Source organism: Savagea faecisuis, assembly GCF_042675605.1.
Classification (GTDB): Bacteria; Bacillota; Bacilli; order Bacillales_A; family Planococcaceae; genus Savagea; species Savagea faecisuis.
Genome location: NZ_JBHTJF010000013.1, coordinates 1 through 50983 on the forward strand (window position 1 = coordinate 1; position 50983 = coordinate 50983).

Here is a 50983-nt window from a genome sequence, read left to right on the forward strand (position 1 = left end):
TACATTTTACATGGAATCTCTCTTTTTTGTTAGTTTTTGGTGGTAAAAATTAGTTAATCAACAGACGTGTACGAATAAATGAAAAATCACGCATGAAACGCTATACATTTCATGCGTGATTTTTATATCGTTTGTTTTCTTTGATAGAAGCGGAGAATCGCATAATAAAGTACTGGAATACAAGAGGCACTCATAACGATTCCGAACCATCCAGCATATTCCCAAACAGGACTAAGTAAAGTACTCCCTCCTGCTACTCCAATATAATACGAAATTAAATATAAACTCGAGGCACTTCCTTTATGATGTGTTGCCTCTTGACTAACAGTCGTTGCCGTAAGAGAATGCGCAGTGAAAAAGCCTCCACAGACGACACACATCCCGATGACAACGATCGGAAGTGAATGACTCAATGTTAAAAGAACGCCACTCACTAAAACGAATAAAGCGATTGCCCGTACACGCTTTACCGTATAACGCGCAGCTAAATAACCCGCAATAGGCGCTCCGATAATCCCAAAACTGTATGCCGCATAAATGAGCGATATTTTATCGAGAGACAATGAAAACGGTGCTTCCGCTAAATAAAAGGGTAAATACGTCCACGTTCCTGTAAAGGATAACTGCAAAATAAATCCTAAACCGAACACCATTAACAATTTCGGATTGCGCAAATGATAAAAGAATCCGTCAATATCTTTTTTAAGCGAGACGACGCTTGGCGTGAAATAATTCGACTTCGGTAAAGTCATCATTAACAAAACTAAAATAACGATACCTGCACTTCCAATGATGAAAAAAGCGAGTTCCCAACTGTAACGCTCCGCAAGTATCCCTGTAAAAATCCGCCCGATCATTCCTCCGAGTCCATTGCACGATATGTATAGCGCTGTCGCGAGCCCTTGATACTTCGGGTGAATTTCCTCATTTAAATAAGCTAACCCGACGGCCGGCACTCCCGCCATCGTAAATCCTTGAATGAAACGCAACAATAAAATAAGTGAAAATGATGGCAAAAATGGAATGATAAAGAACGGAATAGCTGACAATAATAAAGACCATTTCACAAATTGTGAGCGCCCGTTCCGATCAGACAAAACCCCTACAACGACAAGCCCGCAAATAAGTCCGATTGTCATAATAGACATCGTCATACTGCTGAGCGATACGGAAACTTGAAACTGTTCTGTAAACTTCGGCATTAACGGCTGCGTCGCGTACATTGCCGAGAATGTGAACATACTCGCTAATCCTAACCCAAATACTAAAAACCAAAAAGCTCGATCTTGTAACGTATACCCTTCTTGCATGCGCTCTCCCCCTCATGATGTTTCATATGAAACATTTTCGTTTTGTATTGTTTCACGTATACTAAAGTAAAAAAGGTGACTTTTTATGAAAAAAACAATCGGTATTTTAGCACACGTCGATGCTGGTAAAACGACGTTCTCTGAACAATTGCTCGTTGCGACTGAATCGATTAAAACGAAAGGTCGTGTCGATGAAAAAACGGCGTTTCTCGACTATCATTCCGTCGAAAAAGAACGCGGCATTACAGTGTTTTCAGATGAGACGACATTTACCTATAAAGATGCTCACTATTACTTAATCGATACACCCGGACATCTCGATTTTTCACCTGAAATGGAACGTTCTATTCAAATGCTCGATTATGCGATTTTAATTATTAGCGCTCCTGATGGTGTTCAAGGCCATACCGAAAGCATTTGGGAACTATTACAACGATACCATATTCCGACATTTATTTTCTTTAATAAAATGGATCAACTGCATGAAGACTTCGAAACGGTATGTGACGAAGCGAGCAGCAGATTACAACGACCACTCCTCTCGTATGAACGAGCTTTTAACGAAGACATTATCGAACAGTTAGCAGAAGCAGATGAATCGTTAATCGAAGCATTTTTAAACGATACACTCTCTTTACATGATGCGGTTTTGCACTCAATTCAACATCAAAGTACATTGTTTTACGGTTCGGGATCTGCCCTTCACGATGAAGGCATTCTTCCCTTTTTCGACTTTTTCCACACGCATTCCCCTACTTCTTACGATGAAAAAGGCGAAGCGACAGGATTCGTCTACAAAATACGTGATGACGCACAAGGGCAAAAAAATACGTTTATTAAATTACAATCAGGAGCTTTAGAAGTACGTGATGACGTCATAATCGGGGACGAACAAGTGAAAATTACACAACTGCGTTCGTATCGTGGAGCTGGATTTCAAACAGTTCAACGTGCAGAAGCTGGTGAACTCGTAGCACTGCTCGGGGCGCGTGATGTGTCTGTTTATGACTGCTTACAAGGAGGACGCAAACGAGTCGAAGCGACATTTATTCCGACATTGCGTGCTCGCGTCATCGGTTCTGAAACCATTTCTCAACACGAACTCGTGAAAGTTTTTCAACGACTGGACGAGGAGGATGATTCTTTACAAGTACTGTGGGAACGAGAGAGTGCCGAACTGTACATTCACATTCTCGGACCGATTCAACTCGAAACGTTACAACAAACCGTGCTTGAACGATTTCAACTCTCTATTTCTTTCGGCGAGCCAATCGTCTTATATCGCGAAACGATTGAAGGAAGTACAGTCGGATACGGTCATTTCGAGCCCCTTCGTCACTATGCGGAAGTACATGTGCGCATCGAACAAGCACCGCTCAATAGTGGTATTCACGTTCAAGACGAGACGCATCCGAACGATATGACGAGCGGCAATCGAACAGAAATTCGAAATGCACTTTTAAAAAAGCCGATCCGCAGTATTTTAACAGGCGCACCATTAACGGATGTCACAATCACATGTATCGCTGGGCGTGGGCATAAAGAACATTCTTCACCAGGAGATTTTCGACAAGCGACGTGGAGAGCGGTTCGTCAAGGACTGGAAAAGGCGAAAGTACGCTTGCTGGAACCGATGTATACCGTCCAATTCACAATCCCCGAACAACATATCGGTAAGTTAATGACAGACATTCAACAATTGCACGGAACGTGTGAAGCACCTGTACAAAGAGGGACTTCTCTCGTTGTTAAAGCTGTCGTTCCCGTCGCACGTTTTTTACATTATCCCGAGCAATTTTATTCGTTTACGAAAGGTCTCGGTTCTTTACGATTTACGGTGACACATTTCGACTATTGTCACAATGAACAAGAAGTGATCGAAGCGAGTGTGTACGATTCAAATGCCGATCCACACTTTACATCGAGCTCTATTTTTTGCGCAAAAGGAGCGGGCTATTCTGTAAGTGGAGTGGAAGCAGAATCGATGATGCATATTGAAAAAGCCGAATGACTCAACAATCATTCGGCTTTTCTTTATAAAATCTCTTCCATGTATACCGTTTGTTCTCCAAACTTGCGATACGCAGCGTGATCAGTCGGTCCAGGACCATTTAAATAAGGAACTGCATGAACGATACCTGCTGTAATGAAGCGTTTCGCTATCAATACCGCTTCTGTTATCGGCTTCCCTTTCGCAAGTTCTGCTGTAATTGCCGCAGAATACGTGCATCCTGCACCATTCGTATGAATCGTATCAATACGAGGTGCGACGTAGCGATACAATGACTGTCCGTCATATAAAATATCAACGGCGGGACCGTCTAAACGGCCACCTTTTACTAAAACATATTGCGAACCGTACGTATGGAGACGACGAGCCGCATCGATTAAATCTACTTCTTCCTGTAAAGCATCGAGTGGCTCATTTAATAAATAAGCCGCTTCATACATATTCGGTGTCATGATTGTCGCTTGTGGTAATAAGTTTGCCTTCAACGCTTGAATTGCATCGTCCTTCAACAATTTTGACCCCATTTTGCCAATCATGACCGGGTCAATAACGATTGACGAAACTCCACTTTGATCAATTTGCCATGCGACCGCTTCAATAATTTCTTCTGTAAATAACATTCCCGTCTTTAACGCATCGCATCCGATATCCGTCAACATCGTATGAATTTGTGCTTCAATCGCTTCCACAGACTGCGGAAAAATCCCTTGATTCGTTTCAGGATGCTTCGCGACGAATGCTGTGATTGCGGCCACTCCGTACACGTCTAGCTCTTGAAATGTTTTAATATCTGCTTGAATGCCTGCTCCACCACGTGCGGCAGAACCAGCAATCGTCAATGCTCGTTTTTTCATATGTATTATGCAGCATCACATATTGTCATGCTGCTCCCTTCCTTTCACTCAAACAATGATGTCCCTAAAAAGAGTAAAGAACCTAAAGCAAAAACCATCACTAACATACGCAATCGTCGTTTACATTTCTCACACATCGCTTTTACCCCTTCATCGGTTTAATGACTGTTTCATAAAATTCAACATATGGATATAATGCATCTGGGTTGCGCATCGCTTCACGGTTCGCTACTTCTTCTAACGCTTCTCCTGACAAAATACGACGTACCGGTACTTCCATCTTTTTGTCAGTCAATGTGTACGGGATATCATTCACGACATATACCATATCTGGCACGTGACGAGCAGTATATTGTTCTTGAATACGCTCTTTTAAAATGTCTGTCGCTGCATCTGTCCATTGTGCTCCACCTTTTAACTTAATGAACAGTGGCATATACGATTTGACATCGCCAATATCGACATGCACGACGAGACTGTCATCGATGAGTGGATTCGCTTCAACGGCGTGATAAATCTCACTCGTTCCGATACGGACACCGCCACGATTTAACGTAGAGTCTGAACGACCATGCATAATGATGGATCCTGTATCTTTTATAATCTCAATAAAGTCTCCATGTCTCCACACTTTCGGATAAACGGAGAAATAACTCGCTTCATAACGAGCCCCTGTCGGATCGTCCCATAAATAAAGTGGCATCGACGGCATCGGATTGACAACGACGAGCTCCCCTATTTCATCGTATACACGTCTTCCCATTTCATCGAAAGCAAATACTGCTGCGCCGAGTGCTCGCACTTGAATTTCTCCAGCACGAACTGGCTCTGTCGGGATTGCTCCTACGAATCCTGAACAAATGTCAGTTCCACCACTTTGCGACGTCACCCACATGTCACGCTTCACATTGTCATAAAGCCAATGGTACACTTCTGGACTAGCCGGTGAACCGCTCAACACAATCGTCTTTAATTTGCTGAAATCATACGTCTCATTCGGCTTTTGATTTTGTTTACGCATCAGTTGAACGTAAGCGGGACTAGAACCAAACACCGTCGTCTTCGTCTGTTGGACCATATCCCAAATTTTCATCTCATCTGGATAAGCCGCATGACCGTCATATAAAACGATCGCCCCTTTCATTAACAAACTGCTCGTCAATAAATTGAACATCATCCAACCTGTCGTCGTATAGAAAAACATCGTATCACGATACGTTAAATCAAGATGGAAAGCATTCGCTTTGTACATTTCTAATAAAATGCCCCCGTGCGTATGCACCATCCCTTTCGGCTTTCCTGTCGTACCTGAAGAATACAAAATCCAAAGTTGATCATTAAATTTCATCTGTTCAAATTGGAAATCTTCGAGCGCAATCGGAGACGTATTCATAATTTCTGGCCATAAATGAATGTAATCATTTTTCGGCGCTGCAAAGACATAAGGGACGAAAATAATTCCTTCAACTGATGGGAGTTGCGCTTTCATTTGACGCACTTCTTCACGGCGATCGTACTGGATACCTTTATACGTGTAACCACCTACAGCGATAATTAACTTCGGTTTCACTTGTCCGAAACGCGCCATCGCACTTTCTAATCCAAAGTCTGGAGATACGCTCGTCCAAATGGCACCGACACTCGCTGTTGCTAAAAGTGAAACGACCGCTTCATAAATATTCGGCAAATACCCCGCGACACGATCTCCTTTACGAATGCCATGCTCACGTAAATACGTCGCTAATTTTAAAACATCATTCGTCAACTCTTTCCACGTTTTGACGACATCTGTTCGCGTTTCTGACTTCGAATAAACCGCGATTCGTGACAGGTCAGCATCTTTTAAAATATGCTCGGCATAGTTCGCATGCGCTCCTTCAAACCATTTCGTTTTCGGCATTTGTTTCGTCGACATGACAGCTTCATACGGTTCTTCATGATCAAATGGGAAGTATTCATAAATAGACTGCCAAAAATCTTCCATCTCTTCGACAGACCAGTGCCACAATTGCTCGTAATTTTTAAAGTCGAGCTGTTTTTCTTCTCGTAACCAGTTCATATATTTCGTAATGTTGGCGTTTTGTTTCGTCTTATCATTTGCACTCCATAAATACGTTCCTTCTCGAATTTCTTCAATCGGTGGTAACTTCGGTAGCCTTTTTCTAGACATTTGTATCTTCCTCCAACAATCTTGTTTTATTCTTATCCTTTCAACCAATACGTATTGCCTGAAGGATCTTTCACTTCATATCCATTTTGTTCGTTAGAAACGGAATAATTCGCTCCTTGTAAACGCTGGACAGCTTCTTCTAAAGCTTCTTTATTTTCAAATTGCATGATAGCACTACGTAAGCCTACTGTCTCCGGTTCAGGCGTCGGAATATTCGTACCGTTCCACACATTCACTGCGATGTGATGATGATACCCTTCCGTCGACATAAATAATGCGGTCGGCAATTCTGACACGACTTGAAAACCGAGCGTTTCATAAAATTGACGCGCTTCTTCTAATTGCGAAACGTGGAGATGGAGATGCCCCATTTTCGTACCTTCTGGTAAACCGTTCCACGCTTCTCCTTCACTTAACTGCAATAGTTGATTATGATCTAATTTCAATGTCGACATCGTCACATGTCCATTTTCCCACGTCCACATATCCGAATCGATATCTGCATATATTTCAATTCCATTGCCTTCTGGATCTGATAAGTAAAGGGCTTCACTGACGATATGATCAGCTGCTCCTAGCGGAATTTGAAGGTCAATTAAATGACGTAATACGACTCCTAAATCACGATTCGTCGGAACGAGTATTGCGAAATGGTACAAACCTGTCTCTTTACGTTGTTTCGGCTTCACTCCGACTGGCACATGCAATGTCAAAAATGCCTCGTCTCCTACTCCTAAAGTCGCTGTATCGACTGACTGTTCTAAAACGTGTAAGCCAATCACATTTTCATAAAATTGCACCATCGTCGTTAAATCGCTTACATTCAAATGTACGTGTGAAATAAATGTTGCTTCCCCCGTATGAAAATTTTTCATTTTGATCACATTCCTTTCTCTATAGTATACTCCTTTCCCTCCTCTTTTGAACTTCTAACCTACTGGATGTATTACAATATTGTAAAATCGTTCCGCTGCTGGCGAGAGCGCGACCGTATTTAAATAACAAATCCCAATTTGCCTTTGTGGGATCGGTTCTTCTAATTGCACTTCTCTTAAACTTCCTTCTCGGAAATATTCCGTCGCAAATTCTCTCGTCACTGCTGCCACTCCAAAATTCGTCTTCGCAAATTGCAAAAGCAAATCGTGAGAACCTAATTCAAACTCCGGCTCAATATCGACGCCCTTCAATTTCAAATACGATTCGACATATTGACGAGAATTCGATTTTCCTTCCAACATAATTAAAGGCAGTTTCGCGAGTTGTTCATACGAAACGATACCTTCTAATAGCTTTTGATACTTCTCTCCGTATACGAAAACATCTTGTACATCAAATGTAGGGATAATCGCTAACTGTTCATCCTCAATCGGCAAATTACATAATGCAATATCTAAATCTCCTTGCTTTAATAATTGTCTCAATTCATTCGTCGTTCCATTTTCTAAGCGAAATTTAATATTCGGATACAGACGATGAAACTGAGCTAAATATGGCATTAAATAATGACGCGATATCGCATCCCCTACACCTATCGCTAATTCTCCATAAGCGACACCCTTTAATTCATCCAATTTACGTTCTCCTGCTTCCAATAAATGAATGGCTGATTGCGCATATTCATAAAGTAATTCGCCTTCTTTCGTTAAATGCACTCCTTTCGTCGTACGATTAAATAAACGAACGTCCAATTGCTCTTCCAATTGACGAATCGATTGACTGACAGCTGGTTGCGTTAAATAAAGAGCTTCGGCCGCTTTCGAAAAACTCGCGTATTTTCCCACTTCATAAAAAATGCGGTATAAATCTAATTTAATCAATATAACCTCTCCTTATACCACTTATAGAATATATTAATTTTACTTATAGCATGAAAGTACGGTATAGTACAAGTGTACAAAATTGTCATTTTATCAATTTGAAGGAGCGATTTATAATGGAACGAGTAGTAGGAACAGTCTCAAGAGGTCTCCGTTGCCCAATTATTCTTGAAGGTGACGACATTGAACAAATCGTCGTCGACAGTGTTTTAAAAGCCGCAGAAGTGGAAGGGTTTGAAATTCGCGATCGCGACATCGTTTCAATTACGGAATCCATCGTCGCTCGTGCTCAAGGTAACTACGCAACAATTGATCAAATCGCACAAGATGTGCACGCAAAATTTAAAGATGAAACAATTGGGGTCATCTTCCCAATTTTAAGCCGTAACCGCTTTTCGAACATTTTACGAGGCGTAGCAAAAGGCTCTAAAAAAGTTGTCATTATGCTTAGCTATCCTGCGGATGAAGTCGGAAACCATTTAATTAGTTTAGACCAATTAGATGCGAAAGGTGTCAACCCGTGGACAGATGTTTTAACAGAAGCAGAATTCCGTGAATTGTTCGGATATCAAAAACATACATTCACTGGTGTCGACTATATCGAGTATTATCGTTCACTCGTTGAAGAATACGGCACAGAATGTGAAATTATTTTCTCTCAAAAACCAAAAACAATTTTAAAATATACGAAACATGTTCTCGCATGTGACATTCATACACGTTTCCGTACGAAGCGCATTTTAGAAGAAAATGGCGCAGAACTCGTACACACATTGGATGATATTTTAGCGCAGTCTGTTGACGGCAGTGGCTATAACGAACAGTTCGGCTTACTCGGATCAAACAAATCGACAGACGATGGTTTAAAATTATTCCCACGCGATTGCCAACCAGTCGTCGACAACATTCAAAAGAAGTTGAAAGAAGTGACTGGCAAACAAGTTGAAGTAATGGTATATGGAGACGGAGCATTCAAAGACCCTGCGGGGAAAATTTGGGAACTCGCTGATCCAGTCGTCTCTCCTGCTTTCACAGCTGGACTCGAAGGAAAACCGAATGAAGTGAAGCTTAAATATTTAGCAGATAACAACTTCGCTCATTTAGAAGGCGACGCTTTAAATGCAGCTTTACACGAATTTATTCAAAATAAAGACGAAGATTTAACAGATGCGGTCGAATCTCAAGGGACGACACCTCGTCGTTTAACAGATTTAATCGGTTCACTCTCTGACCTCACTTCAGGTAGTGGAGATAAAGGAACGCCGATCGTCTACATTCAAGGATACTTCGATAACTTCACACATTAATATTCGTTCGCAAACGATTTCGTCGTTTGCGAATTTTTTTGTTATACTTTCTGTATTGGTACAGATTTTATTTTTACTTTTCAAATATACTATTCGAGGTGAGCTTATGATTGAATGGAAAAAGAGAGACGCTATTATAGCAGGATGGACGATGAAAGATGACACAAAGCCGAGTCACTTTTCAATGGCACTTCATACCGGTCATCCACATGTGGATATTATAAAAAACCGGCAAACGTTAGCTGAAGCGATTCACTATCCGCTCGAACAATTCGTTTGTGCCCAACAAACGCATAGTGCGAACGTTCATAAAGTGACATACGAAGATGCAGGTCGTGGCGCTTTTTGTTATGAAGAAGGGATTCCAAATACAGATGCACTTTATACGAATGAATTCGATATCGTTCTTTCCACATTTGTCGCCGATTGTATTCCCCTCCTCTTTTACAACGAACGAGATCATATCATTGGTGCCATTCACTCAGGTTGGCAAGGTACACTTCAAAACATCGTCGGCACAACATTTGCAACGATTCAAAATAATGAGCGATGCAGCATGAAAGACTTTCACGTATTCGTCGGTCCTTCCATCCAACAACACAATTTCGAAGTGGACCGCGATGTATATGAGAAATTCGCGAAACTCGATGGTACTTTACCGTTCATTCATTTTAAAGAAGAAACGAATAAGTGGCATATCGATACGCGCGCAATCGTGCAACAACAGCTCATCCAATCCGGCATTCCAGCGCACCATCTCCATTTCGACGAGCGCTGCACATTCGATACGTCAAACGCTTTTTCTTATCGACGTAATCGTCAATGTGGACGTCATCTCGGCTTTATCGTCCAAAAGAAAAACGACTAGAAAACTAGTCGTTTTTTACGTCCCACAAAAAGTTTGATGTATTCTCGATTTTTCTTCTTCTGGTAATCGGTATGCCAATTGCTCTTCTGTATATGCGAAAGGCTCGCGACTTAACTGAAGCAAGCGTTCTAACAAAGTACGGTCATTCGTCAATTCCATCCGTTCAATCGCTTGGTCGACGAGATAATTGCGCGGAATGAAAGCAGGATTCACTTCTTGCATTTTTTGAAGCTCCTGTTCTCTTCCTTTTGTCGCTTGTTGCCATTTCACGTACCAATCTTTCATCTCTTCGGAACGTTCCAATTGTAAGCCTTCTTCGTTTTTCACTGTTAAATCTCGGAATGTTTCCGTCCAATCGCGCTGTTCACGGCGCATACAGACGAATAATTCATCGAGTAATGCTTCTTCTCCTTCACGCAAAGCGAGTTTCTTTCGCATTTCTTCTAGCCAATAATGTTCAAATAAAGGGCCATACGCATTTAATTCACGTTGTGCGATTTCAAGTCCTTCTTCTCCTTCTCCAAACAACGGCAATAACGTCTCGACGAATCTCGCTAAATTCCATCCGCCGATTTGGGGTTGGCGACCGTATGCGTATCTTCCTTGCGCATCGATCGAACTAAATACTGTATCCGGATCGTATTGATTCATAAAAGCACACGGCCCGTAATCGATCGTCTCTCCGCTAATCGTCATATTGTCCGTATTCATTACACCATGAATAAATCCGACCGCTTGCCATTTCGCAATGAGTGCCGCTTGTCGTTTCATCACTTCACGAAATAGTGAAATGTAACGATTGTTAGCGTTATCCACATGTGGATAATGTTTTTGAATCGCATAATCCGCTAAAATTTTCACATCATCGATCGTTCCGTAATGATAGGCGTACTGAAACGTTCCAACTCGCAAATGGCTACTCGCTACTCTGACGACGAGTGCTCCACGATGAGCACGTTCGCGCCACACCGTCTCTCCCGTTTCAATGACCGCTAAACTGCGTGTTGTTGGAATATTTAAATGGAAAAGGGCTTCGCTCATCACATATTCACGCAACATCGGACCGAGTCCTGCTCGTCCATCGCCTCGTCTTGAAAAAGGAGTTTGACCGCTTCCTTTTAACTGAAGATCCACAACACTGCGCTCTGTTTCAAGCTCTCCTAACAAGATTGCACGACCATCCCCAAGCATCGTTAAATGACCGAACTGATGGCCCATATACGCTTGTGCGAGAGGTTCCCAATGATCATCTAACTGTGCACCACTCAACTTTAAAAGACCTATTTCATCGTGCCAATCGGTTAATTGCAATTGTTCAGCGAGCGACTCATTCCATAACACGAAAGAAGGATCCTTCGCTACACTCGGCAAAACATCTTGATAAAACATCCGGGGTAACGTACGGTAACTCGATGTCCACTTCATCTATTTAACCTCCTAGGGAAAAAAAGGCCGTCTCTTTTAGGAGACAGCCTTTCGTTTTATTTCGTTAATTTTAATGATTTTGATGTTGCTTCATGCACTTCTTTAAATAACTCTGGGTTTTCAGAAAGTGCGACACCATATGATGGAATCATTTCTTTAATTTTTGGCTCCCACTCTTGCATTTCTTCTGGGAAGCAACGGTTCATCACATCAAGCATGACATGAACTGCTGTTGAAGCACCTGGTGAAGCACCGAGTAATGCCGCAACTGTTCCTGCTTCATCCGTCACAACTTCCGTACCGAATTGGAGCTTACCTTTTTCTTCAGGTGTATCTTTAATAACTTGGACACGTTGACCCGCAACGATTAACTCCCAGTCTTCTTCTTTCGCATCTGGAATGAATGAACGTAATTCTTCCATACGTTGTTCTTTCGATTGCACTAATTGTTCTACTAAATATTTCGTTAAGCTCATATTTTTAGCACCACATGCAAGCATCGTCACTAAGTTGTTCGGTTTAACAGAGCCGAATAAGTCCATATTCGATCCTGTTTTTAAGAACTTCGGTGAGAAACCTGCGAACGGTCCAAACAATAATGATTTTTCGTTATCGATGTAACGTGTATCTAAGTGTGGAACAGACATCGGTGGTGCACCGACTGCTGCTTTTCCGTACACTTTCGCATTATGTTTTTCAACGATTTCAGGATTGTTACAAACCATGAAGATTCCGCTAATTGGGAAACCACCGATCTGTTTACTTTCCGGAATACCTGTCTTCTGAAGTAATGGCAAGCTTCCGCCACCGCCACCGATGAAGACAAATTTCGCTGATTGGAATTTACGAATATTGTTTTTCGTATCTAAAATCTTTAAGTCCCAACGACCGTCTGGACGGCGTGTAATATCTTCAACGACATGGTTGTATTCGACATCTACACCTTGTTGTTCGAGGTTTTCGAACATCATGCGTGTAAGTGCTCCAAAGTTCACATCTGTTCCGATATCAATTTTCGTCGCAGCGAGTGGTTCTCCGCCTGCTGTACGGTTTTCCATCATCAATGGAAGCCATTCTTTTAATTTTTCAAGGTCATCCGAAAATTCCATCCCTTTAAAGAGTGGATTTTGAATCATCGTTTCATAACGATTTTTCAAGAAACGGACATTGTCTTCCCCTTGAACATAGCTAACGTGAGGAAGTGGCATAATAAAATCTTCTGGATTTTTGATAAGACCTTGTTCAACTAAGTAAGACCAAAATTGACGAGATACTTGGAATTGTTCGTTCACTGAAATAGCTTTGCTCATATCGATTGAACCATCTTCTAATTCTTTCGTATAGTTCAACTCACATAATGCAGCGTGCCCTGTTCCAGCGTTATTTAATTCATGTGAACTTTCTTCTCCTGCAGCGTCAAGCTTCTCAAATACTGTGATGTTCCATTCTGGTGCGAGTTGCTTTAAAAGAGTTCCTAATGTAGCACTCATGACACCAGCGCCGATTAAAATAACGTCTGTATTCATCTGTTGATTAGTCATCTTTACCTTCCTTACTTTTTTATCGATACTCAAAAGAATCCGAAAAAATGCACATTCCTATTCGCTCACGGGTTCTTCTGGAATTGTATAACCTATCCAATAGTTTAACATATTTTATACAAAGAAGTTACGAGAATGATCAACTTTTCACAATCAATTATGGCAATATGTTTTAGAATAGTATGGTAAAAATAATCTCAACCGTTTTTTACATCCTTTTATCGCAAGATATGCTCATTAAAACGTTTTCACTCTATATTTTCAAAAGTGCAAAATAATAATTGAACCATTTACAAATCTTTAATAAATGTTCATTTTTAATCGATTTTTTTGTAAAGAGAAACCTTTGTCACATCGTCGTCTTTATAATAATTGACTGAAATCAATTGCCCTTCTATATTGATGAAATCATGTTCTAAATGATTTTCAGGACCGTCACTCCAAACCTGTTCTTCATCATTCACTTCGTATGTCGTCACATCAAATAAAGCATAATCCTCTTCTTCTTTCACTAAATCATATTCGTCATATTGATCGCGTTCTGACTTCGCAAACTCTCCGTTGTCGTTGTAATACAATTTTTTGAACGCTTTATAATTCGTTTCGTCAATGTCTCGTTCGCGTAAAATTTGATTGTCTTTAAATTGATATTGATATTTTCGCGTCACTTCACGATACAACTCTCCCGTATCGCTATAGTAATGACGGTTATAAGACTCATATGTACATTGCTTTTTAATGTGATCGTCTTGGAGCCGGTATAATCTTCTAACGGAACCGCTTCGTAATCTTCAAAATAGTTCCCTTCTAACTCCCCTTCTGACACTTTCTCGTACGTTCCATAATATTCAGCATACCGCTCAGCCTTCCCACTACTTCCTACTTTCATGCCGTTCGAGGACGAACAAGCGCCGAGTATTAAACTCATGACGACGGCTAAAATAATAAACTGGGTTTTCTTCACTCAAAATACTCCTTTCTTTTGCCATCATAATCGTACCATACGATATATGATTCTTTGTCATTTATGATACGGTTCTCCGTTCATGATGCGGAAGGCGCGGTAAATTTGTTCGACTAAAATGAGGCGCATTAGTTGGTGAGGGAAAGTCATTTTGGAGAAGCTGAGCTTTGCGTCTGCTCGCTTTAACACGTCTTCATGTATGCCGAGTGATCCTCCGATAATAAACGTAATTTTACTGTTGCCGTACGTCATGAGTGATTCGATTTCAGAAGAGAGTTGTTCGCTCGTCCACATCTTTCCTTGTAGGTCGAGCGCGATGACGTATTCTTGTGCGCCGATTTTCGCTAAAATGCGCTCTCCTTCTTTTTTCTTCACTAATTCCATTTCACTTTCACTCAATTGTTCTGGCGCTTTTTCGTCAGGGACTTCAATCATTTTCATCTTCGTATACGCCTGCAATCGTTTTTCAAATTCAGCGATGCCTAACTTCAAATACTTCTCTTTTAACTTTCCGACTGAGATGATTGTCATTTGCATAATATTTTTTCCTCCACTTATCCACAAGTTATCTACATATTGTGGATGAATGTATGTTCGCCACTATATGTATGGTTTTTGTAAATGTCTTTAATATTGTGGATAACTTTTTCATTTTTTGAAAATTACTTTCTTTATTCCTTTTTCATTTTAACGATTCAAGCTAGACATATCAAGCTGTACAACGATTTCAAATCATCTGATAATTAGTGTTTTAATATATCCACAATTTAATCAAGTTATCCACACTTGCTTTCTTTTCAATAAAAAAACATCGTTTTGTAAATTTTCATTACAAAACGATGTACTGTGGATAACTGTTTATACATTCATTAATTTTGTCGGAATATCTGGATCCGTATCAAACAATTGCACTTGATGATCGACCGGTACATCAAATGACTGCAATATTTGAGATACCGTCATACGAGCTAATTCTTTCATATTGTTATCTTTACTTAAGTGAGCTAAAAATATTTTAGTCTCTTTATCTCCAATGACATCACTCATCGCCACTGCCGCATCTTCGTTGGAAACGTGGCCGACGTCGCTTAAAATTCGATGTTTCACCGACCATGGATAACGACACATTTGCAACATGCCGACGTCGTGGTTCGATTCAAAGACGAATGCGTCCGCCGCTTGAATGATGCCTTTCATACGATCGCTCACATAGCCCGTATCTGTAATGATCGCGAGTTTTCGATCATTTGCATGCATCGTATAAAACATCGGGTCTGCAGCGTCGTGAGAGACTCCAAATGATTCGATTTGAAGTCCTCCGAATGATTCGACGCTTTCCATTTTAAAATTGTATTGTAAGTCGGACGGAACATGGCCAATCGATTTGCTCATCGCCGCCCATGTTTTTTCATTCGCGTAAATCGGTAGTTTGTACTTGCGTGCAAGTACGCCTACCCCTTTAATATGGTCACTATGCTCATGCGTCACAAAGACCGCTTCTACATCATCGATAGAGCGACCGATTGCGGTGAGCTGTTCTGTCATTCGTTTGGCGCTCAGTCCAGCATCGATTAAATAACCTTTGCCTTCATGTTCGACGTAGAGCGAATTTCCAGTACTCCCACTCGCTAACACACTAAACTGCATTTCGTCACTCCTCTATTGATTTTTCTTGCTTTAAGTCGACAACTTTTCCTTCAATGGCATTGACGAAATAATTTTCAATCGTACCATCTTCAAGCTCTACCTCAACTTGCCAAGTCGGCGCAAACACTTGGTTTTCTGTAAATTGGACGAGTGTTGAATACCCTAACTTCACTTGTTTAATCGTTGAATTTGGACGTAGTTTGCCGCGCGTCGATAAAGAGCTGATCGCTTCAAAAGGTGTTACTAAATCTTTTTTGCGATTGAAGCTGACGAACGCATCCAACATGCGTTGTTCATAACGATACACTTCACCGTCACGATTAAAATATAATTTTAACTGTGCGCTCGGACTATAATAAATCGGTTCGTCAAACACTTGTTGGAATAAAGTCACGGTATGATTTTCTTTATCCACTTCCCAAACCATATACTGCTCGCCCCAGTATACATATTTCTCTAAAAACTCCTCTACTTGATGTAGGTTCCCCGCCGTATTAAAAATAGCATATGGCTTTTCAAGTGATGAACGCAATGTCGTTTCGTTTTCAATCGTTGGAGTTTGTCCTTTTAAGCTTGACGTAATTTCTTCTGTAAATTTTACGATATTCGCTGAAATATAGGATGAATCAAATTCACCTTGTGGTAAAGCATCGTACGTAATATTATCGAGCTTCAATGTTTCGGCAACTGACACAGATCCTAATACTTCAACATTTTTCACTTGATCTTGTTGATTGACGTATAAAGAGTATAAAAAGATATTGACGATAGAAAAGACGATAATAAAAATGGTTTTCGTTTTACCCCAATCCATATCGTGCCACTCCCGTCTCATTTAAATCATAATGATGCCAAACACCGTTCACACTGTAAAACCAAGCAGGAATTAATTTGAAGAGACGATTGTCAAAGTCTGGTTGCATCATGTATCCGACGATGACATCTTCTATCGCTTCTAAATCGACAGTAGGATTCCGTTTCATATGTTCAATCACTTCAACTCCTGAAGGTAAAGTAACTAAGTTGCGTTCAATTAACAACGTCGCATCAAACGTATAGTAAGGGCGTGTATAACGAAATACCCGACCTTCTCCATATTGTTGCACAATTTCCGTCGACACTTTCGTTTCACTATGAACCGGTAAACCTTCAACGAACAATTTAAAACGAGTGTAACGTGTAATTGGGTTCATGTATACGTAACGGTAATCGTCTGTCCAACCTCCGTGTTCATTAATGAAATCGATTGATTGATACAACAATTCGGAAGGTATCGCAATTTCATTACTTTCCGCTGATGGATAGACGTAGTTTAACTGTTTCGTCAGCATATCAACAGTCATTAAAGCATGATTGTCCGCATATTCTTCTTGTACCGAACCGATTTGGCTTCGTCTCACAGCGTTCGGATCAGCGAATAAAGCATCGCGAAAACGAGTAGGTGTTACTTCTTCTTGGTAATATGTGTTTTGATTCACTAACAATTCATTTTGTGGAATCGCTAAGTACGTAATCGTATTGCCTAACACTTTTTCATAAACGTCTAATTCATTCGACCACGTTAAAAAGAAATTTTCTGTACGTTTTAACTGTGGAACCGTTACGGAAGCTGTGTAATAATATTCGTGTTTTCGGTTAATGAAATGCATTTCCATCTCATCTCCCGTACGCGTTACGACGAGGCGATCGAATGTTCCTTCAGGTACATTTCCATCTTGTACAGTAATGATGTTTTCAAAAATTCGGAACGGTACTTCTCCGAAATAATATAATAATAAAGATTGTTCAGCACTCATCAATTCATCGACACGTTCTTTCGTAAACTGTTCACGTTCTAATGTCAAATCGCGAATTGACCAGTCTTTCATCTCTTCTAACAGCTCACTTAACCGTATTTCTTCATGACTCCCTCGCAATACATTATTGCGATAAATAACTTTGTACGGTGTGATGAGCTGTTCAACTTTTTTCTTTTCAGCGATGGAAATATCGATCGTTTTTGCTGAATCTAATGTTTCATGATTTGGTGTGTACGTCCAAATGGTAAAAGTGAGAGCGACACTAATCATTACTAATACGAATAGTACGACCGATTTGATTGTTTCGATATACTTCAATCCCATTCACCATCCTCGTGTTGCTCTAAAGGCAATGTGAAAAAGATCGTCGTTCCTTTTCCTTCTTCACTTTCTGCCCAAATGGTTCCACCATGTGCTTGAATCATCTCTTTCGCAATCGCTAATCCTAGACCAGTGCCCCCCATCGCTCGCGAGCGTGCACGATCTGCTCGGTAGAAGCGATCAAAAATACGCTTGACCATATCTTGAGGGATACCCATTCCTTCATCGGCAATCGAGACGATAATATCATCTTCTGCTTTTTCAATGCCGAAACAAACTGTCCCACCATCAGGTGAATATTTTAAAGCGTTCGAAATAATATTGTCGATCACTTGTGTCATTTTATCCGGGTCAATTTCAACAAATAGCGACTCATCTGTAAATTGACGTTGGAATTGAACATTTTGAGACTTAGAAAATTCAAACCGTTCAATAATTGCACTGAAAAATTTATTAAAATCGACAAATTCTTGATTTAATTCGTATTCTTCACTGTCCATCCGCGACAATTTTAAAAGGTCATTGACGAGACGAATCATCCGCTCCGTTTCAGTTTGTGTGACGTGCAAGAATTTCGGCGCAATTTCTTCGTTTTGCCACGCACCTTCCGCAAGAGCATCTAAGTAACTTCGCATCGTCGTTAACGGAGTGCGAAGTTCATGAGAAACGTTCGAAACGAATTCTCGACGTTCCATATCAATTTTTTCTTGCTCGGTATTGTCATGTATGACCGCAATTAATCCGGTGACGTATCCGGTTTCTCTCTGTGTAACAGAAAATGCCACACGTAAAATATACGGTTCTTCTTCCGTACTAAAGTCGAGTGATAACGACTCTTTCAAATCGATTAAATCTTCAAATGTGTACTCTTTCTCTAAACTGAGCACACTCGTAATCGGACGGTTCAATACGAGCTCTCGCGTCGTGCGCAACATATCTAAAGCAGAATCGTTAATTAAACTCACTCGGCCTTTACGATCCGTCGCAATAACACCATCTGTCATATTGGATAAGACAGACGCTAATTTACGCCGTTCACTTTCCGTCGTCGATTGAGACTCTTGTAATTGATTCGTTAAATGGTTGAAGGCAATTGCTAATTGTCCCATCTCATCATTTCCGTACACTTTAACTTTTCGAGAGAAGTTCCCTTTCGCCATCGCTTGCGCTTGCTTCCGCATATCCGAAATCGGACGGGTAATGGTGCGCGCGATAAATATTCCAATAATGAGTGTAATCGATAATGAGACAGCTGCTCCAACTGCTAAAATGCGGTTAATTTCATCGATTTGTTTATACACTTTTTCAATATTCGACTCGACATATAAAGAGCCGATTACTTCTTCTCCGACGACAATCGGTCTCGTCTGGACGAGAACACGTTTGCCTAGCTTCGGGTCAAGAACAATTTTTGAAGGGGTTTCTGACGTTATTGAACGTTTTAACGTATCGTCTGTTGATCGTTGGCCGACAATCGATTGGTTATCTAACGCCGATGTTGCGACGATGCGATACTTGGAATCGATGACGCGAATTTCATTCATATCTTCCGACGTGAAACTCGAAAGAACGACCCTTAAACTTTGCTCTAATGTTGGGTCGTTTTCTGTTCGTTCTCGGAGCATTTCCTCCCGAACGCTAAATTCAATTAAATTAACTCGATCTTCAATCGAAGTCGTGAAATTACGTTTTAGTGTCTGTTCTAATTCTTTCGCAAAGTATAAACCGATAATTTGCAAAGCGATTAAAATGAGCAAAATGTAAATTAAAACGAACTTCACATGAATCGAGCGAAAAAATGTCACTTTGCGCATTTGTTACTCCTGTTCTGGATCGCGTAAGTAATAACCTACTCCTCGACGCGTCACAATCCATGTCGGATGACTTGGTGTGTCTTCAATTTTCTCTCTCAAACGACGAATGGTGACGTCTACCGTTCGGACATCTCCGAAGTAATCATATCCCCACACCGTCTGCAATAAGTGTTCACGCGTCAACACTTGACCGATTTGTTTCGCTAAATAGTAAAGCAATTCAAATTCACGATGTGTCAATTCAATCGTTTCTCCGCGCTTTGATACTGTATACGCATCTGGTTGAATCGTTAAAGCACCGACTGTAATTTCATTCGTTTCCTCTTCTACTTCTTCCGTCTCTACCTTCATTTGACGACGTAAATTAGCTTTCACTCGTGCGATTAATTCACGTGTTCCAAACGGCTTCGTCACGTAATCATCTGCACCGAGTTCTAAACCTAACACTTTATCAATTTCAGAGTCTTTCGCTGTCAGCATAATGATTGGGAAATCATGCGTTTTGCGAACTTCACGACAAACTTCCATGCCATCACGCTTCGGTAACATAATATCCAACAGCATAATGTCTGGCTGAATTTCTTCTACCTTCTCAAGCGCCTCTTCTCCATCATATGCACAAAATACTTGGAATCCTTCTTTTTTTAAGTTGAATTCTAATATATCTGCGATTGGCTTCTCATCATCGACAACCAATATTTTTTTATCTTGCATCATATAATTTCCTTTCTCAAATAACTATTCTATCTTCTCACTTTATCACTTTTTGACATATTTCGCACGAGAACGCCTTTTATTTCCTTGGAAATAAAAAGAGAATAAGGTGAGTATATCACCTTATTCTCCCGATATTTTTAGCGCAATACAGACAATGGATTCACAAGTGCTCCATTTTTACGAACTTCAAAATGTAAATGAATTCCTGTAGAGCGTCCCGTCGACCCCATCACACCAATTTTCGTTCCTTTTGATACGACTTGACCTGGACGGACTTGAATCGATGATAAGTGGCCATACAATGTTTCATAACCGTTATTGTGGCTAATAACGATATAGTTTCCGTATGTCGGATGTCCTGTTGCAGTTTTGACTGTTCCGTTGTCCGCAGCTAATATCGAACGATTCGATGGACGTGCGATGTCGATCCCTTCATGCATACGTCCCCAACGGTAACCCATACCGCTAGATACGTATCCTCCGACAGCTGGCCAAGCGAACGTACCTGTACCGCGTGAAGGGATTTCTTTCGTACCTACTTTCGTAATTTCTGGAACTGGTTCTGTAATCACTTGTTCATCAGCGATACTTTTCCCTACACGTTCGTCGTTCGATTTTCGAACACGGTTAATGTTCATTTGAACACCATTTTTACCTTGCTGAGTAACCTTTTCTTCGCCTTTTAAAATCGTCGAATCATTTTCTTTCACTTTTTCAAAAGGAATGTCTACTTTTTCTTTTATTTCATACACTTGTTCCACAGTCACTTTCGGTGAATGTCGCTGGATGACAAGTTCTGTCCCTTCTTTTACTTCTTTCGATGGATTCATCGATTGTAAATGGGCAGCCGTTAAATTATGTTTTTCAGCGACTGCTTCCCATGTCGTTTCATCTTGAACGACATATGTTTTTTGTTCGACACCATTTTTTAATTGCTCATACAATTCTTCGTCTGAAATGACCCGCGTCGGAATCGTCGTCGCTGGTTCTGCTACAATTTTATGAGAAAAGTTTAGATTAACGAGTGTAAAACGTTGTTCATTTAATTCAATTTCTCCATCTTGCTCCAGCTTTTTCAAGTCTTCTTCTGACACGTAATCCAATTTCATTTTATGTAACACACGCTGTAACTGTGCTTCATCTTTAACGAACATTGCGCGATAATCGTCTAGCTTTACAACATGCGCTTGTGCTTCTACTGTAAATGCATCGCGTAAGTCTTCCGTCAATTCTTTATTGTTTGCTTTCCCTGTGAATGTCATCTCAGGTACAACTTTTACTTCATCCTCAATGACGTAATGCAAATTAGGATTTTTTTCGTTCGCTTCTACGATTAGTTGTGCTTTCGTTTCTTCAACGAATTTTTCATCAGACACTTTTCCGATGTACTCGTCATTAATATATATATGTTGAATCGATTGTAATTCTTCTTGTTCTGACGCTGCAGTTAAATTAGCAGTAATTGGAGCTGCTACAAGTAAGGCAACAACGAATGCGCCGTTACGAATCGTTTTTTTCCAATTACGACGTTGTTCTTTCATAATTTATATACCCTCCACCATTGTTTCTTCAAATGACACCTTTATAAAAGTATCATATTTTTTTAATATTTCAGCGTTTGTAAACGATTTGTAATGATAATGTAGTATTGCTCCCTGATTTTCCCATAAAAGAAAAAGTCTTTCGTCCTAATAAAGGACGAAAGACTTTAAAAATTACTCGGCGGAGGTTGTTGACTCCAGTCGACATTTAAAAATTTATTATATTCTTTCTTAAAGGCGAGCGTCACTGTTCCCGTCGGACCGTTACGTTGCTTCGCGATAATAATTTCAATCAAGTTTTTATTCTCTGTTTCTTTATCATAATAATCTTCACGATATAAGAAGCTGACGATGTCTGCGTCTTGCTCAATACTCCCAGACTCCCGCAGGTCGGACATCATCGGGCGCTTATCTTGACGTTGTTCGACGCCACGTGATAACTGCGACAAGGCGATGACAGGCACTTCCAACTCACGTGCCAACGCCTTTAAAGAACGCGAAATCTCTGAAACTTCTTGCTGTCGGTTTTCGCCTGAACGACCGCTTCCCATGATAAGTTGCAAATAGTCAATGACGATCATTCCGAGGCCATGTTCTTGTTTTAAACGACGACATTTGGAACGAATTTCGTTGACACGCACTCCAGGAGAATCGTCGATGAAAATTCCAGCATTCGAGAGTGTCCCGATCGCGAGGGAAAGCTTTTTCCAATCTTCATCTTCTAAATCCCCTGTACGTAACGCTTGAGCGTCGATATTTCCTTCCGCACAAAGCATACGCATCACGAGCTGGTCCGCTCCCATCTCCAAACTGAAAATCGCTACATTCTCGTCTGTTTTCGTTGCGACGTTTTGAGCGACGTTGAGCGCAAATGCTGTTTTCCCGACAGAAGGACGAGCGGCAACGATAATTAAATCGTTACGCTGAAATCCAGCTGTAATGCGGTCTAAATCAGTAAATCCTGTCGGAATCCCTGTCACATCACCTTTTTGATTGTGCAATCGCTCAATATTTTCGAACGTATCGACGAGGACGTCCGCAATCGGTTTAAAATCTCCTGCATTTTTGCGACTCGATACTTCCATCATTTTGCGTTCAGCTTCCGCGAGCACTTCTTCTACTTCATCTTCTCGCGTATAGCCGTCATCGATAATCGTCGTTGCGACGCGAATTAATTTGCGCAATAACGACTTTTCTTCGACGATGCGCGCATAATGGTCGATATTGGCTGCCGTAGGAACAGTAGAGGCGAGCTCACCTAAATAACTGAGCCCGCCTACGTTTTCTAATTCATTTGCCGCTTTTAATTCTTCTGTTAAAGTAACGAGGTCAATTGGCTCTCCACGATCGTTCAATACTAACATCGTTTCGAATATTTTTTGATGGGCTACTTTGTAAAAGTCAACCGGCATAATGATTTCAGATGCTGTAATTAACGTTTCCGGCTCCAAAAAAATCGCACCGAGTATCGATTGTTCCGCTTCAATATTATGGGGGGGAACACGATCTAATGGATCCATGAACCGTCACTCCTCTGTTTATTCTTCTGTAACATGCACTTTCATCGTCGCTGTTACTTCTGGATGTAATTTAATTGGAACGTTCGTATAACCTAATGCACGAATCGCATCCGGTAATTCCATTTTACGACGATCCACTTTAATATCTTTTTGTTTTTTCAATGCTTCTGCAATTTGCTTCGTCGTGATAGAACCGAATAGACGGCCCCCCTCACCAGACTTCGCTTTCATTTCTACAGTCGTCTCATCAAGTACTGCTTTCAACTGTTGAGCTTCTTTCAATTCTTCCGCTGCGTCTTTTTGTGCGCGTTTTTTCTGACCTTCTAAACGTGCTAAATTTTGTGGTGTTGCTTCTACTGCTAAATTATTTTTTAATAAAAAGTTTTGTGCATATCCTGGTGATACGTCTTTCACTTCACCTTTTTTACCTTTTCCTTTAACGTCTTGTGTGAAAATTACTTTCATGATTCATTTCCTCCTTCGTCAGTATCCACTAATGCTTCTCGTAATAAACGCTCCGCTTCTTCGACAGAGTCCACTTCTAGTTGGCAGGCAGCATTCGTTAAGTGACCGCCACCACCGAGTTTCTCCATGACGATTTGAACGTTTACGTCTCCGAGAGATCGTGCACTAATTCCTATTTTACCATCTTCTCGCGCCGCAATCACAAATGACGCAACGACACCTAACATCGATAATAAAATGTCTGCGGTTTGAGCGATTAATACTGGTCCATAAATAACGCCAGGTTCACCGGCTACAATCGCAATTCCTTCTTCTGTTACTTGTACTTTCTCAATTAGTTTAGCACGTTTTACGTACGTGTCGATGTCCTCTTTCAATAATCGCTGAACGAGAATCGTATCTGCGCCGTTCATCCGTAAATAAGAAGCTGCTTCGAACGTTCTCGAACCTGTCCGCAATGTGAAGCTTTTCGTATCGACGACAATCCCCGCAAGCATCGCGGTTGATTCTAACATTGTCAGTCGCTCATGCTTCGGTTGATATTCGATCAATTCTGTCACGAGTTCGGCTGTTGATGAAGCGTACGGCTCCATATAGACGAGCATCGCATCATCAATGAAATCTTCTCCGCGACGATGATGGTCGATGAGGACAATTTTGTCCGCTTTTTGAAGCACTCGCTCATCGATCACTAAACTTGGCTTATGCGTATCGACAACTGTCAGTAAAGAACGTTCTGTCATCATCGATAACGCCGTATCTGGATCGATGAAGTGCGCATACAATTCTTCATCTTTTTCAATTTCTTTCATTAGGCGAAGTACGCTCGCATCCAATTGATTGAAGTCCATGACGACATATCCTTCAATATTGTTCATGCGCGCCATTTTCCTCACACCGATTGCAGCTCCTATCGCGTCCATATCCGGCATTTTATGCCCCATGACAAATACTTGGTCACTTCCTTGAATTAAATCGCGTAGTGCATGCGAGATGACCCTTGCACGCACTCTCGTACGCTTCTCCACTGGATTCGTTTTTCCACCGAAAAATTTAAGCTTACCGTCTGTATTTTTAATCGCGACTTGGTCACCACCTCGACCGAGCACGAGATCTAAACTCGATTGTGCTAATTCACCGAGCTCGATTAAAGTGGATTCACCAGTTCCGATTCCGATGCTCAATGTTAACCCTGCAGATTCTTCTTTCGTTTTCTCACGAATATCATCTAAAATCGCAAATTTTGATTCTTCTAAATCAGACAAAATGCGCTCATTTAAAACTAAAAAGAAACGATCTGAAGCGATGCGCTTCATGAAAATATGATGTTGGAGTGCCCATTCGTTTAATAAAGATGTGACGTGAGAATTCATCTGACTTTTCGTTTGATCGTCCATTCGCTGTGCTAACTCATCATAGTTATCAATCAATAAAATACCGAGCACAGTCTGTTCTGCTTCGTAACGAGACTCGACTTCGCGACTTTGTGTCACATCAAAAATGTAAAACAAACGATCTTCTTGTTTATATTCGATATCGAAATAGCGCTCGCCAATTAATATTTGTCGCGCTTCCACTTGTTCTTTTTGAACGATATTCCATAATGGTTTCGCTTCTTGTTCCAACGATTTTCCGATTAAAGATTCCATCTCAAAAATGTGACTAGCGTACGCGTTTGCCCATTCGACATCATTTTGTTCATCCAATAACACAATTCCAATTGGCATTTGCAATAAAGCTTCTTCTCCAACACGCTTCATCCGGTACGAAATCGATTGAATTTTCTCTTCTGTTTCTAAATAATCCTGTTCCTCTACACGCCAAATCATACCGATTAAAACGACGAAGAGTACAGTGAATATAAAACCGATCCAAAAATGAAAAGTGAATAGCGCAATCGCCGCAATGACACCTAACAAAGTCATCGCAGCGAGCGGATAACGGATCAATCGTTTTCGAAATTGCGAGTTCATAAATATCATCTCCTCTTATTTTCCGATTTTGCGATCAACCCAGCTTCTCAATTGAATCCCCGTATCTAATATTCCTATAATTACCGTAATGGAGTTGAAAAACACTGCAACCATTCCCGATAAAACAATTAAAATCATCGGCAATTGTACTTTCTTTAGAGCGTAAACGATAAAGGATATCCCTTGTAATAAAAATAATATACGGAAAATATTCATCGCATTTAAAATCATTAAATGAGATGAAGAACCGAGATCAGATGATTGTAAAAATGACATCAATAATAAAATCCCGTACAAGACGACTGTAATCATCGGTAATTTCATCGATGAAAATGGTTGGAAACGTGGAAATACAAATCCAAATACCGCTTTTTTACCGAAGAAATATGCAATATTTAAAGATAAAAATGCTAAAATAACAATTCCGACGATCGCATACGTCGGTAAACTGAAATTATACATTAAAAAGACAGATTGAATCGCTTGTTCCATCGTTCCTGTCTCATCTAACGGAGCGAATAATTGAATGATTCGACGCTCTTGTGTATGTAAAAAATCTTGGACCCATTCGATTGCGTTCACGTGTAAAACGAGTACAGATAGTACGTACTGTAATACGAGAGCTACTAATAACGTAATAGATGCTGCGTTCCATACAGCGAGCTTCGATTTTCGGTACAACGTAGTCTCACCGATCATGTAACCCATCGCCATAAACGCGATGGACGTCATCCCTAATTGAAGGGGAGCGATCACTATTGTGAGTAAAGATAATATGAGTAAATAAATCATTCCACCCTGTCTCTTACTGCTCATTCGAATCAGCATGAGAGGGAAAGGAATGAATAGAAGTGCAAGCATCCCATAAAAAGGTACGTAACCGACAATGCCGACAAGCAACAATGTCAAAATGGAATACACTGACTTCTGAATCGTAAATGACATAACGACACTCCTTCAATGCAAACTTTCAAAAAATACCTTCTCCAATTGTATCACGTTTTTCATTTTGTAATCAAAAGGTTTCGTTAGCTTCTCACAATACACAAAAAAGAGCTTTCCGCATAGGGAAAGCTCTTTTTCATTATATACTTATTAACGCTCTTCAGAAACGAATGGAAGTAAAGCCATAATACGTGCACGTTTAATTGCTGTAGTCAATTTACGTTGGTATTTAGCGCTAGTTCCAGTTACGCGACGTGGTAAAATTTTACCGCGTTCTGAGATGAACTTTTTAAGTAAGTCTGTGTCTTTGTAGTCGATGTGTGTAATGTTATTTGAAGTGAAATAACATACTTTACGACGACGACGACCTCCGCGACGTGGTGCCATGCAAAACTCCTCCTTCCTTCACTCCATATCAAACATTGAACTAGAATGGTAAATCGTCGTCAGTAACTTCGATTGGACCATCGTTCGATGCGAATGGATTATCATTTGTATTCGTATAATTTTGTTCGTTCGGTTGTTGGAAAGACGGCTGTTGATTCTGATTAAAGTTGCTTTGCTGATTTTGGTATCCGTAATTTTGGTTGCCACCGAAGTTATTCGGAGCTCCTCCACCATAGTTCGGTGCTTGACCGCCCGATTCCGGACGATTTTGCGTCGCGCTACGTGGCTCTAAAAATTGAACACTATCTGCAACAACTTCCGTCATAAAGACGCGTTGACCATCTTTTCCGTCAAAACTACTCGTTTGAATGCGTCCATCTACGCCAGCTAAGCTGCCTTTTCTCAAGAAGTTAGCGATGTTCTCAGCTTGTTTGCGCCATGCGACACAGTTAATAAAGTCTGCTTCACGCTCACCTTGTTGATTCGTAAATGTACGATTCACCGCTAAAGTAAAACGGACTACCGCAATTCCTGATTGGGTATATTTCAATTCAGGATCCTTCGTCAAACGACCGACAAGTACAACACGGTTGATCATATCAGAGTACAGCCCCTTTCATTTTATTGAAAACTTGCAAAATTAAGCGTCAATACGTACTGCCATGTGGCGGATGATATTTTCGTTAATGTTCGCAAGACGTGTGAATTCTTCAATAGCAGCACCGTCAGCGTTAGCTGTTACGAGCTGGTAGTATCCTTCACGTAAGTCATCGATTTCGTAAGCTAAGCGGCGTTTGCCCCATTCTTTCGACTCGATGATTTCAGCACCTTCACCAGTTAAAACAGCATCGAAACGCTCGATTAAAGCTTTGCGTGCTTCATCTTCAACTGTTGGGCGAATAATGTACATAATTTCGTACTTTTTCATCATTTGTCACCTCCTCATGGACTTTGGTCTACAATAGATGTAGACAAGGAGTAAGTATATGTATACTCACATCAACTTACTATACCATGATTTTATTCATGTGACAATTGATTTCATTATTTATTTTTAGGAGTGATCAGGATGAAGCAACCGGATGCCATCATCGAACTTAATCTACCTGAAGTCGCAAAGCAAAGTTTATGGATTACGCTCGGGTCGCTATTGTTTTTAATTGTGGTGGATTACATATTGTATGGAACGTGGATTTTTTCTTTTTCATGGTCAGGACTGTTCTTAACGGTGATTGGATATATTGTATTAATCGCCTTACATGAATTTTTTCACTTACTCGGATTTCGACTGTTCGGAGGCGTCCCTTGGAAAAAGATGCAGTTCGGTTTAAATTTAGAGCTCGGTGTCGCATATGCGACGATGGATCAATTGCTGACAAATCGTGCGATGCGCGCAGCACTATTACTTCCGTTTTGGACGACCGGTGTCATTCCAGCTCTCCTCGGCCTTTATTGGCAAAGCGGTGTATTGTACATACTCGCCGCTTTATTAATAGGAGGAGCAGCAGGAGACTTTGCAATGTATGCACAATTGAGAAAATATCCACAAAATGCACTCATTCAAGATGACTCACAAGAGCCTAAACTGTATGTTTATCAACAGTTAGCTGTGGACGATGTGGATGATTCATGAAAAAAGTCGATAACTTTAAGAATATTCTAAAGTTATCGACATCTTATGCACATATTGTGGATTATACGTTGAAACGGAACAACATAACGTCGCCGTCTTTCACTTCGTATTCTTTTCCTTCGAGGCGAACTTTTCCTGCTTCTTTCGCTGCAGTCATTGAACCCGCTTCTAATAAATCATCATAAGCTACTGTTTCTGCACGGATGAATCCTTTTTCGAAGTCCGTATGGATGATTCCCGCACATTGTGGTGCTTTCATTCCTTTACGGAATGTCCACGCACGCACTTCTTGTACGCCTGCTGTAAAGTAAGTTGCTAAGCCGAGAAGATCGTATGTCGCACGAATTAATTGGTCTAAACCTGATTCTTCAATGCCGAGCTCTTCTAAAAACATCTCTTTCTCGTCATCTTCTAATTCAGCCATTTCTTCTTCGATTTTCGCACAGACGACAATTACTTCTGCTCCGTCTTCTTTTGCGAAGTCACGTACTTTTTGGACGTATTCGTTATTTGAAACATCGGCAATTTCATCTTCCGAAACGTTCGCTACGTAAAGCATCGGTTTGATCGTTAATAAGTGCATACCACGAATCAATTCAAACTCTTCTTTCGAAAGTTCAACCGAACGTGCTGGATGTCCTTCTTCAAACGCTTCTTTTAATTTCGTTAATGGAATTTCTTCTGCCATCGCATCTTTATCTTTTTGTTTCGCCATTTTCGTCACGCGCTCTAAACGTTTTGAAACACTTTCTAAGTCCGCTAAAATGAGCTCTAAGTTGATCACTTCAATATCAGATAAAGGATCGACCTTCCCTGATACGTGTGTAATATTTTCATCTGCGAAACAACGAACGACTTGACAAATTGCATCTACTTCACGAATGTGAGAGAGGAATTTATTTCCAAGTCCTTCTCCTTTACTCGCTCCTTCTACAATCCCTGCGATATCTGTAAACTCAAATGCAGTCGGTACCGTTTTTTTCGGTTCTACTAACTCTGTTAATTTATTTAAACGTTCGTCAGGTACTTCAACGATTCCTACGTTCGGGTCAATTGTACAGAACGGGTAGTTCGCTGCTTCAGCTCCAGCTTTTGTAATCGCATTAAACAATGTTGATTTTCCTACGTTTGGAAGACCAACGATTCCAGCTGTTAAAGCCATGCCATTCCACAACCTTTCTTATTTTTCCGGTTCTTTTTCAACTCTTCTATTATATGGATAAACCCTACTCTTGTCTATCTTTACTCCGCTTGGCGAAGTACTTTCTTCATTTTTTTCTGAAATTCATTTCGTGGAAGCATGACGCTATGATCGCATCCTTGACATTTTATGCGAATATCCGCTCCCATTCGAATAATTTTCCATTCATTCGTACCACACGGATGTGGCTTTTTCATCGCTACTACATCATTCAATTCAAATGTCTTTTCGCTCATCGTTTACATTCTCCTTTTGCTGATAAATCACCATTTTTTGATACGGAATTTCAATTCCTTCCTCGTCAAATAACTCTTTAATTTCAGCTCTCATACGACGTGCTAAACCGTGCTGCATCATCGGTTGTGTTTCAACAGTTACACGTAACACAATTTCAGAAGCTGCTAAGTTTTGAACACCGACAAATTGTGCTGGCGCGACTATTTCGGGATATTCTTCTTCCGTCATGCGCTCTAAATAATCAGTGAGCACTCGCTCTGCATGCGCAATATTCGTCTCGTACGATATGCCGATATCTAAAATGGCTAAAGAATTGCGCACAGAATAATTCACCACTTCCGAGATAATTCCGTTCGGAATGATGTGAACTTCTCCTCCGTAAGCGGCTACTTTCGTCGTACGAAGTCCTATTTCTTCTACAGTTCCTGTCGCTTGTCCAATTTGAACGTAATCTCCTACCGAAAACTGATCTTCAAATAAAATAAAGAATCCAGTAATGACATCACGCACTAAGTTTTGCGCTCCGAAACCGACAGCGAGTCCAAGTACCCCGGCCCCTGCAAGTAATCCCTTTACCCCGATTCCAAATTCATCTAATATCGCTAAAATCGCAGCGAAATAGACGACATAGGAGACGGTATTTTCTAGCAATAGTAACAATGTGCGTTCTCGTCTTTCCGAACGTCTAATCGGCCCTTTATACTTAATCGCAAACATGCGACGAATAATTACTTTAGCTACCCGAACGACGACATAAGATAATATCGCAATGAGAATGACACGAATCGAAATACGCGTCAGCCCTTCCCATGTTTCTGGGCTAAATAAAAACTCCTCCACTTGTACATAATCTTCCTTTAATTCCTCGGTTAACGTAGGCTCTTCTGTTATGGCCATAAAATCCTCCTTACGATTCTTGCTTTATTAGTTGTAGTATACGTTCTAAATCTTCATCTGTCATAAATTCAATTTCAATTTTCCCGCGATTGTTTGACTGTTTAATTTGAACTTTCGTGCCAAAAAACTGCTCTAATTGGCGCTCTTCACTTTCAATAAAAATATTGCGAGGTGTCGCTTTTTTTGTTTCATGTGAAACATCTTCGTTAAGTTGCTGTACTTTCTTTTCGATTTGACGAACGTTCCAGTAATGATGGACGGCTTGTTCGGCGAGTAGTTCCATTTGGGATCGGTTTTTCAACCCTAAAAGAGCTCGGCCATGTCCATTTGATAATTGCCCATCGATTAACAGTTGCTGTACAGTTTCTGGTAAATTTAAAAGTCTCAACATATTCGCAACGTAAGGACGACTCTTTCCAACTCGCTTCGCTAAATCACTCTGTTTTAAATCCAATGCTGTTGCTAGTTTTTCATATGCTTGCGCCTCTTCAATCGGATTTAAATTTGTCCGCTGCAAATTTTCTAATAGAGCATATTCCATCGATTCGACATCTGTAATTTCTCTAATGATGGCGGGTATATGCTGATGTCCAGCAAGTTGTGTCGCTCGTAAACGGCGTTCTCCTGCAACGAGTTCATAACGTCCTTCCTTACGACGAACGATGATCGGTTGAATGACCCCAGATTGATCAATTGATTGAGATAGTTCCGTTAATTGCTCATCATCAAATTGCTGTCTCGGTTGATACGGATTCGCATCAATTTGAGAAACTGGAATATGTTTGAATTGATCGGTCTCTTCCACGGTCGTTTCTCCAAAAATTGCTTGTAATCCTGATTTACTTGTCGTTTTCATTAATTTCACATCCTCACTCATTCATCACTTTCTTTCAGTGTATCAAATCATGCTACTTTACAAAAAGAAAAGAAAAAAGAGCGGAATAATTTCTCCACTCTTTTTCCATTTTTATTTTTTCTTCGGAATTTTCACCATGACGACGTAATGATCGTCTTCTTCTACTTCTTCCGTTTCTACTTCAATTCCACTCTTTGTGATGAGTTGAACGGATTGCTTCAATGTATTTAATGCGATGCGGACATCTTTGCTAATGACTTTCACACGAGGTTTCTTTTTCTTCGGTGGTGCTTCAACTTCAGCTGTTAAAAGCGTAATTTGTTCTTCGAGTTGTTTAACGCTCCACTGTTCTTCTAATAAACGAGTTAACATATTTAGCTGCTGTTCCTCATCTTTTACACGAAGTAAAGCGCGCGCATGACGTTCTGTAATTTGTTTGTTTAAAATCGTCTCTTGAATACGCTCTGGCAACTTCAGAAGGCGAAGCTTGTTCGCAATTGTCGACTGACTCTTCCCTAAACGTTGTGCTAATGCTTCTTGCGTCAATTGGTGGAGCTCTAACAATTGCGCATAAGCATGTGCTTCTTCTATAGCTGTCAGTTGTTCACGTTGTAAGTTTTCAATTAACGCGACTGAAGCGACTTCACGATCGTCCATTTTGCGAACGAGTGCTGGTACTTCATTCCATCCGAGATGTTGCATCGCGCGAAAGCGTCTCTCTCCAGCGACAATTTCATAGCGTTCGTCTACTTTTCGCAAGACGATCGGCTGGATGACGCCGTGTGTATGAATCGTAAGAGCTAATTCTTCAATCTTCTCTTGTGAAAAAACAGTACGCGGCTGATAACGGTTCGGATCGATTAATTCAATCGCAATTTGTTCGACACCTTCTTTGACCTCTTCCTCTTCTTTATTCGAAGAGCCAAACAAGCGGGCAAAAGTATTTTTCATGGCGACTCAACACCTGCTTTCATCAATTTATCATAAAGGAGATTTATTCGGCGTGCCTGGTTTTCTCGGATATTTTTTCGGCGTCACTTTCACTTTATCGAAAACATAAAGTGTACGTTCACTATCTTCTTCAGGTAACTCAAAGTCGAACTGTTCTACTAATTCTACACCGAGTATGTTCAAGGCACTTTTCGCATCGATTAACTCTTCAGGGCCTGCTGCACCTTTCATCGCTACAAATTGTCCTCCCTTTTTCACAAGAGGAACACATAGCTCAGACAATACAGATAAACGTGCTACAGCGCGTGCTGTCACTAAATCAAATTGTTCACGATACGCTTTATTTTTCCCGAATTCTTCCGCTCTCGCATGAACGAAATGAACGTTTTCTAATTGAAGCTCATCTGCTAAATGGTTTAAAAATGTAATGCGTTTATTTAAAGAATCCACAATCGTCAATTCAATGTGTGGATAACAAATTTTGAGTGGGATACTCGGAAAACCCGCTCCCGCTCCGACATCACAAACGGTCATCTCTTTTGAAAAATCAACGTAAAACGCTGCAGAAATCGAATCATAAAAATGTTTTAAATAAACAGATGGTTCATCCGTAATCGCTGTTAAATTCATCTTTTCGTTCCACTCGACAAGCTCCGTAAAGTAAGTGCGAAACTGTTCAATTTGTCGCTCGCTCAAGTCGATTCCTTTCGCGCGCAACGCTTCGATAAACTGTTGTTCATTCATAAAAGTTATAGCCTCCCAAATTTATGTACATATGCAAAGCGTGAGAAACGAGTCCTCACGCTCCGCTCATCATTCATTCGATACTTTGGCAATCTTTCCTTGTTCAATATAAATAAGCAAGATGGAAATATCCGCTGGGTTTACCCCTGGAATACGGGATGCTTGTGCAATCGAGCGCGGACGTACTTCTTTCAAAATAGCACGCGCTTCATGTGCAATATTCGCTACTGCATCGTAATCGATATTTTCTGGAATGATTTTATTCTCTAGCTTTTTCATTTTATCGACTTGTTGAAGTGATTTTTTAATATAGCCTTCATATTTTGTAAAGATTTCAATTTGCTCCGCGACTTGTTCATCTACCGGAGTATCAGCAGGCACAATTTTTTCAATATGCGCATACATCACTTCTGGTCGCTTCAATAAGTCGATCGCTTTTAGCGGTTCTTTAATCGGTGTACTGTTCGCTTCTGCTAAAACAGCTTGCACTTCTTCTGTCGGTTTTACCGTCACTTGTGCTAAACGTTCTAATTCTTCTTGAATTTGACGTTTCTTCTCGGTAAATTGTGCATAACGTTGTGGACGAATTAAACCGATCTCATGTCCCAGCTCTGTCAAACGCATATCCGCATTATCGTGGCGCAATAATAGACGATATTCTGCACGCGATGTTAAGAGTCGATACGGTTCTAACGTTCCTTTTGTGACGAGATCATCGATTAAAACGCCAATATACGCTTCATCGCGTCCTAAAATGACTTCTTCTTTCCCTAAGACGCGGCTCGCTGCGTTAATCCCTGCCATTAACCCTTGAGCTGCCGCTTCTTCATAACCGCTCGTGCCGTTAATTTGGCCCGCTGTGTATAAGTTTTTAATTTTTTTCGTTTCCAATGTTGGCCACAATTGTGTCGGTACGATCGCATCGTACTCGATCGCATAACCCGCACGCATAATTTCCGCATTTTCTAAACCAGGTACACTCGCCACTAATTGGCGTTGAACATGTTCAGGTAAACTTGTTGAAAGTCCTTGTACATATACTTCATTCGTATTGCGTCCTTCTGGTTCTAAAAAGACTTGGTGACGCCCTTTATCCGCAAAGCGAACGATTTTATCTTCAATCGATGGGCAGTAACTCGGTCCGCGGCCTTTAATCATTCCTGAATACATCGGTGCTAAATGTAAATTATCATTGATTAATTGATGGGTTAAAGGTGTCGTATACGTCAACCAACAAGGCAGTTGATCCATGATGTACTCTGTCGTTTCATAACTGAATGCACGTGGTACATCGTCACCTGGTTGAATTTCTGTTTTGCTGTAGTCGATCGTCTTACTATTCAAACGTGGCGGTGTTCCCGTTTTAAAACGAACGACATCGAACCCGAGACTTTCCAAGCTTTCTGCTAATTTCACAGATGGCATTTGGTTATTCGGTCCGCTGGAGTAACGTAAATCACCGATGACGATTTCTCCACGTAAAAATGTTCCTGTCGTAATGATGACCGTTTTCGCACGATAAATGGCACCAATATGCGTGATAATTCCTTTCACTTCATCGTCTTCCACAATCAACTCATCGACGACTGCTTGACGCAATGTTAAGTTGTCTGTCGTTTCGATTAATTTTTTCATTTCAGATTGATACGTCACTTTATCCGCTTGCGCACGTAAAGCACGTACAGCTGGACCTTTTCCTGTGTTTAACATACGCATTTGAATGTGGGAGCGGTCGATAATTTTACCCATCGCGCCTCCTAATGCGTCGATTTCTCGAACGACGATTCCTTTCGCTGGTCCCCCAAGTGATGGGTTACACGGCATGAAAGCAATCATATCTAAATTCATCGTTAAAAGAAGTGTATCCACTCCTCGATTCGCTGCTGCTAATGCTGCTTCTGCTCCGGCATGTCCTGCTCCGATGACGATACAATCATAAGTGCCTGCTTCAAACTGGCCCATGTTCGTTCATCTCCTCTATTTTAAATTTATTTCCCTAGACAAAATTGCGAGAATAACTCATTAATTAAACTATCTTTCATCGTATCGCCTACAATTTCTCCAAGCAACTCCCACGTTCGGGTTAAATCGATTTGTACCATGTCGATCGGTACTCCGATTTCTGCTGCTTCTAATGCTTCAGCGATCGTACGATGGGCTTCTTTCAATAAGATGATGTGACGAACGTTCGAAACATATGTTAAATCCGCTTGTTCTAATGAACCGCTATAAAACAGCTCTCGAATCGCATCTTCCAATTGATTAATTCCTTCGTCTTGCACGAGCGAAGTCGTCACAATCGGAGAATCTTTCGCCAATGTTTTAACTTCCTCTAAGTTAAGCTCCTGAGGCAAGTCTGTCTTATTGACGATGACGATCGTTTCAAATCCGTCGACCGCTTCAAAGAGGTGGCGATCTTCATCACTTAACGCCTCTGCACCATTTAAAACGAGCAAAATTAAATCCGCTTGTTTTAATACTTGGCGACTGCGTTCTACACCGATTCGCTCAACGATATCTTCCGTTTCGCGAATTCCCGCTGTGTCGACTAATTTTAACGGTACGCCTTTAATATTGACATACTCTTCTATAATATCACGAGTCGTCCCTGCGATGTCTGTCACGATCGCCTTATTTTCTTGAACGAGACTGTTTAAAAGCGACGACTTTCCAACGTTTGGACGACCGATAATGACGGTTTGAAGCCCTTCTCGAATAATTTTTCCTTGTTTTGATGTTTCGAGTAATTGTTCAATTTCTTCCATGATCCACGTCGCTTTTTCACGTAAAAGTGGAATCGTCACTTCCTCGACATCATCATACTCCGGATAATCGATATTCACTTCTACTTGAGCGAGCGTCTCTAAAATTCCTTGACGTAAAGCGCCTATTAAACGTGAGAGACGACCGTCCATTTGACCGAGCGCGATATCCATCGCTTCGTCCGTTTTAGCACGAATGACGTCCATGACTGCTTCCGCCTGTGATAAATCGATTCGGCCGTTTAAAAAGGCACGCTTCGTAAACTCTCCAGGTTCTGCAAGTTGTGCACCATTCGAAAGCACAAGTTCCAACACACGATTGACCGATACGATACCACCGTGACAGTTGATCTCGACGACGTCTTCTTTCGTAAATGTTTTCGGTGCTCGCATAACGGATACCATTACTTCTTCGACGACTTGTTCCGTCGAGGGTTCAACTAAATGGCCGTAATGAATCGTATGACTCGGCACTTCTGTTAATACTTTTTTATGAGGAGAGCGAAAAATACGCGAAGCGATGTCGACCGCTTCCTCTCCACTTAAACGTACGATACCGATAGCCCCTTCTCCCATCGGCGTTGAAATCGCTGCGATTGTTTCGTACGACATATGATCACCTTCTACCTTCTTCAATCTTTCTTTTATCATAACGCAACAACAATTGTGTTGCACTTTTCATTTCTCGTTCTTAATCGGACAAAAAAGAAGAGCGGACGAACGCTCTTCTTCAAATTGTAAACGAAATCTCGAACTTTTCAATTGGCTTATTGTAACGGTTCAATCACTAAATAACGGTACGGATCGCTACCTTCTGAATACGTATCGACATCGATACGAGCCGCGAGTGTATGATGCACGACTTTCCGTTCATATGATGGCATCGGCTCTAATTTTACTTTACGTTGCTTTGAAACAGCTTGGTCAGCCATGCGATTCGCTAAATGAATGAGCGATTGTTCGCGACGTTCACGGTAGTCGCCTACATTCATACGCACTACTTTAAAGCGAGTAGAATGTTGATTCACTACGAGTTGCGTCAATTGTTGCAACGCATTTAAATTTTGACCGCGTTTTCCGATTAACATCGCCGCATCTGGTGTATCGATTTGAATATCCACATACTTACCCACACCATCCACAGTAATGTCCACATCGGAACAATTTAATTCATTTGCGATTTCTAAAATATAATCTTTTGCGGAATTTTCAATCAAAAGTTCTTCGTTTTCCACATTGGGGATAACTTTTTCTGGCGCAGCAACCGGTTCTTCTTCAACGACAGTTGTTTCTTCGTCTATAATTTCAGGAACGATTAATTCTTCCACTAATTGTTCTTGTTCCTCTTCAAGCGCAGTAACTCGTTCTGGCTCATTTGACTGTTCCACTGGCTCTTGTACAACGGGAGGTGTTTCTTTTTTCGTTACGAGAACTTTCGCATCTTTTGCACCAAATCCAAGAAAACCTTTTCGACCTTGCTCTATCACTTCAATATCAACATGCTCACGAGTTGTATTTAACTGCTTTAACGCTTCTTGAATCGCTAAATCTACGGTCGTTCCTGTCTGTGCAATTTGTTTCATTTTTTACGTTTGCCTCCTTTTCTTTTATTGTTCTTTTTCGGTTCCTCCACGACAACTGGCTCTTTCGCGAACGGTTTATATAAGAAAATGTTCGTAATCAACATAATGATATTACCGATAATCCAGTAAAGTGAAATCGCTGCTGGTAAAAAGAGACCGAATCCGATAATCATAAATGGCATAATGTAAAGCATCGTTTTCATTTGTGGGTTATCCATAGCAGGTCCTGTTTTTAACACGACGAACTGCGCAACCCCCGCTATAATCGCTAATACGATACTTTGCTCAGCTAATTGGAAACCTAAAAATGTGCCTAGCTCAATTTCAGGCGTCGCATTCATACGGCTGATCGCATGATACAATCCGATGATGATCGGCATTTGAACGAGCGCTGGCAAACATCCTGCTACTGGGTTCACTTGATTTTCTGTAAACAATTGCTGAATCGCTTCACGATACTTTTCTTGCGTTACCGCATCTTTCGATTTGTACTTCTCTTGTAAAGCTTTCATTTTCGGCTGGATTTCTCGCATCGCCTTTGAACTGTTCGCTTGTTGAATAATTAATGGTAATAAAATAACACGAACGATAATTGTTACGGCAACGATACTCCATCCGTATGTACCGAGCACATCTTTTAACATCGTAATGAAGGCTACGATTGGCCAAACGATGAACTTACTCCAAAATCCTTCTGTATCTGAATAGATCGGTTCTCTAAAATCTCCACAACCTGCTAAAAAGATTGTCAGTGCAGATAACATAAGGATGAGAGCTATTTTCTTTTTCTTCATTGAGCTTTCCTCCAAACTTCTTTCCTCTCAACTGCTATTCTTTCTATAAATAGACCATTCATTTATTTTACTTCATTTCGCGCTTTCGGCAAACATTTTGCGATGCGCAAAACGTGCTGCAAACTCTTCTTCGTTTCATGAAAATTTAAATCGGTCGCTCCTACTCGAGCGATAATAACATAATCGACATTGGCTTTTAATTGACTCTGCAGTTCAAAGATTGCTTGGCGTACGTATCGTTTAATTTGATTACGCTTCACCGCATTTCCTAACTTCTTACTCACCGACAATCCTAGGCGTAGTTCTGTTTGATCCGCCTTTGGGTAAATATATACGACGAATTGTCGATTGGCGAAAGATGTTCCTTTTTTAAATACTTGTTGGAAATCTTCGTTCTTTTTAATTCTTTGTTGCTTTCTCAAAGCCTTCTTCACCTTCTTCTACACAGCATCTACTTCATTATAAACGAGAAAAAAAGACCACTGAATGACAGTGGCCTTATGCTGAAAGCACTTTTCTTCCTTTGCGACGACGAGCTGCTAAAATCTTACGTCCGTTTTTCGTGCTCATGCGTGCACGGAAGCCGTGAACTTTGCTACGTTTACGTTTATTTGGTTGGAATGTACGTTTCATATCGAGACACCTCCTCTTCAGTGTCAATAATCCTATCTCGTTTAAACTTAGAATGAATAGTCTTGAACATTATAACGAGCTTGTCTTTTATTGTCAAGGCCTTTCAAAGATTATACTGGATCCTTCTTCTCTCCAAAATGACTATAAGAGGACTACTATTCAATCCATTTTTATCGAAAAAAACAGTTCCCCTTTCTGCATTTTTTTATGTTAAAATAAACTTTCTGCTTTATCCACAATTTTATTCACACTTCTAAAAAACACTGTTTGTATATTTATACACCCCCACTTTCCGTTTCACCTTTATCAACAACTTATTAACAAATCTACACCTGTGGATAACTTTTATCAACAGATGTCTTATTTTTATGGATAATTTGAATAACTCCTTGTTATTAAAGCCTTTCTTTGCTATGATTTATCTACATGTTTGTTGAAAACTATGTTTTGGGAAATACAATATCCACAAAGCTTTTTCACTCGTGGATTATTCAATTCACACTTGTTGATTTTAGTTATCCACAGCTGTTTGTTATGTGGATAACTAATTTATATGTTGTCTTGAAATGATTAAAAAGGAGGAGTGTCACTCTTATGAATAATTTAGATTCACTATGGAACGATGTGCTTGAAGAAATTAAATCACGCATCGCTAAACCGAGTTTTGAAACTTGGCTAAAACAAACAGAGTTAATTGTTTTCGATGAGGAAACAGCTGTTATAGAAGTACCGAGCACATTCGCTCAAGAATGGCTAGAAAAGAACTACATCCATCTCATATCAGGAATATTAGCGAGCAAAACAGGAGCCGATCGAATCGTACACTTTGTCGTTCCTGACTCTTTACCGACTGAAGATTTAAAACGGTCTAATACGCGCTCTCAACAAGATGTAGCAGATGTAAATCCAAACTACGCGCAAATGCTCAATCCGAAATATACATTCGATACATTCGTCATCGGTTCAGGTAATCGCTTCGCTCACGCAGCATCTTTAGCTGTCGCAGAAGCTCCAGCGAAAGCGTACAATCCTTTATTCATTTATGGAGGAGTTGGATTAGGTAAAACACACTTAATGCACGCGATTGGTCATTATGTCATCGACCAAAATCCAGAACTAAAAGTCGCTTATGTTTCTTCTGAAAAGTTTACGAATGAATTTATCAATTCGATTCGTGACAATCGAGCGGACGATTTTCGCAATCAATATCGCAATGTAGACGTACTGCTTATTGATGATATTCAGTTTTTAGAAGGGAAGGAACAAACGCAGGAGGAGTTTTTCCATACATTTAATGCGCTGCATGAAGAAGCGAAACAAATCATCATCTCAAGCGATCGTCCTCCTAAAGAAATCTCTACATTAGAGGACCGTTTACGCTCTCGTTTCGAGTGGGGACTCATAACAGACATTGCGCCACCCGATCTTGAAACACGTATCGCAATTTTAAAAAAGAAGGCAAATGCGGATAATTTGACGAACGTTTCAGATGATGTGATGCTTTACATTGCGAATCAAATCGATTCGAATATTCGCGAATTAGAAGGGGCTTTAACACGTGTTGTCGCATATGCTTCTCTAGTGGATAAACCGATTACGCCTGAGGTAGCGCAGGAAGCATTGAAAGATATTATTCCAGACGCAACACCACGTGTCATTACCATTTTAGAGATTAAAAAAATTGTCGGAGAACATTTCAATATACGACTTGAAGACTTTTCTTCTAAAAAAAGAACACGTTCAATCGCTTTTCCGAGACAAATTGCGATGTTTTTATCACGAGAGCTTACCGACTCTTCTTTGCCGAAAATCGGAACAGAATTTGGAGGACGAGATCACTCAACAGTGATTCATGCTCATGAAAAAATCTCAACGATGCTTGAAAAGGATCAAAATTTACAAAGAGATATCCAACAAATCCGTTCTTTGCTCGGAGTTTAACTGTTGATAAGTGTGGATATTCGAAACAAATTATCAACACTTTATCCACACGGCTAACACGTTGATAGTATTGGCTTATAGTCACTTATCCACTTATCCACAGCCCCTATTACTATTATTACTTATCTTTTAAATAAAATAATATATAAATACTGGAGGACATTATGAAATTTGAAATTAATCGAACTCATTTATTAAACGGTTTAAACGATGTAATGAAAGCTGTTAGTCATAAAGTGACATTACCTATTTTGACAGGAATAAAAATTGAATTGAATGATCAAGGTGTAACGATGACTGGTAGCGATTCAGATATTACAATTTGTTCATTCATTCCTTTAGAAGAAGACGGAGAGTTGATTGTTGAAACATTCGAACAAGGTTCTATTGTTGTACAAGCTCGTTATTTTAGTGACATCGTACGAAAGCTCCCAACAAATACAGTATTATTTGAAGTGACAAATGGACAAGATGTTGTTATTCGCTCAGGCCGATCTGAATTTAAGCTAATCGGTTCAAATGCGGACGAGTATCCAATTTTGCCAAACATGGAAAATGACATTCAATTTACAATAGCGACACCTTTACTTAAATCAATTATTCGCGAAACAGGATTTGCTGTCTCTACACAAGAAACACGCCCAGTATTGACAGGTGTTAATTGGATTAAAAAAGAAGGCGCACTCTATTGTATTGCGACAGATAGTCATCGTCTCGCTCGTCGCATCACACAATTAGAAGATTTACCTGAAGGAGAATTTCAAGCAGTAATCCCAGGTAAAAGTTTGCAAGAACTAAATAAGATTATTGATAAAGAAGAATCTGTGGATATTTTGTTTACAGAACAACAAGTATTGTTTAAAACAGAACGCATTTTATTTTACTCACGTTTGTTGGAAGGAACATATCCTGACACAACTCGACTAATCCCGACGGAATATCAAACTTCAATCGTTTTAAAGAGTAAAGAATTTTTACAAGCGATCGATCGTGCGAGCTTGTTAGCGCGAGATGAACGCAACAACATCGTTCGACTCGTAACGACAGATCAATCAACAGTCGAATTAACATCGAACTCACCTGAAGTAGGAAAAGTCGAAGAAATCGTAGCTGCAACGTCCATCGAAGGGGAAGCTCTTCAAATATCATTTAGCGCCAAATATATGATGGATGCGCTTCGAGCGATTGAAAGTGAAGAAATTGTCATTCATTTCACAGGTGTTATGCGCCCGTTCATTTTGAAAGCAGTCGATAGCGAAGCAGTATTACAATTAATTCTCCCTGTACGTACTTACTAATTTAAATGTTAAAAAAGTGTTGTCATTTCATTCATGGATGGCAGCACTTTTTTATATACGTGCAAATGAAGTTCAAAAGCGAAAAATATGATTTCATGGTATAATGAAAAGACGTTGCGACGACAAGCGAGGAAATTTTTGAGGATTGAAAAGAAGCTTTCGAAATTTTAACAAGAAAAATTTCGTCGGCTTCTTTTCTTACTTATAAAAGGTAAACTTTGCGAGTGCGGAATAAAAAAGGGTATAATTAATAAGATGTACTAAATCTTAAAAATACGAACAACTGTTTTACTGTATGCAATTTATTCGGTAAAATAGTAAAATGATAAACAAATAAGAATAGAGTTGAATGTGATGGAAAGAGTAGAGATTAATACGGAATATGTAACACTAGGTCAATTTTTAAAAATGATCAATGTGATTAGTTCAGGCGGGATGGCAAAATGGTATTTATCGGAATATGTCGTTTATATCAATGGTGAAGAAGAACAGCGACGTGGAAAAAAGCTGTATGATCAAGATATTATCCTCGTTCCAAATGAAGGTAAATTTCAAATTAGTCGAAAGCTAGGTTAAGCGTCGATGTATATGAAACGTTTGCAGCTTGAGAACTATCGAAATTACGAAACATTGGACTTACAATTTTCTCCTCAAGTAAATGTTTTCATCGGTGAAAATGCTCAAGGTAAAACGAATGTCATGGAATCCATTTACGTCTTAGCGATGACGAAATCTCACCGAACCTCTAACGATCGTGATTTAATTCGTTGGAACTCAGAATATGGTAAAATAAAGGGAGAAGTTGTTAAAAAGTATGGCGCTATTCCTTTACAATTAGAAATTACAAAAAAAGGTAAAATAGCTCGGGCGAATCATTTGGAACAACGAAAGCTAAGTTCTTATATCGGACAGTTAAATGTCGTCATGTTTGCACCTGAAGATTTGAATATCGTCAAAGGGAGTCCACAAGTGAGACGGCGTTTTTTAGATATGGAAATTGGACAAATTTCCGCAACGTATTTACACGACCTCGTCGTATATCAAAAATTATTAAAGCAGCGCAATGCCATTTTGAAAAAAAGACATTTAACGACAGAAAATGAAGTAATGTTAAATGTTTATACGGAGCAGTTCATTCAAGCTGCTTCTAAAATTGTCGTCCGTCGCTTTTACTTTATGGAATTGTTACAAAAGTGGGCGATGCCGATTCATGACGGTATTTCACAAGGAAAAGAACAGTTGACGATTGAATATAAGACGTTAAAGCAATTTGAACGGACGATGTCGGAAGACGAGATTGCAGAGATTTATCAACAGGAAATCGAACTGTTAAAACAAAAAGAGTTAGACCGCGGTTTAACATTGATCGGTCCTCATCGTGATGATTTGCGTTTTTATGTGAATGATTACGATGTGCAAACATTTGGCTCTCAAGGACAGCAAAGAACGACGGCGCTCTCTTTGAAACTAGCTGAGATCGAATTAGTGAAGCAAGAAGTCGGAGAACCCCCGATTTTATTATTAGATGACGTATTATCAGAGTTAGATGATGACCGTCAAACCCATTTATTAAATATTATGCAAGGACAAGTTCAAACATTCGTGACGACGACGAATGTCGACGGAATCTCGCACGAGACGATTCAAAATGCGACGATGTTTGAAGTAGAAGAAGGAACTGTCACCCAATTGAAAGACTAAGGAAGGACTGGTGAAAGAGTTGGCTATGGAAGAGAAAAGTGTACAAACAGCATATGATGCCAATCAAATCCAAGTACTCGAAGGATTAGAAGCTGTACGGAAACGTCCAGGAATGTATATCGGAACGACGAGCTCGAGAGGATTACACCATCTCGTATGGGAAATTGTCGATAATAGTATCGATGAAGCGTTAGCTGGGCATTGTGATCATATCGAGGTGTTTATTGAGAAGGATAATTGGATTCGTGTGGATGACAATGGTCGAGGAATCCCAGTAGGAATTCAAGAGTCGACGGGCCGTCCAGCAGTCGAAGTAATCATGACTGTTTTACATGCTGGAGGTAAGTTCGGCGGTGGCGGTTATAAAGTGTCTGGAGGTTTACACGGAGTAGGTGCATCGGTCGTTAACGCTTTGTCTGAAGAAACAATTGCGACAGTTCGACGCGATGGCAAAGTGTATGAGATTCGCTTTGAACGTGGACTCGTTACAAAAGAATTAGAAGTGGTCGGTGAAACGACGGAAACGGGAACGTCGATTCGTTTTAAGGCGGATCCAGAAATTTTTAAAGAAACGACAGAATACGAATACGATGTGTTAGCTCATCGTTTAAAAGAGCTCGCTTACTTAAATCGTGGTTTACGTATTACGATTTCGGATGAACGCCAAGGACAAGAAAAAACAGAAACATTCCACTATGAAGGTGGAATTCGCTCATACGTAGAACATTTAAATAAAAATAAAGAACCGTTACACGAAGAACCGATTTATGTAGAAGGCGAAAAAGACGGTATCACATTAGAAATTGCCATGCAGTACAATAGTGGTTTTGCTGAAAACTTATACTCTTTCGCTAACAACATTAATACGTACGAAGGTGGAACGCATGAATCAGGTTACAAAACAGCTTTAACACGGGTCATCAATGACTATGCTCGAAAAAACAATTTATTAAAAGAAGCGGATGCCAATTTAACAGGAGATGACGTTCGTGAAGGATTAACGGCGATTATTTCAGTAAAACACCCGGATCCACAATTCGAAGGGCAAACGAAAACGAAACTAGGGAACTCAGAAGTAAGTACAATTACGAATCAATTGTTCTCAGAAGGATTCCAACGTTTCTTATTAGAAAATCCGACTGTAGCCCGTACAGTAATCGATAAAAGCTTAATGGCAGCACGTGCACGAATCGCTGCTAAAAATGCTCGTGAAATGACACGTCGTAAATCTCCATTAGACGTTTCGAGCTTACCAGGTAAATTAGCAGACTGTTCTTCACGAGATCCAGCAATTAGTGAATTGTATATCGTTGAGGGTGACTCGGCAGGAGGTTCAGCGAAAAGTGGACGAGATCGTCACTTCCAAGCAATTTTGCCATTGCGAGGTAAAATTTTAAACGTAGAAAAAGCGCGAATTGATCGTATTTTAGGGAACTTAGAAATTCGAGCGATGACCACAGCACTCGGCACAGGAATCGGTGAAGACTTTGATTTATCGAAAGCTCGTTACCATAAAATTATCATTATGACGGATGCGGATGTCGATGGTGCTCACATTAGTACGCTTTTATTAACATTTTTCTTCCGTTTCATGCGTCCGTTAATCGAAGCGGGATATGTGTATATTGCTCAACCACCGTTATACGGCGTAAAACAAGGTCGTAAAGAATATTACTGTTTAGACGAAGAAGAATTAGAAGAGACGTTGGCGTCACTCTCGGCAACGCCAAAACCAGAAGTGTCACGCTTTAAAGGTCTCGGTGAGATGAATGCTGACACACTTTGGGATACGACGATGAATCCAGAACATCGCGTGTTATTACAAGTTCAACTCGATGACGTTGTCGAAGCGAATGAAGTATTTGAACAGTTGATGGGTGATGAAGTAGAACCGCGCAGACGATTCATTGAAGAGAATGCTTCACAAGTTATGAATTTAGATGCATAAAGTGAAGATTTCGAAAGGAGTATACGTATATGGCTGACACGCCAAACCGTGGTGTAAAAAGAATTAACATTAGTAAGAAAATGAGGACTTCATTTTTAGATTATGCGATGAGCGTAATCGTATCACGTGCTTTACCAGACGTACGTGACGGATTGAAGCCTGTTCACCGTCGTATTTTATATGCGATGCATGAATTAGGCATTACAGCGGACAAATCACATAAAAAATCTGCCCGTATCGTCGGGGATGTTATCGGTAAGTATCACCCGCATGGAGATAGTGCTGTATACGAAACGATGGTACGTATGGCGCAAGATTTTAACTATCGCTACATGCTAGTAAATGGACAAGGGAACTTCGGATCGGTCGATGGTGACTCGGCAGCAGCTATGCGTTATACCGAAGCGAAAATGTCTAAAATTTCGATGGAATTGTTGAGAGATATTAATAAAAATACGGTCGACTTCCAAGAAAACTATGACGGTAACGAAAAAGAACCGACTGTTTTACCGAGCCGTTATCCGAACTTAATCGTTAACGGAACGAGCGGTATCGCAGTAGGGATGGCAACGAATATTCCTCCTCACCACTTAGGAGAAGCGATTGATGCGGTGCTCGCTGTTGCGGACAATCCACAATTGACGACAGAAGAATTGATGGAAATTATGCCAGGACCAGACTTTCCAACAGGCGGGATCATTTTAGGTCGCAGCGGTATTCGTCGCGCTTACGAAACAGGTCGTGGCTCGATTATGATCCGCGGTAAAGTAGAAATCGAACAGGCGAAATCTGGAAAAGAGACAATTATCGTTACAGAATTACCGTATCAAGTGAATAAAGCGCGTCTCATTGAGAAAATAGCAGAATTAGTACGTGAAAAGAAAATTGAAGGCATTACACATTTAGCAGATGAATCTGACCGTACAGGTATGCGTATTGTCATCGAAGTACGTCGAGATTCGAATGCGAATGTCATTTTAAATAATTTATATAAGCAAACGGCTCTACAATCGAGTTTCGGTATTAATATGCTCGCTTTAGTCGATAAAGAACCGAAAGTATTATCGTTGCGTGAAATATTGCAACATTACTTAGATCATCAACGCGTCATCATTCGTCGTCGTACACAATACGAATTAGAACGCGCTGAAGCACGCGCGCACATATTAGAAGGGCTTCGTATCGCTTTAGACCATATCGATGAAATTATCGCTTTAATTCGCGGTTCAAAAACAACAGCGGAAGCAAAGTCAGGATTAATCGAAACATTCGAATTGTCTGAGCGTCAAGCACAGGCTATTTTAGATATGCGTTTACAACGTTTAACAGGTTTAGAGCGCGATAAAATTGAAGAGGAATATAAAGAGCTTCTCAAGTTAATTGAAGAGTTAAAAGCGATTTTAGCTGACGATGAAACGTTATTAAATTTAATTAAAGAAGAGCTTTTAGAAATTAAAGAACGTTTTGCGGATGAACGTCGTACGGAAATTACGACGACTGGTTTAGAAATGATTGAAGATGAAGACCTCATCCCAGAAGAAAATTTAGTCTTAACATTGACACATAACGGTTACATTAAACGTTTACCTTCAAATACGTATCGCAGTCAACGTCGTGGAGGCCGAGGAATTCAAGGAATGGGAACGAACGAAGATGATTTCGTAGAACATTTATTGAATACGTCAACTCACGATACGATTTTATTCTTCACTTCTAAAGGACGCGTATTCCGTAAAAAAGGATATGAAATTCCAGAATATAGTCGAACTGCAAAAGGCTTGCCGATCGTTAACTTATTAGAAGTAGAAAAGGATGAAAAAGTAACCGCGATGATTCCAATCCCAGAATTTGATGAAGAACAGTATTTATTCTTCGCAACGAAACAAGGGATTGTGAAGCGAACTTCTATCCAAGAATATCGAAATATCCGAACGAACGGAATTATAGCGTTAACTTTAAGAGGTGACGATGAATTAATCGGTGTGAAATTAACATCGAATGAAGAAGATATTATCATCGGAACGAGAGATGGTATGCTCATCCGTTTTAAAGAGTCAGATATTCGGGTAATGGGACGTACTGCAGGTGGAGTGATCGGTATCCGTTTACGTGAAGAAGACTATGTCATCGGTATGGATCTATTAAACGAAGAGCATGAAGTGTTAATCGTCACTGAGAAAGGGTACGGAAAGAGAACTCCAGCGGCGGAGTATCGCATCCAAACACGTGGAGGATTAGGGCTGAAAACAGCACAAATCACTGAGCGAAACGGTAAGCTAGTCGCAATGAAATCTGTAGAAGGTACAGAAGATATTATGATTATTACAGGACATGGAATCATCATTCGAATGGATATCAATGATATTTCAGTCTTCGGCAGAAATACACAAGGAGTTCGCTTAATTCGTATCGATGAAGGGGAATTTGTCGCAACGGTTGCGAAAGTAGTGAAAGAAGACGATTTGTTAGACGAAGAAGATGATGATCAGTCCGAATGATGAGAGTTGAGGTGGAATCATGGAGGCTGAAATAAAGGTAGTAAGTGAACTTGAAGTTGGAGATATTATCGAAGAAGATGTCTTTGCGAACACTAAATTTCCAATTGTTAAAAAAGGGACGCTCGTAACAGATGTCCAAATTAATGTATTGAAACAGTTTGATATCGTACAAGTGCTTGTGCGTGTAATTGAAGAAGATGAGATCGTAGAAGTGCGTCCAGCAGTAAGAAAAGAAAAAAGCCCGACTCAAGATATGGAAGTTAAACGTTTCATAGAAGAAGTCATTCAAGAAGAAGAGCATGAACACGAAGATGATTTTCAGATTGTTTATCGAGAGTCGTATCAAAATTATAAAATGGAATATGATCGATTACGCTCTGGTAGTAAAGTGAATGTTCCTCATACGAGACAAATTATTATCCCTCTGATTGAAATGTTCTTTGAATCAGAAAATACAATTTATGATCTAAAACGTAAAATTATTGTGGAAGATTATATTTATCATCATCATCTTCGAACAAGTATCGTAGCCACTTTATTAGCTAAAGAGCTTGGATATTCTAAAGCTGAACAAAATCAAATTAGTTTGGCTGCCCTTTTAATGGATGCAGGAATGGCTAAAATTTCGATGACTTTATTAAACAAAACGAGAGACTTAACAGAACAAGAGCGTATGGAAATAAGAAAACATGTCATTCATAGTTACACGAGTATTCAAAACTCACCTATTTTAAAGCCGGAAATAAAAACAGCAATCGTTCAACATCACGAGAGAATGGATGGATCAGGTTATCCATTACAGTCGAAATACCAAGAGATTCATCAAATTTCTCAAATATTAGCAGTTGCTGATGTTTTCTGTGCTTTGACTGAGAAGAGACCATATCGTTCTGATTTAAGTGAAGTTGAAGCGATTGAATACATGCGTTATGAACAGTATGGAAAATATGATTTAAAAGTAATTGAACAACTTCAAAAACTAGTAGGCTTTGTTACGATAGGAACACAAGTAGAGTTAAACAATAAAGCAATTGGAGTAGTTGTACATGAAAATAAAGATAATATATATCGTCCAATTGTAAAAGTAGATGATGAAGTCATCGATTTAAAAGAAAAAATGTATTACATGAAAGCTGTCCTTTAGATGAAGGGAGAGTGAAAGAGCATCTCGAAAAATCGAGATGCTCTTTTTATTTTTAAAAAAGGGTTGCAATTTTAAAATAACCTTGATATAGTTATAAACGTTGCTTTTGCAACACGAACTTAATAAGCATTTGACCTTTCGAAAAAAACTTTTAAAAAGTTGTTGACAAAGCGAATGACATTGAGTTACGATATAAGAGTTGCTTCAAGAAAGCGACGAAATGAACATTGAAAACTGAACAGTAACTTGTTGATGAAATAAACCGTTTCTTTATTCAACCCCGTTGGATATCGAAACAAACAATTTGAACATCTATAAAAGATGCCAGCAAATTTGAGCTTACTCAAATTTCTCTTTTTCTGTGAAAACAGAAAAAGAAACGAGACGCGAGCGAGACGAGGAAACGAAAGAGCGAATGAAGGAGCGTATTCAATACGTGACTGAAATGAGCGATTGAAGTTGACGAAGTATCGCGAAGCGGATCGCTTTCTTTTTGAGAGTTTGATCCTGGCTCAGGACGAACGCTGGCGGCGTGCCTAATACATGCAAGTCGAGCGAACAAAAGAGGTGCTTGCACCTCTTGCGTTAGCGGCGGATGGGTGAGTAACACGTGGGCAACCTGCCCTGTAGATTGGGATAACTCGCGGAAACGTGGGCTAATACCAAATAATCCATCGCACCTCCTGGTGCGATGTTTAAAGACGGTTTCGGCTGTCACTACAGGATGGGCCCGCGGCGCATTAGCTAGTTGGTGGGGTAATGGCCT

The 50983-nt window shown here is 40.2% G+C and carries 46 protein-coding genes and 1 rRNA gene; 12 read left to right on the top strand and 35 right to left on the bottom strand.

Going from position 1 to position 50983, the window contains the following annotated elements:
* Positions 1–122: 122 nt before the first annotated feature.
* Positions 123–1310 carry an MFS transporter gene (locus tag ACFQ0V_RS02945; protein ID WP_381009451.1) on the bottom strand — a complete coding sequence of 396 codons (1188 nt, stop codon included), beginning with the start codon at positions 1308–1310 and terminating at the stop codon, positions 123–125.
* 85 nt (positions 1311–1395) lie between these two features.
* Here ACFQ0V_RS02945 and ACFQ0V_RS02950 point away from each other — a divergent pair, with 85 nt between their 5' ends.
* Positions 1396–3321 carry a GTP-binding protein gene (locus ACFQ0V_RS02950; protein WP_381009453.1) on the top strand — a complete coding sequence of 642 codons (1926 nt, stop codon included), beginning with the start codon at positions 1396–1398 and terminating at the stop codon, positions 3319–3321.
* 23 nt (positions 3322–3344) lie between these two features.
* Here the strand turns inward: ACFQ0V_RS02950 and thiD are convergent, their stop codons facing one another.
* The 4 genes from thiD to ACFQ0V_RS02970 form a co-directional block, all read right to left on the bottom strand.
* The gene (gene thiD / locus ACFQ0V_RS02955; RefSeq protein WP_381009455.1) at positions 3345–4175 is read right to left on the bottom strand and encodes a bifunctional hydroxymethylpyrimidine kinase/phosphomethylpyrimidine kinase; all 831 of its coding nucleotides are present in this window, start codon (positions 4173–4175) and stop codon (positions 3345–3347) included.
* A 142-nt stretch (positions 4176–4317) separates the two neighbouring features.
* A complete protein-coding gene (locus ACFQ0V_RS02960; RefSeq protein ID WP_381009457.1) occupies positions 4318–6345 on the bottom strand; it encodes an acetoacetate--CoA ligase in 2028 nt (675 codons plus the stop codon).
* Between the two features lie 32 nt (positions 6346–6377).
* Positions 6378–7220: a VOC family protein gene (locus tag ACFQ0V_RS02965; protein WP_381009459.1), complete on the bottom strand. Its 843-nt coding sequence runs from the start codon at positions 7218–7220 to the stop codon at positions 6378–6380.
* A gap of 54 nt (positions 7221–7274) precedes the next feature.
* Complete coding sequence (locus ACFQ0V_RS02970) at positions 7275–8165, bottom strand: LysR family transcriptional regulator (RefSeq protein WP_381009559.1); 891 nt, start codon at positions 8163–8165, stop codon at positions 7275–7277.
* A gap of 113 nt (positions 8166–8278) precedes the next feature.
* Here ACFQ0V_RS02970 and ACFQ0V_RS02975 point away from each other — a divergent pair, with 113 nt between their 5' ends.
* Positions 8279–9469, top strand: a complete 1191-nt coding sequence (locus tag ACFQ0V_RS02975; protein WP_381009461.1) for a coenzyme F420-0:L-glutamate ligase — start codon at positions 8279–8281, stop codon at positions 9467–9469.
* A 106-nt stretch (positions 9470–9575) separates the two neighbouring features.
* On the top strand, positions 9576–10337 hold the full coding sequence (gene pgeF, locus ACFQ0V_RS02980) for a peptidoglycan editing factor PgeF (protein WP_381009463.1): 762 nt from the start codon (positions 9576–9578) through the stop codon (positions 10335–10337).
* Between the two features lie 15 nt (positions 10338–10352).
* Here pgeF and ACFQ0V_RS02985 read toward each other — a convergent pair whose 3' ends face one another.
* The 18 genes from ACFQ0V_RS02985 to rpsF all read right to left on the bottom strand — a co-directional run bounded on the left by ACFQ0V_RS02985 (position 10353) and on the right by rpsF (position 28324).
* Entirely contained in the window at positions 10353–11762 is a 1410-nt protein-coding gene (locus ACFQ0V_RS02985) for a protein adenylyltransferase SelO (RefSeq protein WP_381009465.1), read from the bottom strand.
* A gap of 56 nt (positions 11763–11818) precedes the next feature.
* A complete protein-coding gene (mqo, locus tag ACFQ0V_RS02990) occupies positions 11819–13330 on the bottom strand; it encodes a malate dehydrogenase (quinone) (RefSeq protein WP_381009562.1) in 1512 nt (503 codons plus the stop codon).
* A 290-nt stretch (positions 13331–13620) separates the two neighbouring features.
* A complete protein-coding gene (locus ACFQ0V_RS02995) occupies positions 13621–13971 on the bottom strand; it encodes a hypothetical protein (RefSeq protein WP_381009468.1) in 351 nt (116 codons plus the stop codon).
* A complete protein-coding gene (locus tag ACFQ0V_RS03000) occupies positions 13968–14267 on the bottom strand; it encodes a hypothetical protein (protein ID WP_381009471.1) in 300 nt (99 codons plus the stop codon). Before ACFQ0V_RS03000 ends, ACFQ0V_RS02995 begins: the two co-directional genes overlap by 4 nt.
* A 57-nt stretch (positions 14268–14324) precedes the next feature.
* The gene (rlmH, locus tag ACFQ0V_RS03005) at positions 14325–14804 is read right to left on the bottom strand and encodes a 23S rRNA (pseudouridine(1915)-N(3))-methyltransferase RlmH (RefSeq protein WP_194563597.1); all 480 of its coding nucleotides are present in this window, start codon (positions 14802–14804) and stop codon (positions 14325–14327) included.
* A 321-nt stretch (positions 14805–15125) separates the two neighbouring features.
* Positions 15126–15914 (bottom strand): MBL fold metallo-hydrolase, encoded by a 789-nt coding sequence (locus tag ACFQ0V_RS03010; protein WP_381009473.1) that lies wholly within the window; start codon positions 15912–15914, stop codon positions 15126–15128.
* Between the two features lie 4 nt (positions 15915–15918).
* The gene (locus tag ACFQ0V_RS03015) at positions 15919–16728 is read right to left on the bottom strand and encodes a two-component system regulatory protein YycI (protein WP_381009476.1); all 810 of its coding nucleotides are present in this window, start codon (positions 16726–16728) and stop codon (positions 15919–15921) included.
* A complete protein-coding gene (locus tag ACFQ0V_RS03020) occupies positions 16715–18037 on the bottom strand; it encodes a YycH family regulatory protein (protein WP_381009478.1) in 1323 nt (440 codons plus the stop codon). Before ACFQ0V_RS03020 ends, ACFQ0V_RS03015 begins: the two co-directional genes overlap by 14 nt.
* Positions 18028–19848, bottom strand: a complete 1821-nt coding sequence (gene walK, locus ACFQ0V_RS03025; protein ID WP_381009481.1) for a cell wall metabolism sensor histidine kinase WalK — start codon at positions 19846–19848, stop codon at positions 18028–18030. The genes ACFQ0V_RS03020 and walK overlap by 10 nt, the downstream gene beginning before the upstream one ends.
* A gap of 3 nt (positions 19849–19851) precedes the next feature.
* Positions 19852–20562, bottom strand: coding sequence for a response regulator YycF (gene yycF, locus ACFQ0V_RS03030; RefSeq protein ID WP_381009484.1), 711 nt, complete (start codon positions 20560–20562; stop codon positions 19852–19854).
* A 140-nt stretch (positions 20563–20702) separates the two neighbouring features.
* Complete coding sequence (locus tag ACFQ0V_RS03035; protein ID WP_381009487.1) at positions 20703–22106, bottom strand: M23 family metallopeptidase; 1404 nt, start codon at positions 22104–22106, stop codon at positions 20703–20705.
* Positions 22107–22273: 167 nt separating this feature from the next.
* Complete coding sequence (gene dnaB, locus ACFQ0V_RS03040; RefSeq protein WP_381009490.1) at positions 22274–23626, bottom strand: replicative DNA helicase; 1353 nt, start codon at positions 23624–23626, stop codon at positions 22274–22276.
* An 18-nt stretch (positions 23627–23644) separates the two neighbouring features.
* Complete coding sequence (gene rplI, locus ACFQ0V_RS03045) at positions 23645–24091, bottom strand: 50S ribosomal protein L9 (protein ID WP_381009492.1); 447 nt, start codon at positions 24089–24091, stop codon at positions 23645–23647.
* Entirely contained in the window at positions 24088–26064 is a 1977-nt protein-coding gene (locus ACFQ0V_RS03050) for a DHH family phosphoesterase (protein WP_381009495.1), read from the bottom strand. The genes rplI and ACFQ0V_RS03050 overlap by 4 nt, the downstream gene beginning before the upstream one ends.
* Positions 26065–26079: 15 nt before the next feature.
* Complete coding sequence (locus ACFQ0V_RS03055; protein WP_381009498.1) at positions 26080–27009, bottom strand: DUF2232 domain-containing protein; 930 nt, start codon at positions 27007–27009, stop codon at positions 26080–26082.
* A 150-nt stretch (positions 27010–27159) separates the two neighbouring features.
* A complete protein-coding gene (gene rpsR / locus ACFQ0V_RS03060) occupies positions 27160–27396 on the bottom strand; it encodes a 30S ribosomal protein S18 (protein ID WP_194563608.1) in 237 nt (78 codons plus the stop codon).
* Between the two features lie 40 nt (positions 27397–27436).
* Positions 27437–27994, bottom strand: a complete 558-nt coding sequence (gene ssb / locus ACFQ0V_RS03065) for a single-stranded DNA-binding protein (RefSeq protein ID WP_381009503.1) — start codon at positions 27992–27994, stop codon at positions 27437–27439.
* A 42-nt stretch (positions 27995–28036) separates the two neighbouring features.
* Complete coding sequence (gene rpsF, locus ACFQ0V_RS03070; protein ID WP_194563629.1) at positions 28037–28324, bottom strand: 30S ribosomal protein S6; 288 nt, start codon at positions 28322–28324, stop codon at positions 28037–28039.
* A 141-nt stretch (positions 28325–28465) separates the two neighbouring features.
* Between rpsF and ACFQ0V_RS03075 the strand changes: the two genes are divergently transcribed.
* On the top strand, positions 28466–29029 hold the full coding sequence (locus ACFQ0V_RS03075; RefSeq protein WP_381009506.1) for a DUF3267 domain-containing protein: 564 nt from the start codon (positions 28466–28468) through the stop codon (positions 29027–29029).
* A gap of 61 nt (positions 29030–29090) precedes the next feature.
* Here the strand turns inward: ACFQ0V_RS03075 and ychF are convergent, their stop codons facing one another.
* The 12 genes from ychF to rpmH all read right to left on the bottom strand — a co-directional run bounded on the left by ychF (position 29091) and on the right by rpmH (position 39687).
* The gene (gene ychF, locus ACFQ0V_RS03080) at positions 29091–30191 is read right to left on the bottom strand and encodes a redox-regulated ATPase YchF (RefSeq protein ID WP_381009510.1); all 1101 of its coding nucleotides are present in this window, start codon (positions 30189–30191) and stop codon (positions 29091–29093) included.
* Positions 30192–30271: 80 nt separating this feature from the next.
* Positions 30272–30466 (bottom strand): DUF951 domain-containing protein, encoded by a 195-nt coding sequence (locus tag ACFQ0V_RS03085; protein WP_194563612.1) that lies wholly within the window; start codon positions 30464–30466, stop codon positions 30272–30274.
* Positions 30447–31364: a mechanosensitive ion channel family protein gene (locus ACFQ0V_RS03090; RefSeq protein ID WP_381009514.1), complete on the bottom strand. Its 918-nt coding sequence runs from the start codon at positions 31362–31364 to the stop codon at positions 30447–30449. Before ACFQ0V_RS03090 ends, ACFQ0V_RS03085 begins: the two co-directional genes overlap by 20 nt.
* 10 nt (positions 31365–31374) lie before the next feature.
* Positions 31375–32220: a ParB/RepB/Spo0J family partition protein gene (locus tag ACFQ0V_RS03095; protein WP_381009517.1), complete on the bottom strand. Its 846-nt coding sequence runs from the start codon at positions 32218–32220 to the stop codon at positions 31375–31377.
* A 111-nt stretch (positions 32221–32331) separates the two neighbouring features.
* A complete protein-coding gene (noc, locus tag ACFQ0V_RS03100; protein WP_381009520.1) occupies positions 32332–33171 on the bottom strand; it encodes a nucleoid occlusion protein in 840 nt (279 codons plus the stop codon).
* Between the two features lie 30 nt (positions 33172–33201).
* A complete protein-coding gene (rsmG, locus tag ACFQ0V_RS03105; RefSeq protein ID WP_381009523.1) occupies positions 33202–33915 on the bottom strand; it encodes a 16S rRNA (guanine(527)-N(7))-methyltransferase RsmG in 714 nt (237 codons plus the stop codon).
* Positions 33916–33984: 69 nt separating this feature from the next.
* On the bottom strand, positions 33985–35877 hold the full coding sequence (gene mnmG / locus ACFQ0V_RS03110; RefSeq protein ID WP_381009526.1) for a tRNA uridine-5-carboxymethylaminomethyl(34) synthesis enzyme MnmG: 1893 nt from the start codon (positions 35875–35877) through the stop codon (positions 33985–33987).
* A 26-nt stretch (positions 35878–35903) separates the two neighbouring features.
* Positions 35904–37289, bottom strand: a complete 1386-nt coding sequence (gene mnmE, locus ACFQ0V_RS03115; protein ID WP_381009528.1) for a tRNA uridine-5-carboxymethylaminomethyl(34) synthesis GTPase MnmE — start codon at positions 37287–37289, stop codon at positions 35904–35906.
* Between the two features lie 155 nt (positions 37290–37444).
* A complete protein-coding gene (gene jag / locus ACFQ0V_RS03120) occupies positions 37445–38260 on the bottom strand; it encodes an RNA-binding cell elongation regulator Jag/EloR (protein WP_381009531.1) in 816 nt (271 codons plus the stop codon).
* Positions 38257–39054, bottom strand: coding sequence for a membrane protein insertase YidC (gene yidC, locus ACFQ0V_RS03125; RefSeq protein ID WP_381009534.1), 798 nt, complete (start codon positions 39052–39054; stop codon positions 38257–38259). Before yidC ends, jag begins: the two co-directional genes overlap by 4 nt.
* Before the next feature lie 62 nt (positions 39055–39116).
* The gene (gene rnpA, locus ACFQ0V_RS03130) at positions 39117–39476 is read right to left on the bottom strand and encodes a ribonuclease P protein component (RefSeq protein ID WP_381009537.1); all 360 of its coding nucleotides are present in this window, start codon (positions 39474–39476) and stop codon (positions 39117–39119) included.
* 76 nt (positions 39477–39552) lie between these two features.
* Entirely contained in the window at positions 39553–39687 is a 135-nt protein-coding gene (gene rpmH, locus ACFQ0V_RS03135) for a 50S ribosomal protein L34 (RefSeq protein ID WP_194563622.1), read from the bottom strand.
* Positions 39688–40281: 594 nt separating this feature from the next.
* On the opposite strand from rpmH, the gene dnaA reads away from it, so the two are divergent.
* From dnaA to ACFQ0V_RS03175, 8 genes are all read left to right on the top strand, one after another.
* The gene (gene dnaA, locus ACFQ0V_RS03140) at positions 40282–41628 is read left to right on the top strand and encodes a chromosomal replication initiator protein DnaA (RefSeq protein WP_381009541.1); all 1347 of its coding nucleotides are present in this window, start codon (positions 40282–40284) and stop codon (positions 41626–41628) included.
* Between the two features lie 164 nt (positions 41629–41792).
* Complete coding sequence (dnaN, locus tag ACFQ0V_RS03145) at positions 41793–42926, top strand: DNA polymerase III subunit beta (protein WP_381009544.1); 1134 nt, start codon at positions 41793–41795, stop codon at positions 42924–42926.
* 354 nt (positions 42927–43280) lie between these two features.
* The gene (yaaA, locus tag ACFQ0V_RS03150; RefSeq protein WP_381009547.1) at positions 43281–43502 is read left to right on the top strand and encodes a S4 domain-containing protein YaaA; all 222 of its coding nucleotides are present in this window, start codon (positions 43281–43283) and stop codon (positions 43500–43502) included.
* A 6-nt stretch (positions 43503–43508) separates the two neighbouring features.
* The gene (recF, locus tag ACFQ0V_RS03155) at positions 43509–44627 is read left to right on the top strand and encodes a DNA replication/repair protein RecF (RefSeq protein ID WP_381009550.1); all 1119 of its coding nucleotides are present in this window, start codon (positions 43509–43511) and stop codon (positions 44625–44627) included.
* A 25-nt stretch (positions 44628–44652) separates the two neighbouring features.
* Entirely contained in the window at positions 44653–46575 is a 1923-nt protein-coding gene (gene gyrB, locus ACFQ0V_RS03160; RefSeq protein WP_381009566.1) for a DNA topoisomerase (ATP-hydrolyzing) subunit B, read from the top strand.
* A 29-nt stretch (positions 46576–46604) separates the two neighbouring features.
* Positions 46605–49073, top strand: coding sequence for a DNA gyrase subunit A (gene gyrA, locus ACFQ0V_RS03165; RefSeq protein WP_381009553.1), 2469 nt, complete (start codon positions 46605–46607; stop codon positions 49071–49073).
* A 19-nt stretch (positions 49074–49092) separates the two neighbouring features.
* Positions 49093–50217, top strand: coding sequence for an HD-GYP domain-containing protein (locus ACFQ0V_RS03170; protein WP_381009556.1), 1125 nt, complete (start codon positions 49093–49095; stop codon positions 50215–50217).
* Positions 50218–50706: 489 nt separating this feature from the next.
* Positions 50707–50983: ribosomal RNA gene (locus ACFQ0V_RS03175) — 16S ribosomal RNA — on the top strand; the annotation flags it as partial.

What these genes read in the sequence shown, in the direction of transcription:
- ACFQ0V_RS03090 (WP_381009514.1), bottom strand. Translation starts at nt 31,364, where the DNA reads ATGGCCATAACAGAAGAGCCTACGTTAACCGAGGAATTAAAGGAAGAT.
- yidC (WP_381009534.1), bottom strand. Translation starts at nt 39,054, where the DNA reads ATGAAGAAAAAGAAAATAGCTCTCATCCTTATGTTATCTGCACTGACA.
- ACFQ0V_RS03015 (WP_381009476.1), bottom strand. Translation starts at nt 16,728, where the DNA reads ATGGATTGGGGTAAAACGAAAACCATTTTTATTATCGTCTTTTCTATC.
- ACFQ0V_RS03095 (WP_381009517.1), bottom strand. Translation starts at nt 32,220, where the DNA reads ATGAAAACGACAAGTAAATCAGGATTACAAGCAATTTTTGGAGAAACG.
- gyrB (WP_381009566.1), top strand. Translation starts at nt 44,653, where the DNA reads ATGGAAGAGAAAAGTGTACAAACAGCATATGATGCCAATCAAATCCAA.
- ychF (WP_381009510.1), bottom strand. Translation starts at nt 30,191, where the DNA reads ATGGCTTTAACAGCTGGAATCGTTGGTCTTCCAAACGTAGGAAAATCA.
- ACFQ0V_RS03020 (WP_381009478.1), bottom strand. Translation starts at nt 18,037, where the DNA reads ATGGGATTGAAGTATATCGAAACAATCAAATCGGTCGTACTATTCGTA.
- ACFQ0V_RS03050 (WP_381009495.1), bottom strand. Translation starts at nt 26,064, where the DNA reads ATGAACTCGCAATTTCGAAAACGATTGATCCGTTATCCGCTCGCTGCG.
- ACFQ0V_RS03035 (WP_381009487.1), bottom strand. Translation starts at nt 22,106, where the DNA reads ATGAAAGAACAACGTCGTAATTGGAAAAAAACGATTCGTAACGGCGCA.
- yaaA (WP_381009547.1), top strand. Translation starts at nt 43,281, where the DNA reads ATGGAAAGAGTAGAGATTAATACGGAATATGTAACACTAGGTCAATTT.
- rplI (WP_381009492.1), bottom strand. Translation starts at nt 24,091, where the DNA reads ATGAAAGTAATTTTCACACAAGACGTTAAAGGAAAAGGTAAAAAAGGT.
- noc (WP_381009520.1), bottom strand. Translation starts at nt 33,171, where the DNA reads ATGAAAAATACTTTTGCCCGCTTGTTTGGCTCTTCGAATAAAGAAGAG.
- dnaA (WP_381009541.1), top strand. Translation starts at nt 40,282, where the DNA reads ATGAATAATTTAGATTCACTATGGAACGATGTGCTTGAAGAAATTAAA.
- rsmG (WP_381009523.1), bottom strand. Translation starts at nt 33,915, where the DNA reads ATGAATGAACAACAGTTTATCGAAGCGTTGCGCGCGAAAGGAATCGAC.
- ACFQ0V_RS02965 (WP_381009459.1), bottom strand. Translation starts at nt 7,220, where the DNA reads ATGAAAAATTTTCATACGGGGGAAGCAACATTTATTTCACACGTACAT.
- ACFQ0V_RS03085 (WP_194563612.1), bottom strand. Translation starts at nt 30,466, where the DNA reads ATGAGCGAAAAGACATTTGAATTGAATGATGTAGTAGCGATGAAAAAG.
- dnaB (WP_381009490.1), bottom strand. Translation starts at nt 23,626, where the DNA reads ATGGATCCATTAGATCGTGTTCCCCCCCATAATATTGAAGCGGAACAA.
- yycF (WP_381009484.1), bottom strand. Translation starts at nt 20,562, where the DNA reads ATGCAAGATAAAAAAATATTGGTTGTCGATGATGAGAAGCCAATCGCA.
- ACFQ0V_RS02975 (WP_381009461.1), top strand. Translation starts at nt 8,279, where the DNA reads ATGGAACGAGTAGTAGGAACAGTCTCAAGAGGTCTCCGTTGCCCAATT.
- walK (WP_381009481.1), bottom strand. Translation starts at nt 19,848, where the DNA reads ATGCGCAAAGTGACATTTTTTCGCTCGATTCATGTGAAGTTCGTTTTA.
- gyrA (WP_381009553.1), top strand. Translation starts at nt 46,605, where the DNA reads ATGGCTGACACGCCAAACCGTGGTGTAAAAAGAATTAACATTAGTAAG.
- ACFQ0V_RS02950 (WP_381009453.1), top strand. Translation starts at nt 1,396, where the DNA reads ATGAAAAAAACAATCGGTATTTTAGCACACGTCGATGCTGGTAAAACG.
- ssb (WP_381009503.1), bottom strand. Translation starts at nt 27,994, where the DNA reads ATGATCAACCGTGTTGTACTTGTCGGTCGTTTGACGAAGGATCCTGAA.
- jag (WP_381009531.1), bottom strand. Translation starts at nt 38,260, where the DNA reads ATGAAACAAATTGCACAGACAGGAACGACCGTAGATTTAGCGATTCAA.
- ACFQ0V_RS02985 (WP_381009465.1), bottom strand. Translation starts at nt 11,762, where the DNA reads ATGAAGTGGACATCGAGTTACCGTACGTTACCCCGGATGTTTTATCAA.
- mnmE (WP_381009528.1), bottom strand. Translation starts at nt 37,289, where the DNA reads ATGTCGTACGAAACAATCGCAGCGATTTCAACGCCGATGGGAGAAGGG.
- ACFQ0V_RS03075 (WP_381009506.1), top strand. Translation starts at nt 28,466, where the DNA reads ATGAAGCAACCGGATGCCATCATCGAACTTAATCTACCTGAAGTCGCA.
- ACFQ0V_RS02960 (WP_381009457.1), bottom strand. Translation starts at nt 6,345, where the DNA reads ATGTCTAGAAAAAGGCTACCGAAGTTACCACCGATTGAAGAAATTCGA.
- mnmG (WP_381009526.1), bottom strand. Translation starts at nt 35,877, where the DNA reads ATGGGCCAGTTTGAAGCAGGCACTTATGATTGTATCGTCATCGGAGCA.
- rpsF (WP_194563629.1), bottom strand. Translation starts at nt 28,324, where the DNA reads ATGAAAAAGTACGAAATTATGTACATTATTCGCCCAACAGTTGAAGAT.
- pgeF (WP_381009463.1), top strand. Translation starts at nt 9,576, where the DNA reads ATGATTGAATGGAAAAAGAGAGACGCTATTATAGCAGGATGGACGATG.
- ACFQ0V_RS03170 (WP_381009556.1), top strand. Translation starts at nt 49,093, where the DNA reads ATGGAGGCTGAAATAAAGGTAGTAAGTGAACTTGAAGTTGGAGATATT.
- ACFQ0V_RS03010 (WP_381009473.1), bottom strand. Translation starts at nt 15,914, where the DNA reads ATGCAGTTTAGTGTGTTAGCGAGTGGGAGTACTGGAAATTCGCTCTAC.
- thiD (WP_381009455.1), bottom strand. Translation starts at nt 4,175, where the DNA reads ATGAAAAAACGAGCATTGACGATTGCTGGTTCTGCCGCACGTGGTGGA.
- dnaN (WP_381009544.1), top strand. Translation starts at nt 41,793, where the DNA reads ATGAAATTTGAAATTAATCGAACTCATTTATTAAACGGTTTAAACGAT.
- ACFQ0V_RS02945 (WP_381009451.1), bottom strand. Translation starts at nt 1,310, where the DNA reads ATGCAAGAAGGGTATACGTTACAAGATCGAGCTTTTTGGTTTTTAGTA.
- recF (WP_381009550.1), top strand. Translation starts at nt 43,509, where the DNA reads ATGTATATGAAACGTTTGCAGCTTGAGAACTATCGAAATTACGAAACA.
- ACFQ0V_RS03055 (WP_381009498.1), bottom strand. Translation starts at nt 27,009, where the DNA reads ATGTCATTTACGATTCAGAAGTCAGTGTATTCCATTTTGACATTGTTG.
- rlmH (WP_194563597.1), bottom strand. Translation starts at nt 14,804, where the DNA reads ATGCAAATGACAATCATCTCAGTCGGAAAGTTAAAAGAGAAGTATTTG.
- rpsR (WP_194563608.1), bottom strand. Translation starts at nt 27,396, where the DNA reads ATGGCACCACGTCGCGGAGGTCGTCGTCGTCGTAAAGTATGTTATTTC.
- rpmH (WP_194563622.1), bottom strand. Translation starts at nt 39,687, where the DNA reads ATGAAACGTACATTCCAACCAAATAAACGTAAACGTAGCAAAGTTCAC.